This is a genomic window from Shewanella sp. SP1S2-4, from assembly GCF_031932075.1.
GTDB lineage: Bacteria > Pseudomonadota > Gammaproteobacteria > Enterobacterales > Shewanellaceae > Shewanella > Shewanella baltica.
The window spans coordinates 230,687-288,357 of the sequence record NZ_JAUOET010000003.1; the positions used below are offsets into that span (position 1 = coordinate 230,687).

Annotated in this window: 50 protein-coding genes, 4 tRNA genes and 1 pseudogene (2 of these 55 running past the window's edge); 27 read left to right on the forward strand and 28 right to left on the reverse strand. The window is 43.0% G+C overall.

The annotated features are described in order from the left end of the window. A protein-coding gene (gene punR, locus Q4Q52_RS05125) for a DNA-binding transcriptional activator PunR (protein ID WP_011846842.1) crosses the window boundary here: on the reverse strand, positions 1 to 167 show its start. Its footprint begins 736 nt before the window's first position; only the first 167 of its 903 coding nucleotides appear in the window; the start codon lies at positions 165 to 167; its stop codon lies beyond the left edge, outside the window. A gap of 115 nt (positions 168 to 282) precedes the next feature. Between punR and punC the strand changes: the two genes are divergently transcribed. Together punC and Q4Q52_RS05135 are read left to right on the forward strand one after the other, a co-directional pair. Next, on the forward strand, positions 283 to 1,554 hold the full coding sequence (gene punC / locus Q4Q52_RS05130) for a purine nucleoside transporter PunC (RefSeq protein ID WP_311989995.1): 1,272 nt from the start codon (positions 283 to 285) through the stop codon (positions 1,552 to 1,554). 80 nt (positions 1,555 to 1,634) lie between these two features. After that, positions 1,635 to 1,725, forward strand: a tRNA-Ser gene (locus Q4Q52_RS05135). A 197-nt stretch (positions 1,726 to 1,922) separates the two neighbouring features. Here the strand turns inward: Q4Q52_RS05135 and Q4Q52_RS05140 are convergent. Further along, the gene (locus Q4Q52_RS05140; RefSeq protein WP_311989996.1) at positions 1,923 to 2,486 is read right to left on the reverse strand and encodes a hypothetical protein; all 564 of its coding nucleotides are present in this window, start codon (positions 2,484 to 2,486) and stop codon (positions 1,923 to 1,925) included. A 695-nt stretch (positions 2,487 to 3,181) separates the two neighbouring features. On the opposite strand from Q4Q52_RS05140, the gene Q4Q52_RS05145 reads away from it, so the two are divergent. Further along, positions 3,182 to 3,430: a hypothetical protein gene (locus tag Q4Q52_RS05145; protein ID WP_311989997.1), complete on the forward strand. Its 249-nt coding sequence runs from the start codon at positions 3,182 to 3,184 to the stop codon at positions 3,428 to 3,430. Beyond that, entirely contained in the window at positions 3,421 to 3,606 is a 186-nt protein-coding gene (locus Q4Q52_RS05150) for a hypothetical protein (protein WP_012197170.1), read from the forward strand. Before Q4Q52_RS05145 ends, Q4Q52_RS05150 begins: the two co-directional genes overlap by 10 nt. 977 nt (positions 3,607 to 4,583) lie before the next feature. On the opposite strand, the gene Q4Q52_RS05155 is transcribed toward Q4Q52_RS05150, so the two are convergent. The 8 genes from Q4Q52_RS05155 to Q4Q52_RS05190 form a co-directional block, all read right to left on the reverse strand. Beyond that, complete coding sequence (locus Q4Q52_RS05155; protein WP_311989998.1) at positions 4,584 to 5,351, reverse strand: RES family NAD+ phosphorylase; 768 nt, start codon at positions 5,349 to 5,351, stop codon at positions 4,584 to 4,586. A gap of 380 nt (positions 5,352 to 5,731) precedes the next feature. Next, positions 5,732 to 10,120 carry a serine protease gene (locus Q4Q52_RS05160; RefSeq protein ID WP_311989999.1) on the reverse strand — a complete coding sequence of 1,463 codons (4,389 nt, stop codon included), beginning with the start codon at positions 10,118 to 10,120 and terminating at the stop codon, positions 5,732 to 5,734. 4 nt (positions 10,121 to 10,124) lie between these two features. Further along, on the reverse strand, positions 10,125 to 11,288 hold the full coding sequence (locus Q4Q52_RS05165) for an MBL fold metallo-hydrolase (RefSeq protein ID WP_311990000.1): 1,164 nt from the start codon (positions 11,286 to 11,288) through the stop codon (positions 10,125 to 10,127). Positions 11,289 to 11,336: 48 nt separating this feature from the next. Continuing rightward, positions 11,337 to 11,525, reverse strand: a complete 189-nt coding sequence (locus Q4Q52_RS05170; protein WP_311990001.1) for a hypothetical protein — start codon at positions 11,523 to 11,525, stop codon at positions 11,337 to 11,339. Between the two features lie 343 nt (positions 11,526 to 11,868). Beyond that, positions 11,869 to 12,252 (reverse strand): DUF952 domain-containing protein, encoded by a 384-nt coding sequence (locus Q4Q52_RS05175; protein ID WP_311990002.1) that lies wholly within the window; start codon positions 12,250 to 12,252, stop codon positions 11,869 to 11,871. A 113-nt stretch (positions 12,253 to 12,365) separates the two neighbouring features. Then, positions 12,366 to 13,154, reverse strand: a complete 789-nt coding sequence (locus Q4Q52_RS05180; RefSeq protein WP_311990003.1) for a trypsin-like serine protease — start codon at positions 13,152 to 13,154, stop codon at positions 12,366 to 12,368. 460 nt (positions 13,155 to 13,614) lie between these two features. Beyond that, positions 13,615 to 14,871 (reverse strand): Y-family DNA polymerase, encoded by a 1,257-nt coding sequence (locus tag Q4Q52_RS05185; protein ID WP_311990004.1) that lies wholly within the window; start codon positions 14,869 to 14,871, stop codon positions 13,615 to 13,617. After that, a complete protein-coding gene (locus Q4Q52_RS05190; protein ID WP_311990005.1) occupies positions 14,871 to 15,278 on the reverse strand; it encodes a S24 family peptidase in 408 nt (135 codons plus the stop codon). The genes Q4Q52_RS05185 and Q4Q52_RS05190 overlap by 1 nt, the downstream gene beginning before the upstream one ends. Positions 15,279 to 15,839: 561 nt before the next feature. Here Q4Q52_RS05190 and Q4Q52_RS05200 point away from each other — a divergent pair. The 4 genes from Q4Q52_RS05200 (at position 15,840) to Q4Q52_RS05215 (ending at position 20,917) form a co-directional block, all read left to right on the forward strand. Continuing rightward, a complete protein-coding gene (locus Q4Q52_RS05200; RefSeq protein WP_063884435.1) occupies positions 15,840 to 17,762 on the forward strand; it encodes an McrB family protein in 1,923 nt (640 codons plus the stop codon). 41 nt (positions 17,763 to 17,803) lie between these two features. Continuing rightward, positions 17,804 to 19,102, forward strand: coding sequence for an McrC family protein (locus Q4Q52_RS05205; RefSeq protein ID WP_311990006.1), 1,299 nt, complete (start codon positions 17,804 to 17,806; stop codon positions 19,100 to 19,102). A 99-nt stretch (positions 19,103 to 19,201) separates the two neighbouring features. Further along, on the forward strand, positions 19,202 to 19,342 hold the full coding sequence (locus tag Q4Q52_RS05210) for a hypothetical protein (RefSeq protein WP_155730189.1): 141 nt from the start codon (positions 19,202 to 19,204) through the stop codon (positions 19,340 to 19,342). A gap of 321 nt (positions 19,343 to 19,663) precedes the next feature. Further along, positions 19,664 to 20,917, forward strand: a complete 1,254-nt coding sequence (locus Q4Q52_RS05215) for an SEL1-like repeat protein (RefSeq protein WP_287479363.1) — start codon at positions 19,664 to 19,666, stop codon at positions 20,915 to 20,917. A 242-nt stretch (positions 20,918 to 21,159) separates the two neighbouring features. Here Q4Q52_RS05215 and Q4Q52_RS05220 read toward each other — a convergent pair whose 3' ends face one another. From Q4Q52_RS05220 to Q4Q52_RS05245, 6 genes and pseudogenes are all read right to left on the reverse strand, one after another. Further along, positions 21,160 to 21,756 (reverse strand): hypothetical protein, encoded by a 597-nt coding sequence (locus Q4Q52_RS05220; RefSeq protein ID WP_063884432.1) that lies wholly within the window; start codon positions 21,754 to 21,756, stop codon positions 21,160 to 21,162. Between the two features lie 101 nt (positions 21,757 to 21,857). Beyond that, positions 21,858 to 22,850, reverse strand: a complete 993-nt coding sequence (locus tag Q4Q52_RS05225) for a YafY family protein (RefSeq protein WP_063884431.1) — start codon at positions 22,848 to 22,850, stop codon at positions 21,858 to 21,860. 161 nt (positions 22,851 to 23,011) lie between these two features. Beyond that, positions 23,012 to 23,122, reverse strand: a complete 111-nt coding sequence (locus Q4Q52_RS05230) for an ADP-ribosylglycohydrolase family protein (RefSeq protein WP_248085046.1) — start codon at positions 23,120 to 23,122, stop codon at positions 23,012 to 23,014. A 121-nt stretch (positions 23,123 to 23,243) separates the two neighbouring features. Continuing rightward, positions 23,244 to 24,614, reverse strand: coding sequence for a Fic family protein (locus tag Q4Q52_RS05235; protein WP_311990007.1), 1,371 nt, complete (start codon positions 24,612 to 24,614; stop codon positions 23,244 to 23,246). 188 nt (positions 24,615 to 24,802) lie between these two features. Then, positions 24,803 to 24,880: pseudogene (locus Q4Q52_RS05240) on the reverse strand (DUF4113 domain-containing protein); the annotation flags it as partial. Between the two features lie 448 nt (positions 24,881 to 25,328). After that, a complete protein-coding gene (locus Q4Q52_RS05245) occupies positions 25,329 to 25,532 on the reverse strand; it encodes an MbcA/ParS/Xre antitoxin family protein (protein ID WP_006087145.1) in 204 nt (67 codons plus the stop codon). Positions 25,533 to 26,100: 568 nt separating this feature from the next. Between Q4Q52_RS05245 and Q4Q52_RS05250 the strand changes: the two genes are divergently transcribed. The 4 genes from Q4Q52_RS05250 to Q4Q52_RS05265 are packed head-to-tail and all read left to right on the forward strand — an operon-like array spanning position 26,101 to position 31,143. Continuing rightward, on the forward strand, positions 26,101 to 26,733 hold the full coding sequence (locus Q4Q52_RS05250) for a TnsA endonuclease N-terminal domain-containing protein (RefSeq protein WP_006087147.1): 633 nt from the start codon (positions 26,101 to 26,103) through the stop codon (positions 26,731 to 26,733). Beyond that, positions 26,714 to 28,648, forward strand: a complete 1,935-nt coding sequence (locus Q4Q52_RS05255; protein WP_311990008.1) for a DDE-type integrase/transposase/recombinase — start codon at positions 26,714 to 26,716, stop codon at positions 28,646 to 28,648. The genes Q4Q52_RS05250 and Q4Q52_RS05255 overlap by 20 nt, the downstream gene beginning before the upstream one ends. A gap of 9 nt (positions 28,649 to 28,657) precedes the next feature. After that, positions 28,658 to 29,572 (forward strand): TniB family NTP-binding protein, encoded by a 915-nt coding sequence (locus tag Q4Q52_RS05260; RefSeq protein ID WP_263237735.1) that lies wholly within the window; start codon positions 28,658 to 28,660, stop codon positions 29,570 to 29,572. Beyond that, the gene (locus Q4Q52_RS05265) at positions 29,569 to 31,143 is read left to right on the forward strand and encodes a TniQ family protein (protein ID WP_311990009.1); all 1,575 of its coding nucleotides are present in this window, start codon (positions 29,569 to 29,571) and stop codon (positions 31,141 to 31,143) included. Before Q4Q52_RS05260 ends, Q4Q52_RS05265 begins: the two co-directional genes overlap by 4 nt. A 994-nt stretch (positions 31,144 to 32,137) precedes the next feature. Here Q4Q52_RS05265 and Q4Q52_RS05270 read toward each other — a convergent pair. Both Q4Q52_RS05270 and Q4Q52_RS05275 read right to left on the reverse strand, forming a co-directional pair. Next, positions 32,138 to 33,433: a site-specific integrase gene (locus Q4Q52_RS05270; RefSeq protein WP_311990010.1), complete on the reverse strand. Its 1,296-nt coding sequence runs from the start codon at positions 33,431 to 33,433 to the stop codon at positions 32,138 to 32,140. Between the two features lie 61 nt (positions 33,434 to 33,494). After that, complete coding sequence (locus Q4Q52_RS05275) at positions 33,495 to 33,713, reverse strand: hypothetical protein (protein WP_106650466.1); 219 nt, start codon at positions 33,711 to 33,713, stop codon at positions 33,495 to 33,497. Positions 33,714 to 33,892: 179 nt separating this feature from the next. Between Q4Q52_RS05275 and Q4Q52_RS05280 the strand changes: the two genes are divergently transcribed. Beyond that, positions 33,893 to 35,464 carry a DUF3369 domain-containing protein gene (locus Q4Q52_RS05280; RefSeq protein WP_220592937.1) on the forward strand — a complete coding sequence of 524 codons (1,572 nt, stop codon included), beginning with the start codon at positions 33,893 to 33,895 and terminating at the stop codon, positions 35,462 to 35,464. 70 nt (positions 35,465 to 35,534) lie between these two features. Here Q4Q52_RS05280 and Q4Q52_RS05285 read toward each other — a convergent pair whose 3' ends face one another. Beyond that, positions 35,535 to 35,987, reverse strand: a complete 453-nt coding sequence (locus Q4Q52_RS05285) for a hypothetical protein (protein WP_311990011.1) — start codon at positions 35,985 to 35,987, stop codon at positions 35,535 to 35,537. A gap of 258 nt (positions 35,988 to 36,245) precedes the next feature. Between Q4Q52_RS05285 and ccoN the strand changes: the two genes are divergently transcribed. The 11 genes from ccoN (at position 36,246) to ttcA (ending at position 46,492) form a co-directional block, all read left to right on the forward strand. Then, positions 36,246 to 37,682 (forward strand): cytochrome-c oxidase, cbb3-type subunit I, encoded by a 1,437-nt coding sequence (gene ccoN, locus Q4Q52_RS05290; RefSeq protein WP_006081607.1) that lies wholly within the window; start codon positions 36,246 to 36,248, stop codon positions 37,680 to 37,682. 13 nt (positions 37,683 to 37,695) lie between these two features. Then, positions 37,696 to 38,322 (forward strand): cytochrome-c oxidase, cbb3-type subunit II, encoded by a 627-nt coding sequence (ccoO, locus tag Q4Q52_RS05295; protein ID WP_006087156.1) that lies wholly within the window; start codon positions 37,696 to 37,698, stop codon positions 38,320 to 38,322. 10 nt (positions 38,323 to 38,332) lie between these two features. After that, on the forward strand, positions 38,333 to 38,509 hold the full coding sequence (locus Q4Q52_RS05300; RefSeq protein ID WP_006081605.1) for a CcoQ/FixQ family Cbb3-type cytochrome c oxidase assembly chaperone: 177 nt from the start codon (positions 38,333 to 38,335) through the stop codon (positions 38,507 to 38,509). Further along, a complete protein-coding gene (gene ccoP / locus Q4Q52_RS05305) occupies positions 38,509 to 39,477 on the forward strand; it encodes a cytochrome-c oxidase, cbb3-type subunit III (RefSeq protein ID WP_126491968.1) in 969 nt (322 codons plus the stop codon). Before Q4Q52_RS05300 ends, ccoP begins: the two co-directional genes overlap by 1 nt. A 110-nt stretch (positions 39,478 to 39,587) precedes the next feature. Next, entirely contained in the window at positions 39,588 to 40,067 is a 480-nt protein-coding gene (locus tag Q4Q52_RS05310; RefSeq protein ID WP_006087158.1) for a FixH family protein, read from the forward strand. A gap of 36 nt (positions 40,068 to 40,103) precedes the next feature. Continuing rightward, the gene (locus tag Q4Q52_RS05315; RefSeq protein WP_311990012.1) at positions 40,104 to 42,503 is read left to right on the forward strand and encodes a heavy metal translocating P-type ATPase metal-binding domain-containing protein; all 2,400 of its coding nucleotides are present in this window, start codon (positions 40,104 to 40,106) and stop codon (positions 42,501 to 42,503) included. A 38-nt stretch (positions 42,504 to 42,541) separates the two neighbouring features. After that, positions 42,542 to 42,757 (forward strand): cbb3-type cytochrome oxidase assembly protein CcoS, encoded by a 216-nt coding sequence (ccoS, locus tag Q4Q52_RS05320; RefSeq protein ID WP_006087160.1) that lies wholly within the window; start codon positions 42,542 to 42,544, stop codon positions 42,755 to 42,757. Further along, positions 42,754 to 43,446 (forward strand): sulfite exporter TauE/SafE family protein, encoded by a 693-nt coding sequence (locus Q4Q52_RS05325; protein WP_311990013.1) that lies wholly within the window; start codon positions 42,754 to 42,756, stop codon positions 43,444 to 43,446. The genes ccoS and Q4Q52_RS05325 overlap by 4 nt, the downstream gene beginning before the upstream one ends. Positions 43,447 to 43,501: 55 nt before the next feature. Beyond that, on the forward strand, positions 43,502 to 44,254 hold the full coding sequence (etrA, locus tag Q4Q52_RS05330) for an electron transport transcriptional regulator EtrA (RefSeq protein ID WP_006081599.1): 753 nt from the start codon (positions 43,502 to 43,504) through the stop codon (positions 44,252 to 44,254). A 258-nt stretch (positions 44,255 to 44,512) separates the two neighbouring features. After that, positions 44,513 to 45,445: a universal stress protein UspE gene (uspE, locus tag Q4Q52_RS05335; protein ID WP_261271635.1), complete on the forward strand. Its 933-nt coding sequence runs from the start codon at positions 44,513 to 44,515 to the stop codon at positions 45,443 to 45,445. Positions 45,446 to 45,523: 78 nt separating this feature from the next. Further along, positions 45,524 to 46,492: a tRNA 2-thiocytidine(32) synthetase TtcA gene (gene ttcA / locus Q4Q52_RS05340; protein WP_220592934.1), complete on the forward strand. Its 969-nt coding sequence runs from the start codon at positions 45,524 to 45,526 to the stop codon at positions 46,490 to 46,492. Positions 46,493 to 46,653: 161 nt separating this feature from the next. Here the strand turns inward: ttcA and Q4Q52_RS05345 are convergent, their stop codons facing one another. After that, the gene (locus Q4Q52_RS05345) at positions 46,654 to 47,277 is read right to left on the reverse strand and encodes a DUF2987 domain-containing protein (RefSeq protein ID WP_259522784.1); all 624 of its coding nucleotides are present in this window, start codon (positions 47,275 to 47,277) and stop codon (positions 46,654 to 46,656) included. Then, the gene (locus Q4Q52_RS05350) at positions 47,270 to 48,082 is read right to left on the reverse strand and encodes a glucosaminidase domain-containing protein (protein WP_311990014.1); all 813 of its coding nucleotides are present in this window, start codon (positions 48,080 to 48,082) and stop codon (positions 47,270 to 47,272) included. The genes Q4Q52_RS05345 and Q4Q52_RS05350 overlap by 8 nt, the downstream gene beginning before the upstream one ends. 575 nt (positions 48,083 to 48,657) lie before the next feature. Between Q4Q52_RS05350 and Q4Q52_RS05355 the strand changes: the two genes are divergently transcribed. Further along, positions 48,658 to 49,596, forward strand: coding sequence for a YvcK family protein (locus Q4Q52_RS05355; protein WP_311990015.1), 939 nt, complete (start codon positions 48,658 to 48,660; stop codon positions 49,594 to 49,596). A gap of 119 nt (positions 49,597 to 49,715) precedes the next feature. Here the strand turns inward: Q4Q52_RS05355 and Q4Q52_RS05360 are convergent, their stop codons facing one another. From Q4Q52_RS05360 to Q4Q52_RS05380, 5 genes are all read right to left on the reverse strand, one after another. Then, the gene (locus tag Q4Q52_RS05360) at positions 49,716 to 50,909 is read right to left on the reverse strand and encodes an amino acid aminotransferase (RefSeq protein WP_311990016.1); all 1,194 of its coding nucleotides are present in this window, start codon (positions 50,907 to 50,909) and stop codon (positions 49,716 to 49,718) included. A 420-nt stretch (positions 50,910 to 51,329) separates the two neighbouring features. Beyond that, a tRNA-Leu gene (locus Q4Q52_RS05365) sits at positions 51,330 to 51,413 on the reverse strand. A 50-nt stretch (positions 51,414 to 51,463) separates the two neighbouring features. Beyond that, positions 51,464 to 51,537: transfer RNA gene (locus Q4Q52_RS05370), tRNA-Cys, on the reverse strand. 24 nt (positions 51,538 to 51,561) lie between these two features. Beyond that, positions 51,562 to 51,637, reverse strand: a tRNA-Gly gene (locus tag Q4Q52_RS05375). Positions 51,638 to 52,018: 381 nt separating this feature from the next. Then, positions 52,019 to 53,452 (reverse strand): glyceraldehyde-3-phosphate dehydrogenase, encoded by a 1,434-nt coding sequence (locus tag Q4Q52_RS05380; protein WP_106650455.1) that lies wholly within the window; start codon positions 53,450 to 53,452, stop codon positions 52,019 to 52,021. A gap of 203 nt (positions 53,453 to 53,655) precedes the next feature. Between Q4Q52_RS05380 and Q4Q52_RS05385 the strand changes: the two genes are divergently transcribed. Together Q4Q52_RS05385 and gap are read left to right on the forward strand one after the other, a co-directional pair. Further along, positions 53,656 to 54,555: a DUF2989 domain-containing protein gene (locus tag Q4Q52_RS05385; RefSeq protein WP_311990017.1), complete on the forward strand. Its 900-nt coding sequence runs from the start codon at positions 53,656 to 53,658 to the stop codon at positions 54,553 to 54,555. 201 nt (positions 54,556 to 54,756) lie between these two features. After that, the gene (gene gap / locus Q4Q52_RS05390) at positions 54,757 to 55,767 is read left to right on the forward strand and encodes a type I glyceraldehyde-3-phosphate dehydrogenase (protein WP_006081590.1); all 1,011 of its coding nucleotides are present in this window, start codon (positions 54,757 to 54,759) and stop codon (positions 55,765 to 55,767) included. Positions 55,768 to 55,914: 147 nt separating this feature from the next. Here gap and nadA read toward each other — a convergent pair whose 3' ends face one another. Both nadA and Q4Q52_RS05400 read right to left on the reverse strand, forming a co-directional pair. Further along, positions 55,915 to 56,997, reverse strand: a complete 1,083-nt coding sequence (nadA, locus tag Q4Q52_RS05395; protein WP_259509860.1) for a quinolinate synthase NadA — start codon at positions 56,995 to 56,997, stop codon at positions 55,915 to 55,917. A gap of 132 nt (positions 56,998 to 57,129) precedes the next feature. Next, positions 57,130 to 57,671: the 3' end of a dihydrolipoyllysine-residue acetyltransferase gene (locus Q4Q52_RS05400; RefSeq protein WP_311990018.1), read on the reverse strand. Its footprint extends 1,078 nt past the window's final position; 542 of the gene's 1,620 nt are visible here — the last part of the coding sequence; its start codon lies beyond the right edge, outside the window; it ends in the stop codon at positions 57,130 to 57,132.

A 57,671-nucleotide genomic window follows, 5' to 3' on the forward strand; every position in this document is an offset into this window, starting at 1 on the left:
ACGCTGCGATGATGACGTTCGAAAAGAATGACGCCGAGTTCTTCTTCTATTTGCTTGACCGCGTAGCTCACGGCAGAGGGCACTTTATGCAGCCGATTCGCCGCTGCGGTGAAACTTCCTACACGAGCCACAATATCAATGAGTTCTAGCGCTTGTTCTGAGAGCATAGCTGACGTCCATTCCGATGAAAATAATTGATAGCACAAGTCAAAAATAAACGTTTCCAATAGATTTAACAAGTCATTAGACTGCACGCTTTAGTCAATCCGACCCAAATATCTTATGAAAACTTCTAGTAACGCCTTTGTAAACATAAAGTTCTTTATGTTTCTATTCTATTTAGCCATGTTGAGCATGCTCGGTTTTATTGCCACTGACATGTACTTACCTGCTTTCAAAGCAATTGAAGGCTCATTTAGCAGTACCCCATCACAGGTGGCGATGTCGCTGACCTGTTTCCTGGCAGGTCTTGCCTTAGGTCAGCTACTTTATGGCCCCTTAGTCAATAAAATCGGCAAACGTTGGGCACTGATTTTTGGCCTAGTGGTATTTGCCGTTGCCAGCGTGTTTATTGCCAACAGTGATTCTATCCTAATGCTCAATACCGCGCGCTTCTTCCAAGCGATTGGCGCCTGTAGTGCAGGGGTTATTTGGCAAGCGATTGTGGTTGAACAACATGATGCCGATAAAGCCCAAGGTATTTTCAGCAACATTATGCCACTGGTCGCATTATCGCCTGCATTAGCACCGATCCTTGGCGCTTACATTCTGAACGAATTAGGCTGGCGTGCAATCTTTATCTCTTTGTGTGTTATCGCTTTTCTACTGATATTGATGACCTTGTACTTTGTGCCAGGCAAGCGTCAGCATACGCACAGTGATCATGCTGCAGTATCTTATGGGCAAATTTTGAAAAACACCCGCTATTTAGGCAACGTCGTGATCTTCGGCGCCTGTTCCGGTGCTTTCTTTGCTTACCTAACTGTATGGCCGATTGTGATGGAGATGCACGGTTATCAAGCGACTGAAATCGGGCTAAGCTTTATCCCGCAAACCATTATGTTTATTGTCGGTGGTTATGCGAGTAAGTTACTGATAAAACGCATTGGCGGGCATCAAACACTCAATATCTTGTTATCGATTTTCGCAGCCTGCGTTATTTCGATCATCATGTTCACGCTGATTTTCCCAGCAAGCACGATTTTCCCGCTGCTTATTTCGTTCTCGATTTTGGCCGCAGCTAATGGTGCCATTTACCCGATAGTCGTAAATAGTGCACTACAACAGTTTAGTCAGAATGCCGCTAAGGCCGCAGGATTACAGAACTTCTTGCAGATAAGCATAGCCTTTGGTGCATCTAGCTTAGTCGCTATGTGGGCAAGCCTAGGTGAAGTAGCGATCGGCTGGGGTATCCTATGTTGCGCTATCTTAGTTGTGGTCGGCTATGTACTTAAGAGCCAACAAGAGTGGGGCGATTTTGCCAAACATTTCACTAAGCCAGATCCCGCACGTGTCGGCATAGTGGCCGATGTGAAGCAAAATCCAGCGGATTGAGTGTAATAGCAACAATTGACGCATAATTAAGAGTTAGTGCTTTACAGTCAACACACTTACTTATATTATGCGCATCGTTCGGAGGGGTGGCAGAGTGGTTTAATGCACCGGTCTTGAAAACCGGCGTGGGTTTATAGCCCACCCAGGGTTCAAATCCCTGCTCCTCCGCCATATTAAGTCAAAAAGCCGCTAATTACTTAGCGGCTTTTTGCATTTTAGCGATTCTAGCCTTGAGTTTCTGATTCGAAACGCAGCGCCTCCACCATAGTTTACCAACAAGGCCATCAGCATTGATGGCCTTGTTGGTTATTGTCATTTAACTCTAGATTTGCTCATTCAAGGTGATGCACTGACAATCTCAGCCATCATTACACTTTGGGTAGTTTGTGTTGGAGCATGGCCAGCGCAAAGGCGTTCCAGTCTGCATTAGCATAACTACTCACCAGATCTCGCAGGATAGTCGGTTCGCCAGCATTATCCACCTGTTGCGAAATTATATGCAAATTCAGCGCATTACAGTAATCCTGCCGCTCCACAACAAAAAACTGCTTCTTGAAGGGGAGTAACAGTGTGCCTTCAGCTTGTGCATTAAAATCACGCGCGGCTAAATAACCTGTAAACCAATGATTGAGTAGCGTATCGCATTGCTTAGTGTGGAATAAGCCTCCCCAATCATCCCCGAGTATGGCTTGACCCGACAGGACTCGCTGGCAATGATGAAAATCGATAAAACCTAGCTCACGTGTAATCACTTGTTGGCAATGCTTAAGCTGGAGATCTGAGTGTAAGATGCCCAACTTCGCCATTAAGGTCGCGATTCTTCGCTTGGCAGACGGCTCATCCTGATGACAAGCTTTGAACAGCTTTTTAGCGCGAATTTTAGTTTCATTTAATGCGATGGCACTTGAGTCTTTCATATTGGCTAACTTCATTTTGCATTACCTCCATGACTGACTCGATTTGCTCGCGGCACGTGAATGAAAGGCCAAATACTGATGCTCAATAAACTCACGAGATAAGCTAAAAAATACCAAATAGGGATGGCTAGCGTACCTAAGGACTCTGTTGACTGAGAGCTTGAGTGAGATTTCCCGTGGAAGGGTGTTTCGGTGACTGCCAAGGGCACAATGTCAGAAGGTTCAACATTGATACTGGCGGGCTTTAAAGTGTTAGCTGTTGCATGTTTCACAAACAATTCTCCTAAGTTTATTGGCATTCCGCTAAGCCAAACTTATTTTATTGCTGTGGGTTCGATATGAAATCGATTCGCAACGCTGTTAATTTATCAGAGTGATATCATCTTTTGCGGACAGGCTTCTCTGCAACCTGCCGCGTATTATTCTCACTCATCCGTCTGATGTCAATTACCAGATATACCAAGCCTACCAAAAACGCCAATTTCGTATTTGTCGCTATTTTGAAACAACGAAAGTTGTCTATAGCATTTATTAAGAGTTATAGATTTAGCGACGGTCGAATCGGCAGGTAAGGGCGCATTGCAGTGCTGTATAGTGAACAAGACCAATATTTAAAAGTGCCCGTAAAACCAGATACACCATCCAAAGACGGAAAACTTGTGCGAACCATTTACTGTCCAAATTAAGCTACAAGTCGAAGATCCAACGTAGTGAACAACTTTGGCGGCCTTGAACTGAAACGCGTTGGCTTAACGTCGTTAATCACATCGGCACCAAGAACGATGGCCAATCCACACAATATCCAGCTACGTAACGACATACAGGCCATCAACGAGTTTCTACTGAAAGGCTTAGCGCCTGAAGATGCTCAACTGCAATTAGTCGCTAAATCTTGCGTGTTACTGGGCGAACTGGACGACACATTAGAACAACTTAAGGAAACTGCATCATGCAAATAATTCCATACGCTGGCGGTATAACTTTTGTTGATCGAGAAGATAAACCAGATTACCAATGTAACTCATGCAATAAGCCATTTTGGAAAGACAATTTTGATAGTGTTTTTATCGTGTGTGAACATTGCGGCGGTGAACTTAAAGACGTGACTCCAGAAGAACCATTTAGACACCGTTAGACATGCCTTAATGCCGATAACTACACATTATCGGCATCCCTAATCCCTTCCACACAAAGCTGCGCACAATGTATGTTATGTTAAATGAAGTTGATGTTCTTTATATTCCCCGTTTGTTTGTGTGGCTTGTCATTCCAAATGAGTTTTGTGTCATTTCGTGAGTCTGACTTTTGTTATTATATATCAAGGCTATAATTCACTCCGCCAACAGATTTGCTCTATTATGGTGCGAAGCTGTTCATCCAGAGCGCATTAAACTTTGTGTTTACTACTTTTTGACAAAGTGCATCACACACGCAGCTATGCGAACTCTTTTGAAGTATAGATGACGTGTTAGAAATGAATTTTATGAAACAATGCCCCAATCAAATCATGTTGCTCCATTAGAATGATTACTTACAATAATTCATAGGTTTACCAAGCTTAATTGAAATTGGTTTGTAGCTATATTTCCACTGCTTAATCTTACCTATTAATTTGCTGTAATGTTGATGACGTGATTTATCAACATCGGAGTCGCTCGAACACATCACCAGTTTCACCTGACTGTATCTTAAACAATTTAATCGTCGCTACGTGAATGCTTTGGTATATTGGACTCGCAAACTAGCCAGAAACACCTAGCAACGCGCTTATGCTTGTCCAAAAAGTCACAATAAAATACTAAGATGTTGCCGATTTTGAGCCGCTATAGACATAAATATGTCATTTTCAGGAGTTTTTATAGATATCGAGTGAAGCGCCCTAACCTTCTTTTGTCGGATAGACGGCACCTGTTACCAAGTGCCGCCCTCCTAAGAACCGTACGTGCAACTTTCACTGCATACGGCTCAAGCCTCCACTAAGGCGTATTCTGTTACGGACATGTTAGAGTTAAAGAATTAACTCTAACATGTCTGTTTTGGATAAAAAATTTCTATAGAGATAATGCTCAAAGCGTTAGCGCGTCCAGCCAGCAGAGCAATGTGGCCTCACTTTTAATATTCTTGAACTTGTTTAAAATCGAACTTTATATTTGTGGGCTCAAATATATGGCATTTAACAACATCTGCTGAACCAAGGTCAAAGAGGCATATATTGTGGCCTTCAGATAAAGAGCTTTTATAAGCTATTCCATCATAACCTTTAGACCTAATAAACTCTGATATTATTTGTGTTGGGGCATATTCTGATTTTAAATCTGAAGCTTTTGTAGGCTTAGAAAAGGCATTATCGATATCAGACCAGACGGCTTTTATTATTTCCTCATCAGATGGTTCTTCGAAAATAAACTTTAACTTAAAGTTGTCTTTTCCGTGTTCTACTGAAAAATCGAGAACCTTAAGCTCCCTGGTTATTTTCAAATGAGCCACTGTTAAAATCGCACCTAACCAAGGGCGAACTTCCGCCATAGCGGTTTCTTTATCTGTAGCAACGTATAGATGGGGTATTCCTTTTGAGTTAGCCCTCCCTTCTGCGGCACTATCTGAAAATGGCTTCATACGATTTGGAGGGTAAGGGCATGGAAAATCATCTATATGAATATCTTCATCCGTATCAGGATCATGCTGGTAGTACGGCCTCCGTGAGTGGCCGTTCTGAGCACGGCAAACAATAGTGTCTTTTTTGATTGTAAGCTCACGCTCTCGACAGGTATCCACTATAGAATTTAGAAACCCTATAGACTCCTCATCCAAAATAAAACGCTGCTTTGTATCTACTGCATGCTTAAAAATTTTGTAGCTTCGCCAAGATTTAAAACTCATATGGTGGCAGAGTCGGTAGCGATATATAATCGCAAACGGCCGCATCTGGCCTTAAAATACATAACGCCCGATGAAGTACATCAGGCGTTTTAAAGGAAATAAGTGTCAACTTATTTCAGGACTAGACAGTAATAATGACTAGTTAACAAACTTAATTTAAATAATCGTCTTCATTGTTTATCCTCAAAAGCTATCTTACTCTAATAAAGTTTGTGACTAGTGTGTCTAATTTAAAAGGACTTTTTGAGTCCAAAAAATGGAATAGAGAGTTTGTGAGTTCACCAATAGCTCTGCCATTTTTTCTGCCAAACTTTAATAGAGTTTGACTCAAACCATATTAATTTAAGAAACTCGTATTCTGGGATCTTTATTTGACAAAATTAGTTAGACTCATCAGACATTGTTTTCAGAAAATCTTCAAAATCAATTTCAGGGGTAATTCGTTTACTATCCTCTACGGATTTCCACCCCGGATATTTTAAGTTAACCGTAAAATCGCCCTCAACTGAGTTACCATATAAATAGTAAACCCCTGAAATATCGATCCAATTGTTGACTGGAGATGAATCCAAATTTTGCTTTTCACCGAGCACCGTCCACAAAATTTTTAAACCATTCTTATTTAAAAATTCTTCCAAAAGGTCACGGTTTACCAGCAGCTCAGATTTTTCTTCACCAAATACATGAGGATCAAAGCAAGCTAGTTGACCTCTATCATTAAACCAACAACTTGGTATTTCTGACGCACATAACCCCATACCGTCAAACATTTCAGTCCGCGGAGCTAAAAACGAAGTGCCATCTTCATCCTCCCATCGGTGTTCTTCAGCAGTAGGCAAAACATAAGCAATAATCTCTTCATTTCGATGGTCAAGTCGATTATTCCGTATAGGTTGCCAACGAGTCTCTTCAGTATCTTCGTCTCTATCGTGATATGCGGGAGACCAATAGTGTTCTTTACTAAATACAGAATAATTTTCACTACTTTCTGGCATCCACCGCCCCATGAAATCTTGCTCATTTAACCATTCTTTTAGATTTTCAAATTCAGATTCTTCAACTAAATAACTTCGGACTTGATACCAGATATGTTTTCTACCGCTATTTTTGCGTTCAACACCTAACCGTTCTGGTTCAGACCAAGAAAAACTGCCTTCTAATGACAAAAATTCACCATTTACAATCATCTCTTTTGGGTTAAGTAAACCATCTATAGAAGTAGTCCAATCCTTTTCTTCTTCGCCCCAAGAATCATAAGTAACAGAGTTTATTGGAGCAGGCAGCTCAATGCTATTAGCTCTTTGAGGAGAGAAAGTTGGATCAATGTTTCTCAAGTAGTTTTGCCATGGACCTTGGAAGTAACCAACTTCATTCCCATCCCAATCTGTTAATTGAGTATTGTCAGCAACGCGAGCTACAACTTCATATAGTGCTAACCATTGATATTTCTTCCCGATGCGCTCAACTTTGTTTTCAAATCTATCCCCATTACCAGCATAACGATCAAATTGACCATGCATATCAACATTGTACCCAAATTTTTCAAAAATAAGCTTACATGCGTAATTGCTTAAAAGGTTAGGGTCTAAATTCTTCCATGAACTCAATGAAGATTGAAATGTATATCTACCAAAATCACCATAGCTACACATTCCTCGCCCATACTCAGTAACCATCGAGCTTAATATTCTATTTTGAGAACCATATATTTTTTTAAACCCAGTACTATCCCAATCGAATTTATATGAATCAATTTCTTCATTGCTAGGTAAGTTATCAGGAAGGACACTGTTATATGGAGGACGAATAATTTCAGGATCAGTTAGATTAATTTTTTTCTTGTATAGAGCATATTCCACAATATTTCGAGCGTAGTCCCTAACCAAAACATTTGGGAAAACCTCTTCTTTAAGGAAAATATGTTCAACAATATACTGCGCTAAGTTAGGTAGCGCATTTAATTGAACTGTGTTCAATGTAGCGCCATAAACTGCAGCAAAAATTCTTTCATAAACATATGGATCATTTATTGATTCAAACTTTCTTAATAATTCGCCTCCAACGTGAAGCCTATTTATCAAAATATTTGAAAGCGCTTTTGTAGCTTTATTTCTCAATTCAAGAGTGGTGGAAGTTAATAGCCAAGATACTGAAATAGATACCAACAAGGCTGACTCATCTGATAAAGTTTTGTGAATATCAGATTGAAGAAGCCATTCGAGTATTTTGTCAATCGAACCTTCAGGTTCATATACGCATCGCAAATGTACAGTCCACTCTGCATCTCGATCAGCCAGAGCCATATTAACTAAAATGTTGTGCAAATTATTAGCGTTGTATGGGTGATTTACATCTCCAGCTACCGTATACATAAACTCTAAAAAGCTATAAAATGAGTCTTCATATTGAATTACAGTGTTATTAATGTAATCATTACAGTTGCTTTTTATCGTGTCCAAATCTCGCCATATCAAACTATTAATAAATGCATTAATAACTGTTTGTTCTTCATGGTAGTTATGGTCTACAAGTTCAAATAAATCTTTTCCATTTAACTCTGGCAGTAGTATCGATAGCGCCTCAATGACACCTTGGTATCTATATTTATTTTGGATTAAATAAAATAGCTCACCACCTACTTTAAATATCTTATCTATATTTTTTGAAGTAATAATTGTTCGAGCTAAAAGGTCTGCCAAGAAATGATCATCTAGTCTTTCATAAGCGAAATATATTCCTTCTTCATCTTGTCCACCATCAAGCCAATAGAGGTTTTTAGACAGTAATCCTTCATGGACTAAGTCTTCTATAATCCCTTTTTTTCTTGTGTATCTTTCTACAACATTATTCGCAATGTCACATGCATCATCATATGGGATATAGCTCAAGTCATTTTCTTGTTTGTGTTTAATTAGACCATTCACTATTTTTCGACAAACCTTTGCTGAACTATCGTAATCATAACATATCGGATGACCTAACTTCATATCGATATTATCAATAAAGTAATTCATCACACTTGAAATACCACCATATCCTTCTGGAACTTCATGTAATCCCCTTCTGAATAACCCTTCACAAAACAGTTTTAAAAATAGAGGATTGGAAAAGTCTGCCTTTAGATAAGGAATCTTTGGCAAATTAATCTGATAATAATGGAAGAATACTTTTATAGCTTCATACTCGTGACCAACAAACCCAGTATGACTCGCAGTTTTCAATTGAGTACTCTCATCAAAATTCGCAGGTATCAACTTTGGAAAATAAGTATCTCTAACAGAGACAATCAAACTAATCCATGGATAGTATTCAAAATCATTTACAAAAGATATAAAGTGCTCAGCCCAGAAGAACTTACCTCTTCCTTCATTGATAGCATCAATACAAAAAAGGACCCTTTGTCCCTTTTCTTCACCTATCTCGTTTAGGGCTTCAAGAAATTGGTTTTCAGTGCAGTCCAACCTCAAAATATCCGATAAAATCTGAGTCCAAGGGGATTTATCTGTTGTAAAGTGCTGGCCGAGCAACAAAATAGCAGGAACGTCTTTTTTATGTTGGGCTAAAACAGAATCTGCTAACAAGTGTGACTTACCAGTTCCAGCTTTTCCTTTTAGAAGCAAATAAGGTTTATTGGCAAGTAAAATACTACTGTCTGGATTATCTAAAAATGCAATGAACCTTGCTGAGGCTCTTTTGGCGCCCTCCATCTTATCATCAGTAGCCGAATTATCTAGATACAGTCTTGCTAAGCTATTTATTAAATCACTGACACTCAGTGCTTTGTAACTTAATTCTTCGAAATCAAAAACAACACTTACGTTTTCGCTAAAGTTTTCAAAGTGCCTTTGTATCGACTGTTTCATTAAAGTTATTTCATTTATTAGGTTTAACTGAGTTAAATGTTCACTAGATGCCTTTTCAAAATGAGAATATGAAGAAAAGTTATTGATTAAGACATTAATTGATAACAAATATCTATGAAATTCAGCCCTAGCTTCCTCGCAAAAACCTTCATTTTTAAGTAAAGCATCTATTTTTTTCGTTACACCAAGCTTAACATTAACTTCAGGCGTGTACCGTACTCCTAAGTCTCCAATTCCTCTATGTATGTGACGTTCAAACCATAGAGATGAAAGAATATTACGTAAAGGATTGAATTTAGAGGAGTCTTTCTCAACAATTTCAATACCTTCCGAAATCAATAAATCTCTAAAGTGATTTATTGATAGTGCTGTTAACTCTTTTGACTCTCCATTTTCTAACAATTCTTGGTTAATGATTCCAGCTATGGTGTTATTAATAACCAGCGGTGAACCAGAGTAGCCCGCATATGTAGATAATTTCTTAGAATGTTCTAACTCAATATCAACTTTTTGATTTCTTAAAGAACTTAGCTGTTGATTAACAACGTTGTTATCACCTAACAAAATGTTATCTCCATATACCCCTTTTGCAGAAGGAAAGCCTCTTGAAACCCAGTTAGTTCCAGATCTAATGTCCTTATAATCGGTAAACCTTAATTTCTCAAAAATATTCACAGTCTCTTCAAAGACCAATAGAGCAACATCCAGCCTTTTGTAGTGTTCGGTTATTTTGTCACTGAGTTTTACTTTGTATTGGAATCCTGAATTGGTAGTGCAAATAATTTCATTATCTTCAGAATCGATGACATTATGGTACGCAGTCAAAGCTCTATTATTACTTACAAAAAAAGCTGTACCACTTTTAGTTCCACACTCAACTTTAATTACTAATTCTCTTAAATCCATTTGATTACTCAACTATAATTTTATTTGCTGTTTTGAAACTTACGTTTTGATTTTGCTTGGCTATTGACACTCTAAAAGTTTCCAGTTTATCGTGAGGGTAATTTGTAATAATTTCAGCCTTCATACCACTATCTACTATTTTTGCAATGACACCTAAATCTGGATGAAAATGTCTACCGTTTGTGGAAATTAAAAATCGTTTTGATGAAATTAAGCCTAATAATCTATTAGATATATTGCCATTACTTCCGTGATGAGATACTTTTACAAGTTCGAAATCTAATTTGTACCCATTTTCATTTAATCTAAATAGTTCTTCATATACGTTATCTTCATGCGCATCACCTAAGAATAATAATTTATACTCCTTATACTCGATGATAAATGCAATCGATGATCCGTTAGTCGCAGAATTATCCGTACCGACCAGATTAACTAATTCTCCAAAATTAAGTTGTTGATCATTTATTGATATATCTTGAACGCTTGAGTGAAGCTCTGGCATTTTCATATATTGCTCAAATGCATCATCGAATAGCTCATCATCATTCATAGTAAAGGCGTATTTTTCAGATTCTAACTTTGACTTCCACCTTTGAGATAATTTTTCAAGCTTATTTACATCTGGAGAAATAAGCCTAATTGCTACATCCTTGGTTATTTTTACCACTTCATTTTGTTTGATTACTGCGTTGCTGCCTAATTTTATATTCCATGGATAATTGTACGCATACAACAGGCCAGCTAATGTAACACCTTCCTCAATGCTTACATTTTGTAATCCTACCTGTTCAGTTCTCCTGTTATTTTGAGAACAAATTTGTTTTAAAGTCGTTATCTCTTCATGTTCCAAGGCGTTATCTTTTTTGGAGAATTGCAAGTGCCTATATGAGTTATGCCAAACTTCCTTAACTTCTATAATCTCGCTGTTCCCAGCATTTTCTTTAATAAATTTAATAGCCCCTTCGATATGATCGTTATCGACATGGGTAACCACTAATAAATCAATACTGGAGCCACGATGTTTTAGAGCGATTAAATCTGGTTTAATAAAGTCGGTATAAGTTTTTCCTAGACCCATATCGATAATTATATTAGTGCTTTCATTATTAAAACTAACGAGAAAAGCATCTCCCTGACAAGCTGGATACATTTTTATTTTTATCATCTACAATTTTCCGCTATTACTGTGTCAATCATTTCCAAGCTCCACGCTTTAACCTCTGCCCTTATCCTCTTCAGATGTTCCTTGGCGGTAATAAACAACAAAAGCAAACACCTCTTCTCTAGCCCAAGCTAGTAGTGAACCTGTATCAGGCAAAGCTTGACGTATAGATACATTAAGCACATTCACTTCATGAGTTTTAAAAATGTCTGACTGAATCGCCACTGATACCGTAAACACTTTCTAACATTACTAAAATTAGGTCAACAGGCCAGTACCAAGCATAGTTAGTTAAGTCATGCGAAACAAGGAATGGGGCAAAACCTTGTTAGATGTTTAGCTCTATTTCAAAGCTTTAAGATTAAAATTTCTATGGATTAACGAACGCTTGTTGCAAGTCCAGCGGCCGCTGGCCACGCTGTTTAAGGTGCTTGTTAGCATTTTACCCTACGGAGGTAAATGCAGATCGATACTTAACAAAGCATCAATTTACTCTTTGCTGAGCCCGACATAATCTGAAAAATAGATATTCACCCGATCCCTCTTTTTAATTTAGCGTCGCACAGAGAATGCGCTTCAATGCTTAGTTAGAATACAGCTCCTCAGACAGAGTTTTTCCTCTCCGAAATGAGACTGCACCTTCGTCATCTGGCCCGGCGTCTAACTTAAAAACTCGAACCACATTCTCAACTGGTACGCCCTCAACATAGAGATTTGGCCATGTACCCAAAGGCTCCTCAGCCCTCTCCTCCCATTTCAGATATTCCGCCATTCCAGAAACATCAATCTCAAGAACGACAGGCTCTTCCTCAACAGAAAACCATCGGTTCGCGACAAGCTCCACATCCTTCAACTCGTTCAGATGAACTCTGCCCCGCCGTTTATCTGCCTGGCATCGAGGGACACGACCGCAACGCTGAGCCTCAACCCAATCTTCTTTAGGAACAACTCTATACAAATGATTCACATCAACGCTTCCTATCAGTTTTATAGACGCCCATTTAAGGGGCTGATTGTTTGCTGAAATGTGCAGCGAAGCGAAACAGAACAAACTGTTAGCAGTCTCGCTTTAGATTCTTGTTAGCTATCCAATACACCTAATATCCAGTCACAATAACTTGACACCCTAACTTGATAAGCAATAGTTCCATACAAACCACCTCTAAAAGTAGATATATCTCCATGCCCCAATTGCCAACTTGATAAACCTACAAGAAAAGGAATACTGTCTTCAAATATGACTGATGCTCCACCACTATCTCCAGATCCATGCATTCCTTCAAGTGATAGTGCATTCGCTGGTTCATCAAATTTAAATGCTAGCCAGTTACCTTCTGCGCTTTCAACAACATTTTGAAAATGACTCATAACACGAAGTGACTTAGTATCAGGATACTCACCAGTTACTCCGTTCCCTGTTGCTCCCTTACCGTATACTGTGATCTTTTTGCCTTCTTCACTTTTACCCGTGTATACATTGATTGGTTCTATACCGCTAACAGGTGAAGTTAATTTGATTAATGCAATATCACTTCTAGATTTAAAAAATCTCATCAAAGGCGCTAAATCACCTTTGAGTAAATTTTTATCAGGTTCGGAGTAATCTGGGTGTATATGAACGCTTTCTATTTCATAATTTTTTGAACCAATAATTAAACTCTTACCAACATAATCATAAAAAATAGTATGTGCTACAGTCAGAATCCATTGAGAGTTGATAAGAACACCATGACCTTCATGTGGCATATCAATTAGATATTCAGGTGTTTTTTCTACAACATAATTTTCAGGGGGAATGTCATGTCTCATCACTACTGCATCACTGCCAATAGAAATGAAACAAAAGAATAAGAGAAATAAAATTTTCATGTTACGTCCATGTTCGTTGATGATAGCTATAATTTAGTAGTGCACATGCACGTTTAACTCACTAGACAAGCAAACTTGCGCGTTCTTAACTATCTGTATTAACAAGACGTTATCAGATTTTTATTGTTTTTCATATACAAAAAACCAGCAGAAAAACATGCATACGCATTTTCTAAACCTATTATCTAAAAACGATAATCTTTAAGTTATTAACTCTAAGGGTCTTTAGATTTAAGAATTCGAGATATCACGCAAAGATAGCGACTTAAAATAGCTTTAAACCAAGCGATTTGAATACGACGGTACACCAATCCAATTTCAAACAATCAAATAATGTACGCGCTAAATACAAGGCTAAAAGATGAGATTTTGTAGGGCAACTCATTCGTCAGTTTTCGATACACTAAACGAGTGCTAGCAAACTTTGGGGCAAACGTGTTAATCCATCTACTGTCAGATATCAACATTTTATCTCTGGCAGACAATGCCACTTGGTTGTGTATTGCGGTGTGAGTAGGTCGCGGCGCATGGCCCATTTTTGCTCGATACCTTGGGCGGCAATGAATAAGGTGTCTGTGCCATAACGTTGATTGATGCCATCAAGGGTCTTCATTAACGCGGGCTTGGCTTTTGAGACATTGAATAAATCTAACTGGCCATGCTGGGTGCTGACCAAATCAATCAGGCCTACACCGACTTTATAATAACGTACACCGGCACGGAAAAGTTGAGATGCTGCTTGTGTCATACCTTGAGTGAGTTCAATGCTGCAATCGGTAGCACAAGCAAAGTGCACTAAAGTCTTAAAGCCTGTTGGGCGTTCATCGTAGGGGGAATTGCTGGCAAACAACAACATGGTTTTACAGCTTGAACCTTGCTTACGCGCTTTCGCTGCGGCAATCGCTACATGTTTACTTAAGGCTTGCAGTAAATCTTCATACTCGGTAATTCGCTCGCCCACACTACGAGTTGAGAATATTTGCTTCTTATCCGCCCTCGCCTCGTCCCACACTTTGTACGCTTGCCCATTGAGTTCACGCACTGTGCGTTCTATTTCAATACTAAATTGCTTTCGCGCTAAACCTGCAGGGATTTTGGCTAAGTCATAGGCGGTCTTGACGTTCATCAATTCAAGTTTTTTGCTTATCATGCGCCCAATACCCCAGACATCATTCACATTCATTGATTGTAAAATTGAAATCCGGTCTTGTTCATTATCGATAACACACACACCGTGATAACCAGGTAACTTCTTTGCCGCGTGATTGGCTGCTTTAGCCAGTGTGAGTGTTGAGCCTATGCCGACACAAACCGGTAAACGTGTTTCTTTCCAAACTGCTTTTCGAATCAACTGACCTTGGGTTCGTAAGCACTTAATGGCGGGGTAACAATTTTTAAAGGAGAGAAAGCTTTCATCAATCGAATAGACATGCTGCTCTGGTGCAAATCGACCAATGATATTCATCATCTTTGCGGATAAATCGGCATAGAGCTCATAGTTACTTGAACAAACAATGACACCTAATTTTGTACACAGGTCTTTGACCTGAAAGTATGGTGCAAACTTAGGCACACCCCGTTCTTTCGCTTGCTTGTTTGCCGCTACAATGCAGCCATCATTGTTACTCAACACAATCATTGGCTTACCACGCCAATCAGGCCTAAATACCTGCTCGGCACTGCAATAGAAACTGTTGGCGTCAACTAAGGCAAACATCAGATGTAAGCTAATAATGGACTTTGGCGATGGCAACGAACAGAACGAATAACAACCCCTTCAATCGTAAAGTTATCGTAATCGTGAATAGGCTGAGGTTGATGTTGTCCATTCGACGACAGCAGCATGCGATGCGTTTTATCGAGGATTTTACATACAAATTCACCGTTGAAATTAGCAACTATCACATCACCATGACGCGCGGTTTCTTGGCGGTCAACAATCAGTAAATCGCCATAAAAAATACCCTCGCCCTGCATTGAATCACCTTTTGCGATACCAATAAAGGTCGCACTAGGATGCACAACTAACAGCTCATCAAGGCTGAGACCCAACTGACTATATTCAGCTGCAGGGCTTTCGAAGCCAGTGATACCGGCACTGGCATAGATAGGGATAATACGCATAGTCAACACCACTGTTTTTATATACAGTAATTATAGGCGTTGTTAGATATCTGGCAAGAATTATTGTGATGTTTCGATGTAACACCATTGGTTCTTTTCTTTATCAAACCCTACGTCAAAATTCATCGCGGTGGTGTCACCCGTTTGGTGTCTCTTTGCAACGATATCTTTTAGTTCAGATAAATCATCAACACAGGGGAACCAAGCGCGGCGATGATCATAATTTTTACCAGAATAAGCATCATTACCTCACCAAAAGGCGCTACGGACGACACGACTGCAGCAATGGTAAAAGGCGTGTCCTCAAGACTGATCTGAGTTCTCCTTGAGGGCGGCTTAGCAAGTCTTCCACATCAACAATTTTATTAGAGCGAGTCATTAGAAGCATCGAATAAAACAACAATGTGAGCAGTCTGCAGTGTGAGCGACTTCAAATACTTACCATGTTATTTATCCAAGAGCATTTTTAACCTCCAATAGACGTCATCGAATGACGCTTGGGTCGTTAATATGTCTGCTATATACATGAAAATAGATTGAATGACGGGTAGGCAAATAAAAATGAAAACCGAAGATTTATTGTTTAATGAAAAATTTAACAGTTGTTATGGCAGTTGGACTGAAAATACCCGCCAGCGTTTTGCGGATGTGTTAGAGAAAGTAGAAGCTATTTGCGACCCCTATGATGCTTGGTTTGCTGAGACAACCAAGGATTTACGCTGTGGCTTCAAAGAAGACGCTGGCAAAGGAAAGAATTTATTTATGTTTTTCTTTTCGCAAAGTAATTTTGGAATGTGGATAAGTCGGCACGGTATTCTTGCCGATGATGGTGGCCCCTTTCTGAAGCCTGGTGATGAAAGATATCATGAATTGCGCAATTTGCATTCAGATGAACAACTGAATTTTGCAATGTCACATCTTGAAAAAAAAGTGGCTGCGGCTCGTAGTAAAGGAATTTTGCCTTCAGGCCGTAACGGGCATCTCCCTGATTTTTATAGTCCAGAAGACAAAAATATGAATCTACGACAAAAATTGATCAAAGAATTTACTGGCCAAGAAAAACAGCTTTTTAGCCGTAAAGATATCGTCAGACGCATGAAGGAGAAACACGGTGTTAATGCCGATACTCTGAAAGATTATTGCTACAACAGCTGCAATAAATCCCACAATTTTAATAAAAATAAACTGGCGTTTCAGGCGCTATTTGAATTTATCGATGAAGGATATCGCTATTTGGGACCGGGCGCCGACTATAGCGGTGTGATCATCTGGAATCCAAAAGAAAAAGAGCGTACTCCGATGCAAATTGGTCGTTGGCAGGATGGCGAAATAGTCGAATGGCATCAGGATGTTGCCGATGAAGCCAATTCAGAAACCCAATCCGCGACCCACCTCGCCATAGCAGCCACCCAGGAATTACCTATGCTCGCTACAAACCGTATTTACTTTGGACCACCGGGCACGGGTAAGACACATATTCTGCAAACTGAGGTGTTGGTTAAATATCAGGATGAAACTGATGAGCCACCGCGATATCGATTCGTGACTTTTCATCCCTCATACAGTTACGAGGAGTTTGTCGAAGGTATTCGTGCCGAAACTAATGACGATGGCCAGATCCGTTATCAGGTGAAGGGTGGGATTTTCCGTCAGCTTTGTAATCAAGCCGAGGCAGATCCCGATCAGCGCTACGCGCTGATCGTAGATGAAATTAACCGTGGCAATATTGCGAAAATCTTCGGTGAGTTAATCACTCTCATCGAGCCGGACAAGCGCCAGGGAGCCGAACACGGCTTACAGATCACCTTGCCCTATTCTGGGGAAACCTTCGGAGTGCCTTCCAATCTGGATATCTATGGCACCATGAATACCGCAGACCGCTCGTTGGCGTTGATGGACACAGCCCTGCGCCGTCGTTTCGATTTTAAAGAGATGCTGGCCGATCCTTGCTTGCTGAGTCACTGTGGCAAAGATGGCGTAACGCAGCAATATCGCAACCAGGTGGCGCAGGCACCACTCTCGGAGCATGCTGATGATCTGTTGGTTTTTGGCATCAACCTGCGGTTGCTACTGACGGTGATGAATCTGCGTATCGAGCGTCTCTACGATAGAGAGCACACCCTGGGTCATGCCTTCCTGTTGCCGGTAAAAAAGGCGCTGCAACTAGGTGAAGAAGCGGGCTTTAACGCGCTGCAACATGCCTTCGAGAATAAAATTATTCCTCTGCTGGAAGAGTACTTCTTCGAAGACTGGTGCAAGATCCGCCAAGTGCTCGGCGACGATCAGAAGGGCGCGGCTGAGGATCAATTTATCCACACCGAAGATGAAGCTAAGCTGCCAAGTTATCAGGTGCTATTTGGTGGCGATGCCCCGGCTCGAAGATTGCCTAGTTACCAGAAAAATGCCATTGCATTAACCCGTGTCGCCGCCTTTAAGGGGATTTTCTCTACCGCGTGTCAGAAAAATCAGGTCGCTGTGGCATGAACCAGCAACGGCATCTGACCCTCTTCGAGTACGATTCCGTATTGGTAGAGGGAGTTGGTATCGAAGGTAATACCCTACCATTCTCGGTATTTTCCTGGCTCAAAAGCTTGTGTCTCGATGAGTCGACTGTTGTCGACGATAGGGATGATACTGACATTGAGGTGGGCGCGAACCATTTTATGCAGCTTGGCAGTGTCCGCGGGCGGGAAACCATACGCTTCAGCCACTATGTGGGGGTGTTACAGAGTCCATGTGGGTTTCAGATTGAGATATTGCCCAAGACGGGGCGCATCGATGGCACCCCGGCTCAATCCCGTGATCTTGTGCTCAGGATGCTAGCCTGCCTCGATGACATGCCAGCCATCGAATGTGGTAGCGCGGATCTTGCCCACTTCAACACCCTGCTCGAGTGGCTGATGGGGCGGTTTCTTAAGGCCTGCAATACGGTGCTAAAGCATGGGTTGCGCAGCACCTATGTTGAGCAGGAAGAAAATCAGACCTACCTAAAAGGCAAGCTGTTAGCGGCCCAGCAACTACGGCATAACCTAGTACAGCGGCAGCGTAACTTTGTTCGCTTCGATGAAAGGTTAACCGACAGGCCAGAAAACCGTCTGCTGCGCAGTGCGCTTGAGTGTGTTGCCAGCCTGAGCCAGAATGAGTTTAATCTGAAATTGTGCCGCGAGCTACGCTTCGCTTTCAATGATGTGCCAGCCAGTTGTTCGATAAAGAGAGATATTAAAGACATACGCCTAGATCGCGGAATGGGTTACTACCGCGAAGCCATCGATTGGTGCAAGTTAGTGCTCAATGGCGTGACTCCCTTCAGTCAGCTGGGTAATGATATGGGCATTTCAATGTTGTTCCCCATGCACACCCTGTTCGAGGCGCTGGTGGAAAAATGCTTGCGCCGCCAGCTTCCTCCACAGATGTCGATAAAGTCCCAGGGGGCAGCGACATCGCTGGTGACCCACAGGCAACAAAACTGGTTTCGACTAAAACCAGATCTGCAGTTATTCGAGCAAAAGAAGTTGATTGCGATATTGGACACTAAATGGAAGTTACTCGATACGGCTAAAGGCAACGGCACAGATAAATATGGACTTAGCCAGGCCGATTTCTATCAACTGTTTGCTTATGGACATCAGTTGCTTGGGGGGAACGGGGAGCTATTCTTGATTTATCCCAAGACGGCCAGTTTCCAAGAACCAATAGCTGCGACATTTTGCTTCTCTGAAAGCCTCAGACTGTGGGTCGTCCCCTTCGATCTGGAGCGTGAACGGGTGATCTGGCCCGCTGCAATGACGTTGCCTTTGGATGCCGTCATTGGGAACTCACATTAGTGCCTGACGCTCGGCTTAATGGCTGCAATCAAAAGTGGTGATTTGATAGATGCTAGCTTGTTTGTTGTGTGATTTTTCAACCTTAAAGGAATAAATGCTATGAAAGAATATATCGTTACTGGTACCTGTGACGGCCGTCGCGCCATGGTTCGGATTTTTGCCTATAACCCAAGTGAAGCGTCTCGCAAAGCACGAATAGAGCACGGTTTTTCGTCGACTCTTAATACAAAATTGGCTTAACGCCCTTAACCAAGGCCCCCTCTAGTATAGATGCAAGGGGGCGGTCTTATTCATTGAAGAGGCCAGATTGATATGTGGCAGGTACTATTTGAAAATGAAAACTGTATGTAATGCCCGTCGCGTAATGGTACGGACTTTTGCATATAGCCTAAGATACCACTCGTCTTGCTCAAGTAGAACGTTGATTTCATCTACCTCTAATACACAAATTGGCTTGATCTTCATGAATGCTCAACTGCGGTAACAGTTCAAGTGGACAGCTTTGTGATTAATTAACCTTTAAATATCTGATTCAGATCGATTGAATTCATGAGAACTTATATGGACCATATTCTAGAAAAACTGGCCTTCACTTTACAATTCGCAAATGCTAAATCTTATGGAAGTACTCAAAAGCTATGTTGGGCTGCTGAAGATGAGGATTGGGACAAAATAGATGTCTTACTGGCGAATGCCGAATTAGAAAGGGAGGACCTCAGGGCTATATCTCTATTGAGCGAAAATGAACATTTTGATGCTATTGAAAAAATGCTCATGGGAGATAATACAGCATTTAGAATTTTAGCAAGTATGCTTCTCTGTGGAGAGATTGATTTGGATATAAAGGAGGCTGCAAAGTGGTACCTGAGGGGCGCAGAAGATGGTGATGTAGAGTCTATGACTCAAATTGCTTTACTTTATTTTTATGGAGTAGGCGTTGATAAAGATAAGGATGAAGCCGAATATTGGTTTAGTGAGGCAGCAGAGCGAGACTCCCCGGAGGCAATGTTGAATTTGGCGGGAATGTTTCGACTTGGTAACGGGGTTAATGAAAATAAGCCCAAAGCCGCTGAATGGTACAGAAAGGCTGCAGAACGCGGTCATCGCTTAGCAATGTTCAAGTTAGCGAGGATGCTAAGTAATGCTGATGGCGTAGAAGAAAACAAGTCAGAAGCCGCCCAATGGTATCAAAAAGCTGCAGAGATCGGACATAAAGGTGCAATGAATTCTCTCGCGTTAATGCAGTTAAATGGTGATGGCATCGAAGTTGATAAACAGGCCGCATTAATCTGGTTTAAAAAGGCAGCAGAGCTCAATAATTTCTATGCCATGTACAACTTGGCGGGAATATTTCGACTTGGTAACGGGGTTAATGAAAATAAGCCCGAAGCCGCCAAATGGTATCAAAAGGCGGCTGAACTCGGGCATAGTTCAGCCATGTTTAATTTAGCGTGGATGCTGGATAATGCACATGGCGTAGCAGAAAATAAAGCCGAAGCGGCAAGTTGGTATCATAAGGCGGCCGAACGCGGTCATAGTTCAGCCATGTTCAATTTAGCGCTGATGTTAAGTAATGCTGATAGCGTAGCAGAAAATAAAGCCGAAGCAGCAAGTTGGTATCAAAAGGCGGCCGAACGCGGTGATAGTTCAGCCATGTTCAATTTAGCGCTGATGTTAAGTAATGCTGATGGCGTAGCAGAAAATAAAGCCGAAGCGGCAAGTTGGTATCAAAAGGCGGCCGAATTGGGGCATGCAAAAGCCTTGACTCATCTTACTTTTATACAGCAAAGTGTGTGTGAAATAGAAAGCAACTAGTTTGTAGCAGTTTCATGTTTTGTATCCATGCCTCACTAGCGGGCATGGTTGCAACAGATAACCAAGTTAGATTAAACCTTTAGAACGTCCCACTTGGACAGCATTTTAAATGCACTCCTGATGTTTGATTGATATGTTGGAATTTAAACCAAACGGGCTGCAATCGCCAATTTGTGAGTACCAATAACTGTGTGTCTTTCGAACGACGCTTTAATCAAACTATTTTAGGTCATTTATCATCATTATCTCAATAACATCACAAAACTTGAAAAGGGTAAATTGCTTATCAGACAGCACATCTGTTCAGCCCCTAAGTCATGTTTAAGTTTTACTCCGCGCTGTTCATATTCTTCTATCGACATATCTAATGTTGAACTTGTGAACCAATATAAATACGCCCAAATAGCCTGAGTCGGAAGGATCTCATGCTCTGGAATTAAAACTAATTCTCGACAACGAATGAGTTGTTGCTCCAGTTCCCCAGGAGTGATGCTGAGAATACAATCTGGAGTATCCTCAAAGAGACGACCGAAATAGTGGGGGCTCAACAGTCGGATAAATTCCGATGCATCCATGTGTGTTTGCTGAACACTGCAGTGTTGCGCCGGAATATTTTCTAATACAGCGTCATACGGCAGGTTTGTATTTGCTAACCACCATAGCGTTGCCCGGGTGCGCTTGCTGACCCATTCAAGTACTGTGGCGTTTGGCAGCTTGATATCGATGATCACCAGTGCAGGCCCTTGGGGCTGGATATAACAAATTTCAGCAGGGCTTCGCACTATGGCGTTCTCAATACCTTCTAACTCACCCACTTTCTCAGTGATCAGTAATAGCATCCCGGATCCTTTTTTAGTTTTACCGTTATAGGCTCATTCCAGTTCTATGTGCATATTAACCAGCTGAGGCGGCAAAAAATGTCGCTTATGTTGTTTTATCATTAACCTGAGTATTTTTTCTGTGCAATGGTTAGGCTGCGGTTAAGAGCTTCCCGCAGCGACTGAGGTGCCAACACTTCACTGATATCGCTCATCGACATCAGCCACCATTTTAGTTCTTCGGTATTTGGTAAATCAGCTTCTATGGTGAAATGCTTGCCATCATCCGAATGACTTATGGTTTGTTGCAAACTCAAGGGTGTTTCTAATAAGTGGTATCCCAGATTAAAATCGACCTTAAGCTTTAGGGTGATGAGTTCCTCTATTGGGAAAGCGAGATTGCCTTGTTTCAAGTAGGCGTTTAACTCGAAGTCTAGAGGGATTTTTCTCATTTCCAGCAACCGCTCGGCACTTTGAACCCTATGCAATGCAAAGTGTCGAAAAGCATCGTTGTCTGCTAAGGTGGCTATCAGGTAAATAGTGGTTCCTCGTGTGACTAAGGCAAGAGGATTGATACGATAGTGCTTAGGTTGATTTACTGACCGTGGGCGATAGAAAATCAATAAGCGTAGCCCTTCCATCAGTGCCTGCTCCAGCGGGGGCATGATTAATGGATCTATATGTGGTGCAAGTGGCTGAAATCCCGCTGGGATCGATGCTACGCATTTTGTCCAGCTAGCTAATTTGGGAGTATTAGCCAGTTTTAGTTCAGCTTGGTCGAAGAAGCTGTCGAGATTGTTTTTGAGCTGACTTGGTAATAGGCCCTGTAGGAATTGTTTGGTCAGACTTAAGGCTAAAGCTGTACTGGGTGTCATGTCTATGGCAGAGGGATGCAGGCCTTTGACACGGCACCAACTATGGGGGCGAAATGTTTCATTGCGGCTAATGTTGTAATGGTTACTTAGGCAGTCCAGATCCCGTTGAATGGTACGCAGAGGCGCATGTAATCCATCTCGTTCTAGTTTATTTTTGAGCTCAACTGTGGTGATCGATGAAGGAGCCTCTGGCAGATACTTGAGTATGGTCAAGTGGCGCTGGGTTTGTTTTTCTGACATATCCCTATGGACTCAATATGTAAGTAAATTGAAAACGGTATTAACTGCTCTGGGGACATTTATTCCCCTGAGGCAAATGTGTTATCTGACAAATTGACTGGATTGAACTGTATTAGCACTGACTAACATCGTGGCTTTTTGCTCTATTTCCTGACACCAGCTCAGTTTATGAGCCAGTGATTAGGTAGATTTTCGGCTCCGTAAAAGGCCCCCACTAACTGGCCGTAGATGGTTACAGTGTTATCTGCATCATCACCTAATTTGACAGCCATTATAAAACAATAATATACAATTTCGACCTAAAAACCGTGATTTTCAACCATAGATCACCAACTCATGGCGATGAGCAGATGTTAGCAGAGATGACGTTGATAACAACGCAGCTGAATATGTTCATCCTAAAAAATATTCTGTCGCTTTACCTATTTTTTCACGCCTGAGTATTCCAGCAGTAACCATGTCATCAAGTCTTTGCTTAACCGTGTTATAACTAAGACCCAGTAGTTTTTCGGCCTCCCTGGCTGTAATCGTCGGTTTTTTTAAATAACGAGGCTCACCAGCAACAAAACCAATAATTTTTTTCTCAATATCTTCTAAACTCGGATACTGCTCGGCTAATTCAGTCATTCGATATGCAGCACGCTCATATGCAGAAACGAATTCAGTAATGGCACGATTGATAATACTCAACTGATATCGAATAAAATAGGTTAAATCTAAGTTGTCCTGCTCACAATCCAGATAGCTCTGACCGTATTTGATGGGCGTTTTTTGCAACAGCGCTGAAATCGCAATATAGCGGAACCCCGTATAGCCACACTTAAACAGATACCAATAAAACAAAGCTCTTGCTATCCGTCCATTACCATCACGGAACGGATGAACATAGCCAATCACAAAATGAAGAGTGATGGCCTGTATAACCGGGTGAATGTGATCGTCAGTCGAGTTTAACCAATTCACGACGCGGGATAATAGGCACTCAATAGCATCATGCTTTGGTGGCTGATGAACGACCTCACCATCAGCGTTCATAACCGCAATATCATCTGTGGTTCTAAATACCCCAGAGGTGTAGTTTTTCTGCTCTAAGTACTGCGTACCCATTCTATGTAAGGTTTTTATCAAATCAACACTGAATGCCTCATCCTTGAGGTCCCACGCTGCATTCATTAAGTCAGCATTCCCAACAATCATCCGCTCACCATCAGTACAAGGCCTACGCTTCTTTCGGAGCATTTCTTTCGCAATCAGCGTCGTTGTTGCAGCGCCCTCTAGCTGACTACTTGATATAGCCTCATCATCAATCAAATTATTTTTAAAGTGCTCAAAATGTACGCTTTCTCCGATTTGCTCAAGCACCCCAAGCATTGCACTATGTGTGGTGTAACGGTCAATCTGTGACAAAACCCGACTAAACTCATGCAAGTGATTAAATCGGCAATATGTCATGAAGTCAGGAGATTGCGATAGCGCTCGGTTTACGGACTCCGGCAGGTGTAGTGGTAACGGTTTATTTTCTAACGGGGTGAGATTGATTAGCGAACTGTCTCGATGTAGCCGAACTAACCACCAACAGAAATTAACATTTAGGCTAGGCTTAACGCTGCGTCTAAACTCATCAAAGGAATGATACTCGATATGAAATGAACAGATGTAATCCATGTATTTATTAGGATCATCACCATGATTACGGATCTCAAATATAACATCACTGATAGTGCTAAACGGACACTCAGGCGGTGATAGATACTGACCTGGCATAAATTTTATCTCAAAAAATCCAGTTATTGAGACAAGATTAATCAAATTGATAGAATTGAACGAGCTTTTTGTTACATAGAACTTCATTCATGGCTTTACAGTAATTAACGTACAGAGGCTTCATTGAATGCATTGAGTTAGGGCAAACGTGTAAATCTCTCTAATCACTTTATCTCGGGCAGACAATTCTACCCAGTCGTACAGTGTGGTGTGAGCATGTCTTGGTGCATGTTCCATTTTTGCGCGATACCTTGAGTAGCAATTAAGTGTGTGTGTCTGCGCCGTAACGCTGATTGTTACTATCAAGAATTTGTATTAACGCGGGGTTAGCTTTTAGCGCGTTGAACAAATCTAACCGGCGATGTTTATGCTCACTAAATCGATTAACACTACACCGATGTTGTAAGGGTGATGACGGCGCATTTCTCATTCAAGCGGTTTCAAGCCAACTCGGCATCCCTTTTCAACCACCAACAGACTTAGACTAACGCCCTTCCAAATGAGTTATAGCGATATTAATGTTTGATAATAAATTAAGGTAGCAAAAACATGTACTTTGGGGGTTCATCTGGCCAGGTCAAAAAGGCCTTTGATAATCGCTCAGGCAAAAACCTTACGAGAAAGCTCAGACATTTATAGCCCTGTGTTACAGGGCATGCTTAATGGGATGTTGGATCGCAAGTGAGCATGGCCGTTTCAGTGCACTATTGAAGGCTAAGAATACTCCCCTGCTTCTATTTTATTTAGCCATTCATTGACTAATTTACAGCCCTCTGGTGTTTGCATTAATGCGATGGGCTTATTGTTACCTAGTACTGGGATTTCACTATTAAACAGTGTTTCAGCGAGGGTTTTCTCACCATAAATTTCACATGCCCTATTAAATAGGCACTCGGTACTTAGTGATGTTGAGTTCATAAGGTTAGTTCGCTTCTCGTAAAAGGTGTCATTCCAAGTGTAGCAAAATCATCAATGATTAGCCCTGTCATAATCATTTTCTGTTCATCAAGATATTTAGCGGCATTCATAGGTTTGAAAATACTTTTTAGCATAACAATTCACTCTGGACGATTAACTGCTTATATCTTTAGGCTGTATATTACGCTGCAATACACATTACTATTGAAATATATATCAAATAAAATTAAGTGTGCGCGGAAAAGTAAAAGGAAAGTTAAATTAACCACACTGTCAAAGTATTAATAATATCCGAATTTAATATGGAATTAATAGGTGTGAAATTCATAAGTTTATGATTTTATTTTTTTATTTTTGACACCATCATTCGTCACGGCTCTCGAATACAGCGTGTGTTTTCGTGAAAAATATAAACAAGTCAATATGAAAACCTGAGGCGCCGATGGGTGGCAACATATTTACGATATTCAACAAATATTCAAACCTCTCTTGCGTTCGCTAAAAATATTTATTTACACAATAATTTGGAATCACTAATGTGTATATCTATCCATAAAGCGAGGTTAATATGAAACCCAGAAAAATTCCGCGACACAGTAAAGTGATGGCGCGCATTCATTTCCATTCACAAAAAAATGATTCTACACGTTTCTGTGATAGTGAACTAGAAGTTGCTCGATTATTGCTATTGGAGTTTGAGGATGATGTCATTGCATATAATACCCAACCGGCGTCATTTACATATCTCGTCAACGGAAAAAATAGACGTTATACGCCTGATCTCATTATTTCACATAAACATAAAGGGGTGTATTTCGAGGAAATTAAACCAAAAGACAAACTCGGTAGTCAAAAAAATATTGAAAAATTCGATATTCTCTCAAAAGCCTTTGCCGCCATCTCTGACAATGGTTTAAAGCTCGTTACTGAAGAACAAATCTATGTCGGCAGTACAATTGCAAATCTAAAAAAACTCTATCATTACCGGTCACTTACGCTGTCAGAACAATGCCAGCAGGTAATGCAAGAATTACCCGCGCGTATCACATATTGTGGTCTCATTAGCTGGGCAGAATCTCATCAATGTCATGTTTATGATCCGATGATCCTATTAGCAAATCGATGCTACACATTCGACTTAACTTGTATGTTAAGCCCATTAACTCATCTGGAAAGATCTTATGGCTCAACAAATCTTTAAAGCCAATATGGTTATTTGTCGCAATAATCGTGACTACCGGATAGTCATGCTCGATGACACGTTAGTGACACTAGAGGTTGTGGACAGCAAACATCATCAGGTGTTATCGATTGACCAGCTATTGTCTGAATATCAACTAGGAAGTTTGAGCCTCCCTAAGACAAATCTGAATCTTGACCAATCTTGGCTAAACGAACAACAGAAGGCTGATCTTCGGCGTTATAACACCTACCTAAACTATCTAGACAAACTCGAATACCCAGGTGCAATACGTTCACTCAATATGGCTATTTCGACCTGCGGAGAGATATTAAATGAACCGGTGAATTGCCGTCCATCAACATCAACACTGCGGCGCTGGTATTCAAAATGGCTAAACAATAATAGACAATTCATCTATCTGCTGGCCTCCAGAAAACACGATCCAAACCTGACACTCAGCTGCAGAATCGATGCAGCGATGCGTTCTCTCGTCGACGATGTCATTGATAGTTTTTATCTGACTCTTAATGGCCCCAACGCGGCGGATTGTTACCGAACGCTTATGCAACAACACAGGCGCATGGCACTTGACTGCCTAATGATATCAAAATCGACATTTTACAGAGAAATAAAAAAATTAGATGAAAGCGTTATTATTAGGCGGCGGCAAGGTTCGATCGCTGCAAATAAATATCTGCGCACTGCAAACCATCAATATCAGGTCAATGGGCTATTTGAAAGATGTGAAATGGATGCGGTTCACGTCGGTATTTATCTCGTTGATCAACAGGGCGATATCGTTGGGAAGCCGATCATTTTCTTGATAATTGATGCTTTTAGCCGCTGCATTATGGGAATGCATATCAGTATCCAAGAAGGAGAAACCACTAATGCAGCGGTGAGCGCATTACGCCATGCCATTTTGCCCAAATCCAATCAACAATATTCCTTTATGGAAAATCCATGGACATGCCATGGTACGCCCATGGATCTGTACGTCGATTCTGGCGCAGCATTCATTAATGAATCATTCGACGCACTATTAGCTCAACTCAAGATCAATCGAATCGCTGGGCCGTCACGCCAGCCCTGGAAACACAGTTTTATTGAACGCTTTAATAGTACGTTACGCGACAAACTCAAGGGGATACCTGGATATGTCGGAAAATTAACGGATGGTTTCACCTATGATCACCCGGCAAAGCACTATGCCACCCTGACGGTCGAGGAATTCGAAAAGATTGTCTGTATTCTCATCAATGATATATACCATCAAGAAGCGCATGCAGGAGTAGGAAATCAAACGCCAATAGCGATGTGGAACACACATATTCGCTATTCTCCGGCTATTGTGCCTGCCAATGTTGCGATATTTGATCTTTACCTGCGGCAACAAAAACGAGGCACACTCCAGCAATTAAAGGGATTGCAGTATAAAAATCAGTTTTTTAATTCCATGGAATTACGAAACCTTTTTGAACAATTAAAAAAGAATAGTCGTGATGGCGGCAAAGTCACTTTTTATGTTGATGAGCTAAACGCCAGTAATATCATGGTCATTAACCCGTTAAACCAATCTGTGTTAACTGTGCCTAACACCAACAAATTAGCTTGGGGAAAAACCTTCCTGCAACTGAAAATGACCAAGAAAATTTTCATGCCGAACGCAGGCGAACTGAAGGTCAACGATATCACAAAACAGGCTCTCGAGCGTAAAAAGAAAGCCGCTCGAGACGTGAAAACGAGCCACAATCTTGCCGATGAGGCGTTGTCCATGGACACACCGCTGACTCAAGATGTTATTCAAGACATGTTAACTAAACGTGAAAAAGTGGCTCATCAAGCGCTGGTATTATCGCCAGCAAAACCGACGGGCAGCGATGTCCCAGAATCCGCCGTGATCCCTAAAATAATCAATTACCAAACCAGCTAGGAATAACACATGGATCACTATCAACCTCAACGAAAGCCTATCACCACAGCATTTTTATCTCGTTCAGTTTACCATTTTGAGTGCAATGCAGTGATTGCGGCATTAGAACGCAGCCTGAAAACAACTGGCCTTAATCCGACTGGGCTGATGATTGTTGGCGATTCTGGTCTTGGTAAATCCACAGCGCTGAGACTGTTTGAACAACGATTCAGTCGACCTGCAACAGAAACACATTCCTACAAAACAGTCGCCAATGTCGTGACCCCTGTGGATGCCAGTGTGAAAAGCTTGTGCTCCGCACTACTGAAGGTCTTGGGTTGCCCGACGCCAGACAGAGGAACCGCCAACAGTATGTTCACTCGGATCACCACCTTGATCCATGAGCTCGATACAAAAATCATCATTTTTGATGAAATTCAACATCTAACTGAGCGTAATGCCCAGAAAAAAACGCGGCCAGTTATCAATCTCGTTAAAAACCTGATGACCGAAACAAACTGTCCGGTCGTCCTCGTTGGTATGCCTGACGCGACAGATCTATTGAGCATGGATCCGCAATTAGCACGACGATTTTCGAAATCGGTGACACTCAAGCCTTTTAGTATGACTGATGAACTCATCACTGAGGAATACACGGCCTATGATCTGTATGTTTCATTTCTCCACTCGATTGCGTCTTTCATGCCAATCAAAACCATTAATCTCATCGATCCGAATGTTGCTCGTCGTCTCCTTGCCGCCAGTCGCGGAAAAATTTCTATCATTATTAAAATTTTGGAGTTTGTGATCGAGAATAGCCTTGACGGTAAGAAGGCGACATTACTCGATTTTTCCACCGCGTTCCGTGATATTGCTGATCATGACATCTCACATTGTCCGTTTTTAATCACGAGCAACCAATTAGAAAAGTGGTATTTTTCATGAGTGCAATGACATTACCCATCAGATTGCGCCCCTATGAGGCCGAATCCCTGCCGTCCTACCTATGTCGGTTAGCCACCGTCAATGGCTGGTCAACCATGGCCGAATTTTTATTGGTCATGGGGATAAAGAAAACCAAAATCGATCCGAATGTCTCGCTTGACCGCCTAGTGCAATTAACCCACCTTCCCCACTCGGAGTTTTTACCGCGCATGGAGGAGATCCCAAGGTCCATGCCAGCGCGGATGTTCTATCAACACTCCCCCAGATTTTGTCCTATTTGCATCGGCACCACACCGTACGTGCGTCATGTCGAGCACTTTAAGACAGCGCTATTTTGTGTAAAACATCGTTGTAAACGCATTGATCAGTGTCCTTGTTGTCAGCATCCCCTCACTTGGCAGCAGCATCTATTTAGTCACTGTTTGCAGTGCAAACAACCCTGGGCCACTTTACCCGCCAACCATGAAATCGATGTTGATTATCAACAATGGATTGAACAAGAAGAAGGCGCAGAGGAGCGGTTGCACTTATTGCATCGGGCCATCACCCGTCTGATTTATCCGACCGATCTCGATCCCCTTCCACCAAACCACAAATTGAGTCTAGACAGTCAGTACATTCTCGATGCATTTCACCTGTTACAAGGCCGTTTTGACCTGATTTGGGGCAAACAATGTGCCGAAGATCGTCACTATCTCAGCCTCTTTGGTGAACATCATGTGCAGTCCCCCCTCACCAGCTTGCGTGAGCTGAATGGCTTACCGGCTCAGGTGGCTGAAACCCAATCCACATGGCCCAGTTATACCGTGCACGACAGAGTGGATAAACATCCACACATTACAGTGCCTTTAGCGTGTCGAGTGAGTACATTTTACCTGCGTCAGCTGCTCGACTTAACGGCTGTTCAACTGAGTATTCTCGAGGACAGTGGCCATTTTGATAGCCTATACCACCTATCCAATTCACGGCACCGAACTTATGATATGCGCCAAATTTATCGCTGGTTTAAGACACGTATTAGCCAAGATAAATGTGCCTATTACCCTGAACAGAGTTTTAACAAACTGCTTATGATGTATGGCATCGAGTTCAGTCGACTGTTCGAGGGGATCCATCAGGGAAAATTTCGAATAGCCTTGGCCAGCTACAATGAGCAATTAACACTCCACCTGGCCGCTGAGGATGTGAAACAGTTTGTCGAAGATAATGAAGTATTTGATCCACAAGAAGACAAATCGCAAAAGTGGGTTGCTAGGCGTTTGAGGATCCATTTTGCGGGAATGAAGGAGATGATCCGCCCAGGGCTATTTGCCTGCAGCCGCAATCGTGACATCACACGCGCGTCATTGCAGGCAGTGTTAGTGCAATATTCATCATTACAGCGCTGGTGTTACCTGCGTAGTTACCACCGTTATAGTGTTGAGCGTGTGATGGTCGAGGCACAAATTATCCCCATTTTTAGCTCAACGTATTGCACTCTGTTGACCCATGAACAGTTAGCGCAATTGGCAGTGCTCACCGACAGCCGAGCCGAACTTCAATTAGAAAACAATCCAAAATGGGTGGTGTAGTGTCATTTTTGCATGAAGCGACGCTTCGACAATTCCAAGGGCAATGTGAGCCACAAACGGTTATAAACTTTCATGCTGTTGCAACGCTAAATCGCCGATTAAATGCGTATAAATCGACATTTGCGGGCGATTTTGCCTTAAAACGGCTATAAATCAGGGTAAACTTGCCGATTTAACATAAGCACGAATTGCGTGCAGTCGACCCCAGATGCCTTAACTCCTGATAAAGATCATATAAGTAAATCAGACGCCACAAGCTCACCTCATTGCGCGTAGCCTATACAACACTCACTTCAATCCAAGCTTTTTCAACAAAGCCCGCGTCAATGGTAACTTATCAAGGCGCTTACTCAATGGCTTCAACGCTAAGAACAAAATGTCTTCAAGGCCCTCTCGGTCATGGTGATAAAAATGAAAGAACACTCGGCCGTGATGAGCTTTGATGTCTTTTCTACATCACAAAGGATGACATTGACGTGCATCAAGCTGCTCCACAACGGCATCCAAGTGCTTTCTCTGTGCACTCAATCAATTAGTTATTTTGATCGTGATTTTTTCTCAAAAGATTGTCTTCGTTGAATTCAAATAGTCTTCACTTTAATTCCATGCTTACACTTCTGATAAAAATAGAGTGATAAATTACTTAAAAAACTATATTATTAAATATAAATAAAGTCATATTTCGGCCATCTTCAATCAGATGCTGATTAATTTATTAGCGCTTAAAATCATATTCTTTGACAAAAAAGCGCTTAAAATCATAAATTATGACAATTTAAAGCCTCCCAAAGAAAATCGTATTTTCTAACTCGTTGTTTCTACGCATTTCCCAAACTCATTTTGTATGACAAGCCACACGTGTGCACTCAGAATAAGGATCTCTGGCATATAAGAACCTTCTCTTATGTGCTTATATTTAGGACCCAATATAACTTAGTGCCTGAGATTCTCAATCTGTATCACCATAAACAATGAGCCGTTGCTTAGGGTTGAGTTACTCGATGCCTTTTAAATGGTCGATTGGTTTATTGAATGCACTTTCATGGCGTTCGATTTGGCTTGTGTGCAAATACTGCGATGTGGTGTCGATACTCTCGTGGCCAGCGTCGGCTTGTACATGGGATAACGGTCTGCGGTTGATATTGATATCGTGCGTAATGCCTGTGTGACGAATATTATGGGCCGTGAGTTTACGCATTTGCGCACCGTCTTGCGCAAAGCCATCGGCTTCAATACTTTCTGCTGCTAGGTTGATAATACTTTGAATTTCATCACGAACATGACGAATGCCAAGATTGGCATTGAGGATACCAACATCTCGACCGCGGCCAGCGGCTTTGTGCCGTACAAACAAAGGATGGTTCTCGTTTGGCGCTGGATAATCCGCTAATCCTAAAAACTGACGATATTTAACTAAAGCATCGAGTAAAGCTTTGGAAATTGCCACGCTGCGCCTTTTACCGCCTTTACTCAATGGAATATGAAAACTCCAAATACCCGTTTGTTGATTGTGCTTAAACTGATCCATCACCGGTGAATAACCTGCGCGTGCAGACACATCTGAGATACGTAAATAGCAACAATAGATCAATGAAATCAGAAATAAGCTTCTTTGATGTAATTCGGGCGATGTTTCTGCCAACACTGTTACGGTCGCCATAATGTATGACCACTGTAATTCAGTGAATGCGAGACTGTTATCATCTTCATGATGTTGACGCTGATATTGCCGATTGGCCGCGAATCGACTGTGATTCAGCCAAATTTGTGCAGGATTACGCTCACAATATTCTTCACTTGTCAGGTACGAGTAAAACGAAGACAAAATGGCCATTTTCGTTTTTAACGCATTGTCACTTAACGCATAAGGCTGGATTTGCCCGAGTCGCTTTTTACCGACAAATGGCCGCCACTGTGGGTTTGGAACCCGTTCATCACGCATTTTATCGAGCTTGAATTGTGGCACATTAAAATAGCCAATTAGTGCTATGGGCGGCGCTTGGCAGTAATCCACGTAATGGTTCATATCTTTGCGTGTGACTTCTATGGGCGACATTGAAACCACATCAAAACACCAATGAAGAAATGTCGTGAGCTCGCTGCGATAGGCTTTATAGTTGTTTTCGTTATGCTTTTGCTCAAACAGCCAATCACTGGCGTGCTCAATCACTAAACCCGCATCGGCCACCTTTTTCATGCTAATTTGGGTGATATATTGGTTAACGACACTATTGCCAACTTGTATGAATTCAAATGAGTCAAATAATGGGATTACGGGAGGAAGTTGCATATTGCATCTGAATTATAAGGGTTTCTGATATGATAATACTTAAACGCAAATGCCGATAACGTTATTTATCGGCATCAACTAGGGTCAGATTTTGAGTACAACTGGACAATGTACATTTCTGGCATGTAATACGCTTTTGACAACAAATTAAGCATAACTGCCACACTTGCTGTTTAGACTGACTATCCAAGCACCTAAAATCTGCCGCACAGAGGTGCCCATCATGTATAAGCTGTGCCAGTTTATGCGTTGAAATCGACAAATTAATTTGGTGGCTCATGCCCTTACCCGCTAATCAGTGTGTGATATGAATAGAATACACAAATGATAACTGTTATCAATAACTCAATTTAAGGGTTGCCACTCACCTCGCTATTTAATGTAAGAATTTGCACTGCATTGAAATGTGTCTACTACACTGATTATGTGATCATTATTTTTATTTGAATGAGGTATCGAATGCTGATTGATCTTGCAAAGAAAAATCCGCTGTTTTCCGGTAAAAAGCTTACCGAGACAACTGCATCAGGTATTCCTTGGAAGGTATTAGTGGTCGATGATGAACCTGATGTTCATACCGTCACTAAGCTTGCCCTCTCCCGCTTTAAACTCGATGGCCGCCCGCTTACTTTTATCAATGCCTACAGTGCCGAACAAGCAAAAGAGTTGATGAATCAGGAACATGATATCGCCATCGCCTTTATTGATGTTGTGATGGAGAGTGATCATGCGGGCTTAGAATTAGTAAAATGGATCCGCGAAGAGCTGCAAAATAAAACCACTCGACTAATCCTGCGTACAGGCCAGCCAGGTCAAGCACCTGAAGAAGACGTTATCGTTAATTATGATATTAATGATTACAAAGCCAAAGCTGAACTCGATTCCCGTAAACTGATGACCAGCGTCTATTCTGCCCTACGTTCTTACCGCGATATTATGGAAATTGAACAAGCAAGGCGCACCCAAATAAATCACCGTAAAGGGCTAGAAAGGGTGCTAGAAGCTACATCTGGATTATTTGAGCTGCGCACCCTGCATAAATTTGCTGATGGCCTGCTAACTCAAGTCGCCACCCTACTCAATCTGGATTCTGAAACCTTATTGCTAACGTGTAATGCCATCGATGCCATAAGCGGTCATCTGGATCCTGTGAACATAGAAATCCTCGCAGGCACAGGCCAATTCTCAAATAAATCCCATATTACTCAATTACCAGAGCATATCGACCGCTTACTGCGCAGTGCGATCACGCAAAAACGCTGCCTGTATGAAGACAATTGCTTTATCGGTTACTTCCCCACAAAAAGCGGGTTAATCAATCTACTGTATATGGATGGTATTGATAAAATTGATGATCTTGACAAGAAACTTATTGATATTTTTGCTATCAACGTCGGCGTTGCATTTGAAAATTTACTGCTCAATCAAGAAGTCGAAGATACCCAATCTGAACTCATTCTACGTTTAGGGGATGTGGTTGAAAGCCGCTCAAAAGAAGCCGCGAACCATGTGAAACGTATGGCAGAATATTGCTCCCAACTCGCCTTACTCGCTGGTTTACCTGAATACGAAGCTGATTTACTTCGCCGTGCTTCACCTATGCATGACATAGGTAAGATAGCGATCCCCGATGCGGTTCTGCTCAAACCTGGCAAGTTAGATGATGAAGAATGGAAAGTCATGCGTCAGCATCCTACGATTGGCCATCAGATTTTGGCAAATTCTGAGCGACCCATATTAAAGGCGGCATCAATTATTGCACTACAACACCATGAAAAATATGATGGTTCTGGCTATCCAGCCAATTTAAAACAAGACGAAATTCACATTTTCGCGCGCATTGTTGCCATTGCAGATGTATTTGATGCACTTTCTCATGCCCGCTGCTATAAAACGGCTTGGCCTTTAGAAGAGGTGTTAGCTGAAATGCGTAAAGGCGCCGCAAAACACTTTGACCCACACTTATTGCAGCTTTTTATCGATAATGTGGATATTTTTGTCAAAGTAAAAGACAGTTGGAAAGATAGTTAATCCTTAATCACCCGAGTTAACACTCTCTAATAATACGCTGAGGACGATTCGAATAAATATCTAGCCAGTCTTAACCATTGTTATCCGCAAGAAAATCAAACACTGTCGCTTTGGTTTCGCCATTTACTTCAAAACTTACAAAACCGCGCCAAACCATATAACCACTGCTACAGAAGCCATATACCATCTGACCAATATAGGTCATTTCATCGGTTTGCTTCACATTTACAGGAATAACCCCCATAAACATATCTCTTCCTTCTAAACGAATTTGCACATTTTTGATAGGCGTTGAAGCTAACAGCCTTAATGTTAATGGCTTTTCGCTCGGGGCATTCGCTGGCGATAGGCTAATAGCAAGTTTGATATCGTCCACTTGTTTAACGCAATCCCCTGCCGAAAATTGACAGAGAGAAGGATCAGAGCTGCTTTTATGTGTGACTTGCTTAGCATCTTCAGTACAAGCTGTGAGATTGATGAGAATTAACGCGATGAATAAATAGAGATTAGGACGATTTAGCACAAAGATTAACCTTATGACGCAATATGTTAACATTCTATGGCGTAGGTTGATCTAGATCAACTTTCTACACCCCTTCTTTGGTATCTTTTTTGATATTGCTCAAGTATCATTGCGAAACCTCATATTTGAGCAAAAATATGCAGGGTAACGCATTGACATAGCTCAGCAACCTTAATAGGGAAGCTGAGTTTTATGTCATTTTATAACAGGTAAAGCTTGTCTTTACTAAAAGTAAAAGTAATAAGCAGTGGAAGCATTATGATGAACCATTCCCAGCCAACAGGCGCTGATTACAATTACGCCATTGTCCGCCAATTTGCCTTAACCACAGTTTTGTGGGGTATTGTTGGTATGTCAGTCGGCGTATTAATTGCGGCTCAGTTAATCTGGCCTCAGCTGAACTTTGACACTCCTTGGTTAACGTATAGTCGCTTGCGACCATTACACACCAATGCGGTGATCTTCGCGTTCGGTACATCAGCCCTTTTTGCAACATCCTATTATGTCGTACAACGCACCTGTCAAACCCGACTATTTGCACCTAAGTTAGCCGCATTTACGTTTTGGGGATGGCAAGCCATCATTCTGTCAGCAGCTATCACTTTACCAATGGGTTTCACTCAAGGTAAAGAATACGCTGAATTAGAATGGCCTATCGATATCGCAATTACTATCGTTTGGGTGTCCTACGCTATTGTGTTCTTCGGTACTATTATCAAACGAACGACTTCGCATATTTATGTGGCGAACTGGTTCTTTGGTGCCTTTATTATTACCGTTGCTGTACTACACATAGTTAACTCTATGGCAGTACCAGTCAGTCTGTTCAAGTCATACTCTCTGTATAGCGGCGCTGTCGATGCTATGGTGCAGTGGTGGTATGGTCACAATGCGGTAGGTTTCTTATTAACCGCAGGCTTCTTGGGGATGATGTATTACTTCGTACCTAAGCAAGCGGGTCGTCCTGTGTACTCTTACCGTCTATCTATCGTCCATTTTTGGGCTTTGATCGCACTGTATATTTGGGCTGGTCCTCACCACTTACATTACACAGCTTTACCTGACTGGACTCAGTCTTTAGGTATGGTGATGTCACTGATCCTATTCGCACCTTCTTGGGGCGGTATGATTAACGGTATCATGACCTTGTCTGGTGCTTGGCATAAACTGCGTACTGACCCTGTATTGCGTTTCTTAGTCGTTTCTCTGTCTTTCTACGGTATGTCTACCTTCGAAGGCCCGATGATGGCAATTAAGACAGTTAACGCATTATCACATTACACAGATTGGACTATCGGTCACGTTCATTCCGGCGCGCTAGGCTGGGTTGCAATGGTGTCTATTGGTTCTCTGTATCACTTGATCCCTGTATTGTTCGGCCACGGCCGCATGTACAGCATCAAGTTAGTCAACGTCCATTTCTGGTTAGCGACTATTGGTACTGTGCTTTACATCGTATCTATGTGGATTTCAGGTGTAATGCAAGGTCTAATGTGGCGCGCAGTGAATGCTGACGGTACTTTGACTTATAGTTTTGTTGAAAGTCTTGAAGCTTCATATCCTTTCTACTTTGTACGTTTCCTTGGCGGTTGTTTCTTCTTAACCGGTATGCTGATCATGGCATACAACGTGATCCGTACTGTGAAAGCCTCTAAAGATTCATTGCCAGCATTGGCTGAACCAACAGCGGCTTAAAGGAGCAAACTCGATGAAATTTAATCATGAGATAGTTGAAAAAAACATCGGTTTGTTAGCGATCTTTACCGTTATCGCTATCAGTTTCGGTAGTCTCGTTGAAATCACACCGTTGATTTTTCAAAAAGATACGACTGAGCCAGTGGAAGGTTTAAAGCCATACACTGCTCTGCAAATTGAAGGCCGTGACATCTATGTTCGTGAAGGTTGTTATAACTGTCACAGCCAGATGATCCGTCCTTTGCGTGCAGAAACTGAACGTTATGGTCACTACTCTGTCGCGGGTGAATCGGTTTGGGATCATCCATTCCAATGGGGTTCTAAGCGTACAGGTCCTGATCTTGCCCGTGTTGGCGGTCGTTACAGCGATAAATGGCATGAAGTTCACTTAATCGATCCTCGTGCTGTAGTACCTCAATCGAATATGCCAGGGTTCCCATGGTTAGCCGAAAACAAGTTAGACGGCGAACTGACGGGCGATAAGATGACTATCCTACGTAACATGCATAAAGGCGGTTACAAAGGTAATGATCTTTATACCGATGAAGAAATCGCAGGCGCACAGCAAGCTGTTGCTGGTAAGACAGAGCTGGAAGCCTTGATTGCATATCTTCAGTCTTTGGGTCACGCACTCAAATAAGGAGGCATATATGGATTACGGCACATTACAAGGCATTTTAACCATCATTGTGATGCTGACCTTCGTCGGTATATTTGCTTGGGCATATAGCTCGCGTCGTCAAAAATCCTTTGATGAAGCAGCTAACCTTGTGTTTTCCGATGAGGAAGTCAGCAAGGTATCGAAGGACTCAGGAGAGAATAAGTGATGAGTAGCTTCTGGAGTATTTGGATTAGCGTACTCTCGTTAATTGTGATCGCGGGATGTTTTCTATTACTGCGTGTGTGTTCTAAGAACACCACGGACGTAAAAGAAGGCGAATCCATGGGTCACAGTTTCGACGGTATTGAAGAACTCAATAACCCACTGCCAAAATGGTGGAGTTATATGTTCTATATCACTATCGTGTTTGGCTTGATCTATCTAGCCTTATTTCCTGGTTTAGGTAACTACAAAGGCCTTTTAGGCTGGACCAGTTCTAACCAAAGCATTGGTACTGAGCAAGGTATTAAAGCCGACTCTGCCGCAGCCATTGAGCTTGCCGCAAAAGAAGGCCGTTATGTTCAGTATGACCAAGAAGTAAAACACGCTGATGAAAAATATGGCCCAATCTTCGCGGCTTACTTGGCTACACCACTAGAAGAATTAGTGAAAAACCAAGAGGCATTAAAAGTGGGCGGCCGTTTGTTCCTACAAAACTGCGCACAGTGCCACGGCTCTGACGCACGTGGTAGCAAAGGCTTCCCTAATCTCACCGATGGTGACTGGTTATATGGTGGCGACTTAGCCACGATTAAAACCACTATCATGGGTGGTCGTCATGGCATGATGCCGCCAAAAGGTGGTTTGCCAATCGATGACAGCGAAATTGCGGGTTTAGCTGAATACGTTGTTAAATTGTCTGGTCGTGAGCACGATGAAACACTCGCCGCTCAAGGTCAAGGCTCATTCATGAAAGGTTGTTTCGCGTGTCATGGTATGGACGCTAAAGGCAACAAGTTCATGGGTGCTCCGAATTTAACTGACGATGTTTGGTTATATGGCGGTAGCCGCGGCGTGATCGAAGAAACGATCAAACACGGCCGTGCTGGTGTCATGCCAGCCTGGAAAGACGTTCTCGGTGAAGAGAAAGTTCACGTGATCGCAGCTTATGTTTATAGCTTGTCAAACAAGTAATTAGATGTGAGTAATGCTAAGGCCTCGAAGACTTCGAGGCCTTTTTTTTAAAGTGCTAAAACCGTCTTTTAACGGTAAAATGGCGCAAATTTTTTGAATGGGTATCTGACATGAGCGAACAACAAGCCTGGTATAAGCAGTTCTGGCCTTGGTTTTTAATTATTCTTCCTTTATGTGCCGTCGTCGCAAGTTTTACCACACTAAAAATTGCCCTTACGAACTCGGACTCTTTAGTCGCCGAGGATTACTACAAAGATGGCAAAGCCATTAATATGGACTTAAGTAAAGTAAAGTATGCCAAACAAATAGGCATGAATTTTTTACTCGAACAAACTAATAATGAAATTCTACTGACGCAACAAGGTGGTCCCGCTTCTCAAGCTGCGCTGAAAGTCGAGTTCTACCATCCAACCATTGCCGACAGAGACATCAAGCTCACCGCTACAGCCGATGCCAGTAATGTGTATCGCATTACCGTGCCTGCCACACTAATCGGCCCTTGGGAAGTGCGTCTGGAAAGTTACGATGGCAAATGGCGCATTCACCAACGCGTTGAATTAAAAGATCATGTCCAACTTTGGCTGAACTGATTGTGGTTGAATTGATTTAGTTAAATAAGAATTGCTATGACACATCCAAGTTGTTTTCACTGCCAAGAGCCCGTGCTGACGGGCCAGCAGTTTGTGACTCGCATTAATGATCGTGATGAACTCATGTGTTGCCCCGGTTGCCAGGCGGTTTCTCAGGCGATTGTGGATGCGGGATTGCTCAGTTACTACAAGTTTCGCACTGAGCCAGGCAGTAAACAGAACGCACTCGTCCCCGAAGCCTTAACGCAATTTAGCGCCTATGACTTGCCTGAAGTGCAGCAAGACTTTGTCCATTCTGAAGATAATGTCGAGTCAGTGTCACTCTCTATTGATGGTATCACCTGCGCGGCCTGTGCTTGGTTGATTGAGCACAAAGTGAAACAACTAACGGGTGTGAGCCAAGTACTGGTTAACTCGACCACCCAACGCGCCATGATCAGTTGGGATAAACGCACGGTAAAACTCAGCGATATTCTCGGGCAAATTAGCCGTATTGGTTATCAAGCCGCGCCTTACCAAGTCGATGAGCAAGAGCTCAACAATAAACTCAATAGTCGAAAGTTTTTACTGCGTTTAGGCTTAGCCGGCTTTGCGACCATGCAAGTGATGATGTTCGCCCTCGCCCTCTATACCGGCTACTTCACCGATTTAGATGTGCAATATCGGGACTATTTCCGCTGGGTCAGCATGATTTTTGCTACCCCCGTAGTGCTTTACTCGGCGCAGCCCTTCTATTTCAGTGCGATTCGTACCCTGCTCAGCGGCAAACTCAATATGGATGTGTCTGTCTCCATTGCGATTGGCGGCGCATACGTAGCCAGCTGTTTTGCCACAGTCAATGGCACTGGCGAAGTGTATTTTGAATCTGTGTCCATGTTTACCTTCTTCTTATTACTCGGGCGCTACTTCGAACAAAAGGCCAGGCAAAAGGCCTCGGTTAGCTCGAGTAATTTGCATAAGTTAGTGCCGCTCACGGCGCACTTAGTGAACGACACTGGTCAGGAAGAAGTTCCCGCCAAAAAGTTACGCCTCAATGATGTGATCCTCGTTAAACCGGGTGAAATGGTAGCTGCCGATGGCGTAGTGATTGAAGGTCACACTAGCATCAATGAAGCTATGCTCACCGGCGAGCAAATGCCGATTGAAAAAACTCTTGCTAGCCAAGTTTACGCAGGCACTATCAACGTCGACCAACCCATCAAAGTTAGCGTCACTGCACTAGGGCAAGACCAACTCGTGGCTGAGATTATTAGACTGCAAGAGCTTGCATCCAATACAAAACCTGCAATTGCGCTCTTAGCCGATAAATTATCGCGTTATTTCTCGGGCACAATCCTGACCATAGCGACAATCACCTATTTGGTTTGGCATCAAATTTCCCCTGAGGATGCCTTTTGGGTAACGCTATCGGTTCTAGTTGCTACCTGTCCTTGCGCCTTAGCACTTGCCACACCGACCGCTGTCACCTGCGCGACAGCTATTTTTACTCGCCTTGGGATTATTACTCGCAAAGCCGGTGTATTTGAAAAACTGCCACAGATCAAACATGTTGTCTTTGATAAAACCGGCACCCTCACCTGTGGTACCCTCTCTATCGGGCAAACGCAGTGCATGGCCGATTTAACCAATACGCAAGCCTTAGCCATTGCCGCAGCACTAGAAGCAGGCTCTCGCCACCCGATTGCCGCGGCATTTGCCATGTTTGCCGATAATGCACTGGTTGCCGAAGAGGTTCACCATGAAGTTGGCTTTGGCGTTAGAGGCCGTATTGATGGCACTGATTACTTCATTGGCAATGCAGTATTTACCGGCGCGAGTATTGATAGTCGTGATCCAACCCAAAAGATTTGGTTAGCACGTTCAGCCAATAATCAGCTTGAAGTACTGGCAAGCTTTGAAATTCAAGACAATATTCGCCAAGACAGCAAAGCTACAATTGAGATGTTAAAGCAGCAAGGTTGCCGCATCAGTATTGCCAGCGGCGATAGCTCAGGACACGTACATCAACTGGCAAAAGAGCTGGGGATTGACGATGTGCACAGCGGCTTAACGCCTGCAGATAAACTTGCCCTCGTGACCCGATTACAACAGCATACAAGGGTTGCCATGTTTGGCGATGGCATCAACGATGCGCCTGTGCTTGCGGGCGCCGATTTGTCGGTGGCTATGGGCAGCGGCAGTGCTATCGCGAAAAACAGTGCCGATTTAATTTTATTGGGGGATCATCTGTCCCGCTTCACCCAAGCCGTTAGCGTCGCGAAACTGACGACACAGATTATCAGACAAAATTTAGCGTGGGCGCTGGGTTACAACGCCCTGATCTTGCCCTTAGCCGTTACCGGCCATGTGGCACCTTATATCGCCGCCATTGGCATGTCGGCGAGTTCTTTGATTGTGGTCGGTAATAGCCTGAGATTATTGCGGGTTAAAGTGTGATCACAATAAAAGTAAAACCAGAATAGTAAGAGGTCATTATGGAAATTATTTATGTGCTTATCCCCATTGCCATGATCTTTGTCGCCATCGCTGTAATGGTATTTTTTTGGGCGGTGAAATCCGAACAATTTGACGATTTAGACCGCCAAAGTGTGTCGATATTATTCGACGAAGATACTGTTAAACCAAACAGCCATCCCGTGCCTGAGAAAAAGCAAGCCGAAGCCGCGCAAGAAAAAGGCATGCCGCTGTGATTGAGTACAATGTCACTGGGGCTTTTCTGGTAGGTCTCATGGGCGCCGCACATTGCTTTGGCATGTGTGGCGGTTTAGTGGGCGCTTTCTCAGCCCAAATCCCTCATCCTAAAATAGGTAACCAGCTGGCCCATCAGCTTAAATATTTACTGAGTTACAATCTTGGACGTATTTTGAGTTACACCTTAGCGGGCGCCTTAGTGGGCGCTTCGGCGGCAGGTCTTGGTCACTTATTTGAACTGGATACGTATTTGATTGTGCTGCGCATCATTGCCGGACTGATGATGATCGCAACTGGGCTGTATATCGCCAAAATTTGGGTTGGAATCGTACAGATTGAGCGAGTCGGTCAATGGTTATGGCAATATTTAAAACCCATAGCGCAACGGCTTGTGCCCATCCAAAATCCGAGCCAAGCGATCATGGCGGGATTCATTTGGGGCTGGCTGCCCTGCGGCCTCGTCTATAGCACCTTAACTTGGTCGGTTGCATCTGGCTCTGCTAGCCAAGGTGCCTTGATTATGCTGGCATTTGGCTTAGGTACTTTACCCGCCCTATTGAGTGCTGGCGTGGCAGCAAAACGACTCGCTGCTTGGGTTCAACAGAAAACCGTTAGACTATTGAGCGGCTTACTGTTAATTGCGTTTGGTGGTCAAACTTTATATATCGCACTCGCGCAGCTAAACTAGCCCAAGTGCGTGAATTGGTTTAACATGGCTGCAGTGGATAAACTTGAGAATCAACATGACAATTGAACAAAATAAGAATCGTCGTCCTGCCGCTAGCGGATGCACAATCCATTGTCACGATTGCAGTATGGGTACCCTTTGTATTCCTTTTACCCTCAATGCAAGTGAGCTAGATCAGCTCGATGATATTATTGAGCGTAAAAAACCGATCCAAAAAGGCGAGCAAATTTTTAAATCGGGTGATGCGTTAAAATCCCTGTTTGCGATCCGCTCTGGCACCATCAAAAGTTACACTATTACTGAGCAAGGCGATGAGCAGATAACTGGCTTCCATTTAGCGGGTGATGTGATTGGTTTTGACGGTATCCACGCCCAGTTGCACCAGAGTTTTGCACAGGCACTTGAAACCTCCATGGTCTGTGAGATCCCCTTTAATATCCTCGATGAACTGTCGGGCACTATGCCTAAATTGCGTCAGCAGATCATGCGCCTGATGAGCAATGAGATCATGAGCGATCAGGAAATGATCCTGCTACTCAGCAAAAAAAATGCCGAAGAACGCCTGGCTGCATTTATCAGCAATCTGGCTAATCGTTTTGGTAGCCGTGGCTTCTCGCCAAAGGAATTCCGCTTAACTATGACCCGCGGTGACATTGGTAATTATCTCGGTTTAACCGTAGAGACCATCAGTCGTTTACTTGGGCGTTTCCAAAAATCAGGCTTAATTGAGGTTAAGGGTAAGTATATTACTATCCTCGACTCACAAGAGCTGAATCTGTTAGCGGGTAATTCGCGCATAGCAAGATAGTTCACCGCAAGAGTGTTTTCTGCAAGAAAGTTGAGTGAAACATAATAGTTAAGTGCAAAAGTATTAGGCGCTAGATCCTTGCTATAGATTGCAAGAACAATTCAGTTGAAAAAACGTGGCTGGCTAGACATGTCATGCAGATTAAGGCATGATTTTTAAGCGAGTTTTAATCAATTTCAATTGAGTTTGATCTAGAACAATACAGCTAACTGCCAAAGGCTCATGATGATATTGAGCCTATGACTAAAGGAACCTCCCATGAAGGATTATCAAAAAATACTGGTTGTGGTTGACCCTACCACAGAGAATCAAGTTGCCCTCGCTCGAGCGGTAACCTTGGCCAGTAAATGCAATGCTCAAGTCACTGTGTTTCTTTCTATCTTCGACTTTTCCTATGAGATGACTTCGATTCTGTCGAATCAAGAGCGCGAAGCCATGCGCCAAGGCGTCATAGATCAACGTCTCGCTTGGATCCAAGACTTACTCGCCGCTTACGCTCATCTGCAACTCAATATCGATACCCAAGTCATTTGGCATAATCGCCCCTTCGAAAGCATTATTAATCATGCAATTGCAGGGCAATACGATTTGATTGTTAAAGGCACCCATGCCCACGACAAACTCAAAGCGGTGATCTTCACCCCAACCGATTGGCATTTAATGCGTAAAGCGCCTGTGCCAGTGTTGATGGTGAAAGCCCATGACTGGCCAGAGGCGGGTAAAATCCTTTGCGCTGTGAATGTGGCGACCGAAGATACCGATCATCAAATGCTTAACGGTAAAATCATTGAGCACGCAAAAGATTTGGCAGATAAATTCTCTGCCGAAGTGCATTTAGTTAATGGTTATCCCGGCACACCGGTAAACCTAGCCATTGAATTACCAGATTTTGATGCCCAATCCTATAACGAAACCATTCGCATGCAGCATGAGCAGCGCGTAAGTTATCTCGCTAATGCATACGGCATTAATCCAAACCATTGCCATGTAAAAGAAGGCCTGCCTGAGGATGTGATCCCTGAGCTTGCTGAAAAACTCGATGCCGAATTGGTGATCTTAGGCACAGTCGGCCGCACCGGATTTTCAGCGGCATTGATTGGTAATACCGCAGAGCATGTTATCGATAGCATTAATTGCGACTTACTGGCTATCAAACCTGACGGTTATAAATCGCCGTTAGAAGAAGCCTAAGCGATACGCGGCACTTTACCCCGCCAAAGATAGCTGGAATAATACGCGCCCTGAAACTGAGTTACTGGGCGCTTTTTTATGCTTGAAGCTATATCTGAAGTTACGGCAAATCCAATGTCTGAAGAATTATCAAAAAAACAAACTACCCGTCTGAATAAATTACAGAAACGTCTGCGTCGTGAAGTGGGTAGCGCTATCGCCGATTACAATATGATTGAAGATGGTGATAAGATCATGTGCTGCCTTAGTGGCGGTAAAGACAGCTATGCAATGCTCGATATTTTGATGAATCTGCAGCAACGTGCACCCATTCAGTTTGAAATCATTGCGGTTAATTTAGATCAGAAGCAACCAGGCTTCCCTGAGCATGTATTGCCCGCCTATTTAGATAAGCTCAATGTGCCCTATCACATCCTCGAGAAAGACACTTACTCGATAGTGAAAGACAAGATCCCTGAAGGCAAAACCACCTGCTCCCTGTGTTCTCGCCTGCGACGCGGTACGCTCTATGGCTTTGCCCAGCGTATTGGCGCCACTAAAATCGCCCTTGGCCACCACAGGGACGATATTATTGAGACCTTGTTCTTGAATATGTTCTTTGGCGGCAAGATGAAAGCTATGCCTCCTAAGCTACTGTCAGATGACGGCGCTAATGTGGTCATTCGGCCACTTGCCTATTGCCGCGAGAAAGATCTCGAAGAATATGCCAGCTTAAAAGAATTTCCAATCATTCCATGCAACTTGTGTGGCTCGCAGGAAAACTTAAAGCGCGCCGCTGTCAAAGACATGTTGAATCAATGGGATAGACAGTATCCTGGTCGTATTGAAACAATTTTCACCGCTATGCAAAACACCGCACCATCACAGGGTGTTGACCGTGAGCAGTTCGACTTTGTGTCATTAACGCGTGATCCAGATGCGCCTCTGCGTGGCGATGTTGCCGAAGCTAATCTGCCCGCATTCGATTTCCTAGATATCGCCAACAGCGGCCGTATTGATTTGGATGCAGCAAAACGCATTGATATTGTTAACACTTACGAAGTCTAATTAAGGCTGAAGCTAGCGCCCTAATCAGTAAATAAGTTAAACCAGCAAAACAAAAATGCCCACATGATGTGGGCATTTTTATGGCTACAAAATAAGTTAATCTTTGAGTACGTGCTTCTCAATCGACTATTTCAAGATGCCAATTCAAGATACAAAGAGGATCACTTCACCCAAGGACTCAAGACTAATGGCTGGGCACTAAAGCTTAGCGTCGTGATGTTTTCAAGCTCATTCACGGCTAATTTATAACTGCCCTTAACGGCTTGTTCACGGCCATTAAGGTGTATATACACTTCTTGCTCGGGTTGGAATTCAAAGTTAAGACCAGCAATAGGATCCCTAAAATAACGCATCGGGAAGCCTTGCATAGCACCAAGCAGCGTGTCCATTTCGGTCACGATTTGCTGTAAACGCGCTTTATCGTACTCAGCCAATGTCTGTTTTGCTCTGACTTGCATCGCGATAGCGCATCCATCAGCACTGCCAGCAAAATTGAGATTAACCAAGGCACGCTGATCTTTTAAATCATCATCTAAGGGAATAAATAACCGCTGAGCATAGGTATACGTCAATGGCGTTGATGTTTTTTCACTGGAAATAGAACCGCTTTGGATCAAACAGTTTTTTTGTATTGGAACACTAAAAGCCACTTCTACGAGTTGGTAACCGCCCTTGTTGACTTGTTTTAACCTATCATAGAAACCTTTATATTCAAGGGATACAGTTTCTGCAGCGGCGCTAGTTGCCAGTAAACAGAGGCCACTAAACAACAATTTTTTATACATCGACATTCACCAAATATTTTTCATTATGACGTAACATATCAAGCAGCTCATCAATATAAGCTTCTTGTCTTTCAGAATAATTCACGAGTCCGTAAATCAATTGATCCGCTGTCGGCTCTAGCTCCTGTGAGCGTAAATCAGCGCGGATAGAACGAAACAGCGCATAAGCCGTATTAGAATTTAAATTGCGCATGTAGGATGAAACGGACTCGTCGACCGATGAAAACACTTTCACCTCATGGCTCTTACCTGATCCCCGTGAAGATGGCACTATGCCGCAACCAGCACTAAAACACCATTCACCAAAAAAATTAAAGCCTTCACGGGCAAAACGTGAGCTGCCCCAACCGGATTCATTCGCGGCTTGGATCAGCACCATAGATTCAGGCACAATATCGACGCGCTTTAGTAAGCTTGCTAAGGATTTAGCATCGACGTTTCGTGCCGCATATTGGTATTTGTCGAATAGCGTATTGAGTTGCCCGAGTTGGGTCTCAGATAAACTCTTGCCATTATCAACCAAAGCGAGCATTTCACTGACAAACTCGCGTTCCATCGAGATGATGGCATTCTGCTGCTGCACAATCGGCCGCAGAAAATCAAAAAAGGCTTTCTTCTTTTCTGTGATATCGTTGATCGCAGAAAAGTCAGGAACTTGCGTAACAGGATCGACAGCGTCAACGAGTTGGGTCGCAATGCTAGATGAATCATTCGTGTTGGGAATGAGCCAAACGCGCAATGCAAAAATCGCCACTATGACCATGGCTAATGCCAATGTAAACGATCCGATTCTACCCGTTTTCAATAGTTCACCTTAAGTATGACGCCCGTATTGGGCAAATAAAGGGCGGATTATAAGCTAATTGTCAGATTTAATGAAATTTGCCCGCCGTCACTGTCATTAAATCAAGTACCATGCTCATTAACTCAGGTACAATATTGCGCCTGAGGCACCACTCTATAAGCCCTATGCGTGCCATACGTGTGTGCTTGCCGCATGACAGTCGATAATGGGTGCAAGCTTTCGACTGAGCTTTTATACTAAGGTTCCTTAACGCAGTGACATTGCACAGCAGCATTTACGTCATCCTGTTTTATAAGTAACCTGAGCTCGGGATAAGCAGAGCCGCTGAATAGGCATCTTTTCGGGCCTCTCTGCGTTGCTCTGTCTAACCATAGCTCGCTATGGCGTACGACAGAGCGCCTTGATATGCGCATTCAGTCAGAAAATAGATTTTTCATTTAAAACTAATCATTTATAGCATTGATTTAGTTTGTTAAATTTAGATTTTTCGACACTCGTTATCCCGAGTTCAGGTTAAGTAAATCAGTGATGACAGTAACATTTATTTTTCGGGTATTCAGGAAGGAAGAACCCAGATGCAGCATTTGATGTTAAATCAATTTGAACGTGTCGTCGCCATTGGCGGAGGCCATGGTTTAGGCCGAGTATTATCGTCACTCGATTTTTTAGGCAGCCGTTTAACGGGAATTGTCGCGACCACAGATAACGGTGGCTCTACCGGTAGACTCAGAGCCGAGCAGGACTGTATTGCCTGGGGCGATTTACGCAACTGCTTATCCCATCTAGCCAATCGCCCTTCCGTCGGCTCACAACTATTCGAATACCGTTTCCAAGGTGAAACTGAACTCAGCGGCCATAATCTGGGTAATCTTATTTTACTGGCGCTTGATCAGCTGTGCGTTCGTCCATTAGAAGCAGTTAATCTCATCCGTAATTTACTCAAGATTGAAACCCAGCTGATCCCTATGTCTGAACAACCCACACACTTAGTGGCTCTGCAAGCCTGTGGTAGTAAAGTGTTTGGCGAGATCAATGTCGACAGTATGGATGAAGCACCTATCGCGCTCTGCCTTGAGCCACAGGTCGATGCAACTTTTGAAGCCTGTGAGGCCGTTCGGCACGCAGATTTAGTTATCCTAGGCCCTGGCAGCTTCTTAACCAGTATCATGCCGCCGCTGCTGTTACCTAAGTTCGCCAAAAGCCTAGCCGCAACTAAAGCGCAGGTGATCTTTATAGATAACCTGGCCGAAGAAGCCTCGCCCGCAGGTCGATTTAGCATTGAGCAACGTATCGCTTGGTGTCATCAAGTGATTGGCAAGCCCATCATTCACAAAGTGTTACGTCATGGCGAACAAACGCGTTTAGGGCCACTGATCAACTATTTTCCGTTGAAGAATCGCCATAACCCGAACTTGCATGATCAAGCGAACTTATTAGATGCATTAAGCGCCATATTGCGAATTAAATCTGAGCTCACGCTGCAATCGCATGAACCTCTTGCGCTTAGCTGCTAATCACTGCATAGCCCGCACGTGCTGACACAATAAAAAACATAAAGGACAGCAAATGCTGTCCTTTATGTTTGAAGGCTAAAGAGAAATTCCTTTAGCCTCATTCTATAACCTAATAAGCCTTACAAGACTTGGGCGATGGCTTTACAGATCACTGGCATATTGGTCTTAGTCATGCCTGCAACGCTAATGCGTCCTGAACCAACGATATAAACCCCAAACTCGTCTTTCAAGCACGCCACTTGGGCTTTGTTCAAACCAGAGAAACTGAACATACCATTTTGGCGAGAAATAAAGCTAAAGTCCTGAGTCACGCCTTCAGCCTTTAAGCTTTCAACGAACAAGGTACGCATTTCGGCGATACGCTCACGCATCTCTTTAACTTCCTGCACCCACATGGCTTTCAGGGCTGCGTCATTTAAGATAGTGCTGACGATCAGCGCGCCATGTGCTGGCGGATTAGAATAGTTTGCACGTATGGTACGTTTCACTTGGCTAAAGGCACGCACTGCAGCATCAGCATCTTCAGCCACCACAGTTACGGCGCCGATACGTTCGTTGTACAAACCAAAGTTTTTAGAGAAAGAGTTAGCAACCAGCAACTCCGGCACTTTTGATGCCACTAAACGAAGACCAGCCGCATCTTCTTCAATTCCAGCACCAAAACCTTGGTATGCGAAGTCAAACAATGGTACAAGTTTCTTATCGGCACACAATTGGGCTACGCGTTCCCATTGTGCCAAGGTTAAATCGATACCGGTTGGGTTATGGCAGCAACCGTGTAGCAGCACGACATCGCCTGCATTCGCGTGAGACAAGTCCGTCATCATGGTATCAAAATCGATATCATGGGCTTCTGCTTTGTAATAACCGTATTCTTTAACGGCTAAACCCGCGGTTTCAAAAATATTTTGATGGTTGGCCCACGTTGGATTGCTGACCCAAATAGTGTGCGAATCGGTATTACGCAGTAAAACCTCAGCAGCAATACGCAGTGCACCTGTACCGCCCGGGGCTTGCGCTGTGGCAGCACGGCCAGAAGTGATTAATGCACTGCCCTCACCGAATAACAATGTTTGTACAACATGGTTATACGCTTGCACGCCTTCAATGCCTAAATAGTTTTTGGTCTTCTCTTGCTCAAGTAAAATAGCCTCGGCTTTTTTCACTGAAGTCAGCACTGGAGTTTGTCCAGCCTCATCCTTATAAATACCGACACCCAGATTAACTTTATCCTGACGGGGATCAGCCTTAAAGGTATCAGTTAAACCAAGAATGGGATCTGCGGGTGCGAGTAATACTTGAGAGAAAATCATGACTACGTATCCTAATTATGCGCGTGTAGGGGAAATTTCGGCTTATTTATACCACTGTCTTTAAGGGGGGAATAGCGACTTAAGCACCTTCTTAGGGAAATTCTTACGCTATTGTAGATTTACCAAAAAAAAGTGTCTTTTGTTATGTAATTATAAGCAGAAATATGAAATTACTTATATAAAGTTATTTATAACATCTAGATCACAAAACCTTGCAGTTTTATATTGTAGAAAAGAACCGCGCGCTGATGTCGCAATACTGAATGCCGGAAATGTGAGCTGAACCCATGGCCAATCCTAACCGGACCTAGCCTAAGAATGATCAGATATGACACGAGGTGAAGCATTATTAAATTCGGCTTTGAGAACCGATAAAAGCAAAAAAGCCCTGACATAAGTCAGGGCTTTTCTGCTTTTTTGTACCCGAGGCCAGACTTGAACTGGCACGCTGTTACCAGCGAGGGATTTTAAATCCCTTGTGTCTACCGATTCCACCACTCGGGCAAACTCTTTATATTAACGACGGGAATCGTGTCATTAATACGTTATATCTATGGAGGCGCGACCCGGAGTCGAACCGAGATCGACGGATTTGCAATCCGCAGCATAGCCATTCTGCCATCGCGCCCAAACTGCCAAATTTATTAAAATTTGGAGCGACATATCGGGTTCGAACCGATGACCTATACCTTGGCAAGGTATCGCTCTACCAACTGAGCTAATGTCGCCTATCATTGCGCTTAATCATTAGAAGCCATGCTAGGCATGCTTTCCCCTGACTGCGGATTGGCATTCTACCTATTTAGACCTCAGAGTCAATCAACAATTTTTAAAAAATGATCTAAGCCGCATCGTTTGCCCAATAAACCGCCACAAGTCAGCAAAGTTGATGTTTCCTTCATCAATTTAGGCTTTTTGCTGTTACTGACGCCGATGCGGCAGATGATTAAGTGCGGCAGAAAGCTGTGGTTGATAGGAGCATTGCGTCGAACCCAATTAAATTGCATAAGTATAGAAAAACAAAAGCGCCCTACAGGGCGCTTTATGTGAAGATTATGCGCAGTTTTGAAGACTCAGCATTACTTACGCTAGTGATTTACGCAGCTAACTTATGCTGGTAGAGATAGCGTCGTTAAACCTAACATAGTTTGCATTACACCAACCACTTGGCAGCTGTAACCAAACTCGTTGTCATACCAAACATAGAGAATGGCACGCTTGCCTTCTGCGATAGTTGCCTGTGAGTCAACCACGCCCGCATAACGAGAACCCACTAAATCGCTCGATACAATTTCAGTAGAGTCGGTGTAATCGATTTGATTTTGTAGCGGTGATTGCAGCGCCGTATCTTTCAGGTACTCGTTCAGCTCATCTTTACTGGTTTCAGCATTCAAGTTCATGCTGATGATGGCCATAGAAACGTTCGGCGTTGGCACACGAATCGCGTTACCGGTTAACTTGCCCGCTAACACTGGCAGTGCTTTAGCAACGGCTTTCGCGGCGCCTGTTTCAGTGATCACCATGTTTAATGGTGCACTGCGGCCACGGCGGTCAGCGGTGTGATAGTTATCAATCAAGTTTTGATCGTTGGTATAAGAGTGAATCGTCTCAACGTGACCATTCTCAATACCATATTTATCATTCACGGCTTTCAGTACCGGCGTAATGGCGTTGGTCGTACAGCTTGCCGCAGAAACGATAATGTCTTCTGGGGTAATGTCGCCTTCATTCACACCGTAAACGATGTTCTTGATCGCGCCTTTTGCAGGAGCTGTCAACAACACTTTGCTCGCGCCTGGGCTCTTAAGGTGTAAACCAAGACCCGCTTCATCTTTCCAAATACCTGTGTTATCAACAACGAGTGCATCGCTGATATCGTATTTAGTGTAATCCACTTCATCAGGCGAGTTCGCGTAAATCACTTGGATATAGGTACCGTTGGCGATGATGGCATTGTTCTCTTCGTCAACTTCTACAGAGCCATTGAAAGGACCATGGACTGAGTCACGGCGCAATAAACTGGCACGTTTCTCTAAATCACCTTTCTTACCGCCACGTAGTACGATAGCGCGCAATCTTAACTTATTGCTGCGACCTGTGCGTTCAATCAACAGGCGTGCTAATAAGCGGCCGATACGGCCAAAACCATACAGCACGACATCACGCGGTGCGACATCATCAGCATGGTCGATGGCATCGGCCAACTCTTTTGCCATATAGCTTTCAATTTCACTGACATCGGTGTGATCACGCCAGTAATTGACTGCAAGCTTACCAATATCCACTTTACATTGTTTAACTGCGAGTTTACTCAAAGCTTGAACGAAGGGGAAACTCTCGCGTAAACGTAATTTTTCACCGACATGACGACGAACTAAACGGTGCGCTTTAATGATTTCAATCGTAGAAGCATTGAGTAACGGCTTGCCGTAGACCACGACTTCAACGCCTTGGTTACGGTACAACTTGCCTAACAAAGGCTGCATCGCCTCTGCCATTTCAAAACGTTCTTGCCAACTTTGTAGGTGTTTATCAGCGCTCATTTACAGATCCTTTATCTCACTTTTCAATAAAATGTACTGAAAGGTTTGAGTAACATGACGAAAAGACCAATAATCTAATGCGGGTTTTAGGGAAAACCCTGTTTTGGTCGGCGCCATTGTAATGAAAGTCGCGCTGTGTTGCCAGTAAGATATTTTCTGTAAATCTGTAATTTTATTAGAAAAATTATCGTTTGGAGAGTGTTTTGAGACAAAATCTAGTAATAATTACATCATTTACCTTTGGGATGAGCCTTTTTGGTCTTTTCGGTTGTGATAATGGCCGAAATATCTCAGCAATTTGTAAAAATAATCCTGAAATTTGTGCCGATTTGCATAAGGATGGCTGGTGTTTGGCCGAAAAAACTAAACTAATCCAGAACCGCTACGAATTAAAAGACAACGAAAACCCCACAGGCAAACAACTCTACCTGCAATTGACTTACCTTGAGGATTACAGCCGCTGTATTGAACTCGCCTCTGGTGTTCAGCATATCATCCACACCAATCGCACCGCGGATAGAGCCAGAGCCTTTAGATTAAGCACCCAGAATTTAAGTTTGCTACAAGATCAAACCCGCGAGCGACAAGATCCTTTCATGTCCTATTACCAATGGACTCGCTTTGGCGATACCGCAGCGCTAAATAGATTATTAGAGCATGAAAACGCCGGCGAAGTGACTGACCCTTTCCTACTTGCCCAAGTCGCAACTTACTACAGCAATCGAAATGCCATCAAAGCGCAACAACTTTATCTTAAGGTCTTTGCAGAGATCCAATACGATGATTTCGACGTTAACTGGTTACTTGGGCTCGCATCAGCCTATCGCCAGCAGCAGCTATTTGATAAAGCCTATATGCTGACGAAGGCAAATTTACTACTTACGCAGCAGAAGTATTCAGCGGAAAAAATGCTAGCCTTGCTCGGTGGCAATAAAACGCTGGCGACTGAACTCGATTTAAAAGCCCAAGCTCTTATTGATGCGCTAAAAAACGGGACTTATCCTCAGAGTCCAGTAAGACAATGGCTTGATCCTCAAGCGGTTGCCCAAGCGCCTACGGCAACCGAGGCTGTACCACCTGCGCTTGTCGAAGAAACAGACTAAGCAACCGATGGCAAAATGTTTGCCATCTTGTAATTTTTTACCCAATTAACGCGTAAAAAATGGTGATTTCGCGACCAATGTAAAAAAAATACCTAATTTGTTAATCAAGACAGCGGTAAAATGCCGATTTAACTTGACGATAGCTGTCAGTTTGGTAATTTTACTACCAGTTGAATTTTATAATCACCAGAGGGATATGAGATGACTATCCGTGTAGCAATAAATGGCTATGGCCGTATCGGTAGAAACGTATTACGCGCCTTGTACGAAAGCGAAAAAGCTTATCCAATCAAGATTGTCGCTATTAATGATTTAGGCGACGCTTCAATCAACGCTCACCTGACAAAATACGATTCTGTTCACGGTCGTTTCAATGCCAAAGTTGACCATGATGCCGAAGCTATTTATGTGAATGGCGATAAGATCCTCACTTTCCAAGAACGTGATCCTGCAAAACTGCCATGGGCTGAGTTGCAAGTTGACGTGGTTTTCGAATGTACAGGTATCTTCACTTCTAAAGAAACCGTTCAACCGCATTTAACCGCTGGTGCGAAGAAAGTCATTATTTCTGCTCCAGGCAAAAACGTCGATGCCACTGTTGTTTACGGTGTGAACAACAACGTGCTGACGTCAGACATGACAGTGATTTCAAATGCTTCTTGTACAACTAACTGTTTAGCGCCTTTTGCTAAGCCGTTAAATGACGAGATTGGTATCGAATCAGGCTTGATGACCACGATTCACGCTTATACCAACGATCAACGTTTATCTGACGTATACCACACAGATTTACGTCGTGCTCGTGCTGCAGCACTGTCAATGATCCCAACTAAAACGGGCGCAGCTGCAGCTGTAGGTTTGGTTGTACCTGAATTACAAGGTAAATTCGACGGTTTAGCGGTTCGTGTACCTACAGTTAACGTATCACTGGTGGATTTATCTTTCATCGCTGCCCGTGATACTACGGTTGAAGAAGTGAATGCCATTATCGAACGTGCTGCCAGCGTTGCGCCATTGAGCGAAGTATTAGCAGTAAACAAAGAGCCATTGGTGTCTATCGACTTTAACCACAATGCGTTTTCTTCAAACTTTGACGCCACTCAAACCCGTGTAAACGGCCGTTTAGTGAAAGTGATGTCTTGGTATGATAACGAGTGGGGATTCAGTAACCGTATGTTAGATAACGCGGTTGCACTGATGAACGCCAAGTAATCTAGTTACTAGATCCAGCGTTACTCAATCAAGCCTCGCATTTGCGGGGCTTTTTATTGCCTTAAATTCGATTAAACAATAGCCATAAAAAATCCCCACTCTATCGCGGGGATTTTTATAACACTGGAGAACAGCTAAAGAACGGGCTTAGGCATTACCCTTCACTTTCATATTCAGTGTCTTAGCAAAATCCAGCATGCGCGTCAGCGGGATCAGCGCTTTAACTCTTAAGTCTTCATCCACAAAAATCTCATGGGTGGTTTTATCGCAGTCGGCGAGTGATGCTTCAATCGCCTGTAGACCGTTCATCGCCATCCAAGGACAGTGGGCGCAGCTCTTACAAGTTGCACCGTTACCGCCGGTTGGCGCTTCGATTAAGATTTTACCTGGCGCCGCCTGCTGCATTTTATAGAAGATGCCGCGATCGGTTGCCACGATAAAGCGCTCATTCGGCATAGTTTGCGCGGCTTTGATCAGCTGACTGGTCGAGCCAACAGCATCGGCCATCGCCACCACACTGGCTGGTGACTCAGGATGTACAAGGATAGCCGCATCTGGATAAACGCTTTTCATATCGCGCAGCGCGTTCGATTTAAACTCGTCGTGAACGATACAATCGCCCTGCCACATCAACATTTCTGCGCCCGTCTGTTTAGCAATATAGCTGCCCAAATGACGGTCTGGTCCCCAAATGATCTTTTTACCTTCGCTGTCTAAGTGCTCAACGATTTCGAGGGCAATACTGGAGGTCACCACCCAGTCGGCGCGCGCTTTAACGGCAGCCGAAGTATTGGCGTAAACCACCACAGTATGATCTGGGTGCGCATCGCAAAAAGCACTGAACTTATCGATTGGACAACCTAAGTCCAATGAACAAGTGGCTTCTAATGTCGGCATTAAAATGGTTTTTTCTGGGCTTAAAATCTTGGCGGTTTCGCCCATAAACTTGACCCCAGCAACGATTAAGGTTTTTGCTGGGTGATCGCGGCCAAAGCGTGCCATTTCTAAAGAGTCTGAAACGCAGCCGCCGGTTTCTTCGGCAAGGGCTTGGATTTCAGGATCGGTATAATAGTGGGCAACCAGAACGGCATCTTTTTCAATGAGCAGTTGTTTGATACGCGCCTTATAATCGGCTTTTTGCGCATCGGACAAAGGAACTGGCTTAGGCGGAAACGGGTAATCAATGGTTTCTATTGTTGGAGCAAATGGGCTGGGGGCAAACTGACTCATAACACATCCATCAGGATAACTACGTCCGGGAATTATACGTAATTGGGATCAAAAGATTAACCCATTTGTGCAAAGCAAATAAAAAAGGACGCTTTTAGCGTCCTTTTAGTGTCAGTTATTCATGCCAGCGGCTTAGCGCATAGCTAATAACATCTCTTGCGGCTGCTCAAGATATTGTTTCCACAGATTACAGAAGCGAGCAATGGTGCCACCATCGATCACTCTGTGGTCGCCTGACCAGCTCACTTGCATGATTTGGCGAGCTTCGACTTCCCCTTTCGCGTTAAAGCGCGGTAGGGTTTGCAACTTACCTAAGGCCACAATTGCCACCTCAGGTTTGTTGATAATAGGCGTCGCCACTGTGCCACCTAAGGCGCCAATGTTAGAGATTGAAATCGTGCCGTCTTTCAGATCCGCTGGCGCCACGCGGCCACTGCGGGCTGCTTGGGTCAAACGGGTGATTTCTGCCGCCACTTCTAAAATGCTCTTATCCTGCACATCTTTGATGTTGGGCACCAAAAGACCGACTTTAGAATCCACCGCCATGCCGATATTGTGGCGCGCCTTGTAGGTCAACTCAGTGCAATCAGCATTCACTTGGCTATTCATCACAGGGAACTGACTTAACGCGAGTGACATCGACTTCATGAAGAAAGGCATCATGGTCAGCTTCA

What these genes read in the sequence shown, in the direction of transcription:
- punC (WP_311989995.1), top strand. Translation starts at nt 283, where the DNA reads ATGAAAACTTCTAGTAACGCCTTTGTAAACATAAAGTTCTTTATGTTT.
- Q4Q52_RS05140 (WP_311989996.1), bottom strand. Translation starts at nt 2,486, where the DNA reads ATGAAGTTAGCCAATATGAAAGACTCAAGTGCCATCGCATTAAATGAA.
- Q4Q52_RS05150 (WP_012197170.1), top strand. Translation starts at nt 3,421, where the DNA reads ATGCAAATAATTCCATACGCTGGCGGTATAACTTTTGTTGATCGAGAA.
- Q4Q52_RS05155 (WP_311989998.1), bottom strand. Translation starts at nt 5,351, where the DNA reads ATGAGTTTTAAATCTTGGCGAAGCTACAAAATTTTTAAGCATGCAGTA.
- Q4Q52_RS05160 (WP_311989999.1), bottom strand. Translation starts at nt 10,120, where the DNA reads ATGGATTTAAGAGAATTAGTAATTAAAGTTGAGTGTGGAACTAAAAGT.
- Q4Q52_RS05165 (WP_311990000.1), bottom strand. Translation starts at nt 11,288, where the DNA reads ATGATAAAAATAAAAATGTATCCAGCTTGTCAGGGAGATGCTTTTCTC.
- Q4Q52_RS05180 (WP_311990003.1), bottom strand. Translation starts at nt 13,154, where the DNA reads ATGAAAATTTTATTTCTCTTATTCTTTTGTTTCATTTCTATTGGCAGT.
- Q4Q52_RS05185 (WP_311990004.1), bottom strand. Translation starts at nt 14,871, where the DNA reads ATGTTTGCCTTAGTTGACGCCAACAGTTTCTATTGCAGTGCCGAGCAG.
- Q4Q52_RS05190 (WP_311990005.1), bottom strand. Translation starts at nt 15,278, where the DNA reads ATGCGTATTATCCCTATCTATGCCAGTGCCGGTATCACTGGCTTCGAA.
- Q4Q52_RS05200 (WP_063884435.1), top strand. Translation starts at nt 15,840, where the DNA reads ATGAAAACCGAAGATTTATTGTTTAATGAAAAATTTAACAGTTGTTAT.
- Q4Q52_RS05210 (WP_155730189.1), top strand. Translation starts at nt 19,202, where the DNA reads ATGAAAGAATATATCGTTACTGGTACCTGTGACGGCCGTCGCGCCATG.
- Q4Q52_RS05215 (WP_287479363.1), top strand. Translation starts at nt 19,664, where the DNA reads ATGGACCATATTCTAGAAAAACTGGCCTTCACTTTACAATTCGCAAAT.
- Q4Q52_RS05220 (WP_063884432.1), bottom strand. Translation starts at nt 21,756, where the DNA reads ATGCTATTACTGATCACTGAGAAAGTGGGTGAGTTAGAAGGTATTGAG.
- Q4Q52_RS05225 (WP_063884431.1), bottom strand. Translation starts at nt 22,850, where the DNA reads ATGTCAGAAAAACAAACCCAGCGCCACTTGACCATACTCAAGTATCTG.
- Q4Q52_RS05230 (WP_248085046.1), bottom strand. Translation starts at nt 23,122, where the DNA reads ATGGCTGTCAAATTAGGTGATGATGCAGATAACACTGTAACCATCTAC.
- Q4Q52_RS05235 (WP_311990007.1), bottom strand. Translation starts at nt 24,614, where the DNA reads ATGCCAGGTCAGTATCTATCACCGCCTGAGTGTCCGTTTAGCACTATC.
- Q4Q52_RS05245 (WP_006087145.1), bottom strand. Translation starts at nt 25,532, where the DNA reads ATGAACTCAACATCACTAAGTACCGAGTGCCTATTTAATAGGGCATGT.
- Q4Q52_RS05250 (WP_006087147.1), top strand. Translation starts at nt 26,101, where the DNA reads ATGAAACCCAGAAAAATTCCGCGACACAGTAAAGTGATGGCGCGCATT.
- Q4Q52_RS05255 (WP_311990008.1), top strand. Translation starts at nt 26,714, where the DNA reads ATGGCTCAACAAATCTTTAAAGCCAATATGGTTATTTGTCGCAATAAT.
- Q4Q52_RS05260 (WP_263237735.1), top strand. Translation starts at nt 28,658, where the DNA reads ATGGATCACTATCAACCTCAACGAAAGCCTATCACCACAGCATTTTTA.
- Q4Q52_RS05265 (WP_311990009.1), top strand. Translation starts at nt 29,569, where the DNA reads ATGAGTGCAATGACATTACCCATCAGATTGCGCCCCTATGAGGCCGAA.
- Q4Q52_RS05270 (WP_311990010.1), bottom strand. Translation starts at nt 33,433, where the DNA reads ATGCAACTTCCTCCCGTAATCCCATTATTTGACTCATTTGAATTCATA.
- Q4Q52_RS05275 (WP_106650466.1), bottom strand. Translation starts at nt 33,713, where the DNA reads ATGAGCCACCAAATTAATTTGTCGATTTCAACGCATAAACTGGCACAG.
- Q4Q52_RS05280 (WP_220592937.1), top strand. Translation starts at nt 33,893, where the DNA reads ATGCTGATTGATCTTGCAAAGAAAAATCCGCTGTTTTCCGGTAAAAAG.
- ccoN (WP_006081607.1), top strand. Translation starts at nt 36,246, where the DNA reads ATGATGAACCATTCCCAGCCAACAGGCGCTGATTACAATTACGCCATT.
- ccoO (WP_006087156.1), top strand. Translation starts at nt 37,696, where the DNA reads ATGAAATTTAATCATGAGATAGTTGAAAAAAACATCGGTTTGTTAGCG.
- Q4Q52_RS05300 (WP_006081605.1), top strand. Translation starts at nt 38,333, where the DNA reads ATGGATTACGGCACATTACAAGGCATTTTAACCATCATTGTGATGCTG.
- ccoP (WP_126491968.1), top strand. Translation starts at nt 38,509, where the DNA reads ATGAGTAGCTTCTGGAGTATTTGGATTAGCGTACTCTCGTTAATTGTG.
- Q4Q52_RS05310 (WP_006087158.1), top strand. Translation starts at nt 39,588, where the DNA reads ATGAGCGAACAACAAGCCTGGTATAAGCAGTTCTGGCCTTGGTTTTTA.
- Q4Q52_RS05315 (WP_311990012.1), top strand. Translation starts at nt 40,104, where the DNA reads ATGACACATCCAAGTTGTTTTCACTGCCAAGAGCCCGTGCTGACGGGC.
- ccoS (WP_006087160.1), top strand. Translation starts at nt 42,542, where the DNA reads ATGGAAATTATTTATGTGCTTATCCCCATTGCCATGATCTTTGTCGCC.
- etrA (WP_006081599.1), top strand. Translation starts at nt 43,502, where the DNA reads ATGACAATTGAACAAAATAAGAATCGTCGTCCTGCCGCTAGCGGATGC.
- uspE (WP_261271635.1), top strand. Translation starts at nt 44,513, where the DNA reads ATGAAGGATTATCAAAAAATACTGGTTGTGGTTGACCCTACCACAGAG.
- ttcA (WP_220592934.1), top strand. Translation starts at nt 45,524, where the DNA reads ATGCTTGAAGCTATATCTGAAGTTACGGCAAATCCAATGTCTGAAGAA.
- Q4Q52_RS05345 (WP_259522784.1), bottom strand. Translation starts at nt 47,277, where the DNA reads ATGTATAAAAAATTGTTGTTTAGTGGCCTCTGTTTACTGGCAACTAGC.
- Q4Q52_RS05355 (WP_311990015.1), top strand. Translation starts at nt 48,658, where the DNA reads ATGCAGCATTTGATGTTAAATCAATTTGAACGTGTCGTCGCCATTGGC.
- Q4Q52_RS05360 (WP_311990016.1), bottom strand. Translation starts at nt 50,909, where the DNA reads ATGATTTTCTCTCAAGTATTACTCGCACCCGCAGATCCCATTCTTGGT.
- Q4Q52_RS05380 (WP_106650455.1), bottom strand. Translation starts at nt 53,452, where the DNA reads ATGAGCGCTGATAAACACCTACAAAGTTGGCAAGAACGTTTTGAAATG.
- gap (WP_006081590.1), top strand. Translation starts at nt 54,757, where the DNA reads ATGACTATCCGTGTAGCAATAAATGGCTATGGCCGTATCGGTAGAAAC.
- nadA (WP_259509860.1), bottom strand. Translation starts at nt 56,997, where the DNA reads ATGAGTCAGTTTGCCCCCAGCCCATTTGCTCCAACAATAGAAACCATT.